This window comes from Superficieibacter sp. HKU1 (genome assembly GCF_029319185.1).
Lineage (GTDB): Bacteria > Pseudomonadota > Gammaproteobacteria > Enterobacterales > Enterobacteriaceae > Superficieibacter.
The window spans coordinates 4,144,499-4,200,839 of record NZ_CP119754.1; the positions used below are offsets into that span (position 1 = coordinate 4,144,499).

57 protein-coding genes and 1 pseudogene (2 of these 58 cut by a window edge) are annotated in these 56,341 nt (G+C 52.8%); 29 read left to right on the forward strand and 29 right to left on the reverse strand.

What is annotated here, in order from left to right; all coding sequences use genetic code 11:
* The 3 genes in view from pfkB to P0H77_RS19725 are tightly spaced (at most 22 nt apart) and all read left to right on the forward strand, a layout consistent with a single transcriptional unit that may run on beyond the window.
* Positions 1–702, forward strand: partial view of a 1-phosphofructokinase gene (gene pfkB, locus P0H77_RS19715; protein WP_276158898.1) — the 3' portion only. 213 nt of this gene lie to the left of the window's left edge; only the last 702 of its 915 coding nucleotides appear in the window; its start codon lies off the left edge, out of view; its stop codon occupies positions 700–702.
* Between the two features lie 22 nt (positions 703–724).
* The gene (locus P0H77_RS19720) at positions 725–2,128 is read left to right on the forward strand and encodes a PTS fructose transporter subunit IIBC (RefSeq protein ID WP_276158899.1); all 1,404 of its coding nucleotides are present in this window, start codon (positions 725–727) and stop codon (positions 2,126–2,128) included.
* Between the two features lie 13 nt (positions 2,129–2,141).
* Entirely contained in the window at positions 2,142–2,951 is an 810-nt protein-coding gene (locus P0H77_RS19725) for an HPr family phosphocarrier protein (protein WP_276158900.1), read from the forward strand.
* A 31-nt stretch (positions 2,952–2,982) separates the two neighbouring features.
* Here P0H77_RS19725 and P0H77_RS19730 read toward each other — a convergent pair whose 3' ends face one another.
* The 5 genes from P0H77_RS19730 to P0H77_RS19750 all read right to left on the reverse strand — a co-directional run bounded on the left by P0H77_RS19730 (position 2,983) and on the right by P0H77_RS19750 (position 9,066).
* Entirely contained in the window at positions 2,983–3,762 is a 780-nt protein-coding gene (locus P0H77_RS19730; protein ID WP_276158901.1) for a heme ABC transporter ATP-binding protein, read from the reverse strand.
* Positions 3,755–4,750: an iron ABC transporter permease gene (locus P0H77_RS19735; protein ID WP_276158902.1), complete on the reverse strand. Its 996-nt coding sequence runs from the start codon at positions 4,748–4,750 to the stop codon at positions 3,755–3,757. Before P0H77_RS19735 ends, P0H77_RS19730 begins: the two co-directional genes overlap by 8 nt.
* Positions 4,750–5,568, reverse strand: coding sequence for a hemin ABC transporter substrate-binding protein (locus P0H77_RS19740; RefSeq protein WP_276158903.1), 819 nt, complete (start codon positions 5,566–5,568; stop codon positions 4,750–4,752). The genes P0H77_RS19735 and P0H77_RS19740 overlap by 1 nt, the downstream gene beginning before the upstream one ends.
* Positions 5,565–6,617, reverse strand: coding sequence for a ChuX/HutX family heme-like substrate-binding protein (locus P0H77_RS19745; RefSeq protein ID WP_276158904.1), 1,053 nt, complete (start codon positions 6,615–6,617; stop codon positions 5,565–5,567). Before P0H77_RS19745 ends, P0H77_RS19740 begins: the two co-directional genes overlap by 4 nt.
* Before the next feature lie 76 nt (positions 6,618–6,693).
* Entirely contained in the window at positions 6,694–9,066 is a 2,373-nt protein-coding gene (locus P0H77_RS19750) for a TonB-dependent receptor (protein WP_276158905.1), read from the reverse strand.
* A 220-nt stretch (positions 9,067–9,286) separates the two neighbouring features.
* On the opposite strand from P0H77_RS19750, the gene P0H77_RS19755 reads away from it, so the two are divergent.
* The 3 genes from P0H77_RS19755 to P0H77_RS19765 all read left to right on the forward strand — a co-directional run bounded on the left by P0H77_RS19755 (position 9,287) and on the right by P0H77_RS19765 (position 10,646).
* Complete coding sequence (locus tag P0H77_RS19755) at positions 9,287–9,571, forward strand: SelT/SelW/SelH family protein (protein WP_276158906.1); 285 nt, start codon at positions 9,287–9,289, stop codon at positions 9,569–9,571.
* Between the two features lie 146 nt (positions 9,572–9,717).
* On the forward strand, positions 9,718–9,963 hold the full coding sequence (locus P0H77_RS19760) for a YmjA family protein (protein WP_176919852.1): 246 nt from the start codon (positions 9,718–9,720) through the stop codon (positions 9,961–9,963).
* Between the two features lie 41 nt (positions 9,964–10,004).
* A complete protein-coding gene (locus tag P0H77_RS19765; protein ID WP_276158907.1) occupies positions 10,005–10,646 on the forward strand; it encodes a TetR/AcrR family transcriptional regulator in 642 nt (213 codons plus the stop codon).
* 60 nt (positions 10,647–10,706) lie between these two features.
* On the opposite strand, the gene P0H77_RS19770 is transcribed toward P0H77_RS19765, so the two are convergent.
* Positions 10,707–11,498: an MBL fold metallo-hydrolase gene (locus tag P0H77_RS19770; protein ID WP_276158908.1), complete on the reverse strand. Its 792-nt coding sequence runs from the start codon at positions 11,496–11,498 to the stop codon at positions 10,707–10,709.
* A gap of 379 nt (positions 11,499–11,877) precedes the next feature.
* On the opposite strand from P0H77_RS19770, the gene P0H77_RS19775 reads away from it, so the two are divergent.
* Positions 11,878–14,178, forward strand: coding sequence for a TonB-dependent siderophore receptor (locus P0H77_RS19775; protein ID WP_276165183.1), 2,301 nt, complete (start codon positions 11,878–11,880; stop codon positions 14,176–14,178).
* Positions 14,179–14,235: 57 nt separating this feature from the next.
* Here the strand turns inward: P0H77_RS19775 and P0H77_RS19780 are convergent, their stop codons facing one another.
* Positions 14,236–15,183, reverse strand: coding sequence for an alpha/beta hydrolase (locus tag P0H77_RS19780; RefSeq protein WP_276158909.1), 948 nt, complete (start codon positions 15,181–15,183; stop codon positions 14,236–14,238).
* 252 nt (positions 15,184–15,435) lie between these two features.
* Between P0H77_RS19780 and P0H77_RS19785 the strand changes: the two genes are divergently transcribed.
* Positions 15,436–16,746: a PAS domain-containing methyl-accepting chemotaxis protein gene (locus P0H77_RS19785; RefSeq protein WP_276158910.1), complete on the forward strand. Its 1,311-nt coding sequence runs from the start codon at positions 15,436–15,438 to the stop codon at positions 16,744–16,746.
* A 176-nt stretch (positions 16,747–16,922) separates the two neighbouring features.
* Here the strand turns inward: P0H77_RS19785 and P0H77_RS19790 are convergent, their stop codons facing one another.
* The 5 genes from P0H77_RS19790 to P0H77_RS19810 form a co-directional block, all read right to left on the reverse strand.
* Complete coding sequence (locus P0H77_RS19790) at positions 16,923–17,954, reverse strand: methionine synthase (protein WP_276158911.1); 1,032 nt, start codon at positions 17,952–17,954, stop codon at positions 16,923–16,925.
* 26 nt (positions 17,955–17,980) lie between these two features.
* On the reverse strand, positions 17,981–18,958 hold the full coding sequence (locus P0H77_RS19795) for a DUF1852 domain-containing protein (protein ID WP_276158912.1): 978 nt from the start codon (positions 18,956–18,958) through the stop codon (positions 17,981–17,983).
* 286 nt (positions 18,959–19,244) lie between these two features.
* The gene (locus P0H77_RS19800) at positions 19,245–20,240 is read right to left on the reverse strand and encodes a DUF2891 domain-containing protein (protein WP_276158913.1); all 996 of its coding nucleotides are present in this window, start codon (positions 20,238–20,240) and stop codon (positions 19,245–19,247) included.
* Positions 20,241–20,271: 31 nt separating this feature from the next.
* Positions 20,272–21,258, reverse strand: a complete 987-nt coding sequence (locus tag P0H77_RS19805; RefSeq protein WP_176919845.1) for a DUF979 domain-containing protein — start codon at positions 21,256–21,258, stop codon at positions 20,272–20,274.
* Positions 21,255–21,977: a DUF969 domain-containing protein gene (locus P0H77_RS19810; protein WP_276158914.1), complete on the reverse strand. Its 723-nt coding sequence runs from the start codon at positions 21,975–21,977 to the stop codon at positions 21,255–21,257. Before P0H77_RS19810 ends, P0H77_RS19805 begins: the two co-directional genes overlap by 4 nt.
* Positions 21,978–22,129: 152 nt before the next feature.
* Between P0H77_RS19810 and P0H77_RS19815 the strand changes: the two genes are divergently transcribed.
* Entirely contained in the window at positions 22,130–22,678 is a 549-nt protein-coding gene (locus tag P0H77_RS19815; RefSeq protein WP_276158915.1) for a winged helix DNA-binding protein, read from the forward strand.
* Positions 22,679–22,759: 81 nt separating this feature from the next.
* Here P0H77_RS19815 and P0H77_RS19820 read toward each other — a convergent pair whose 3' ends face one another.
* Both P0H77_RS19820 and P0H77_RS19825 read right to left on the reverse strand, forming a co-directional pair.
* The gene (locus tag P0H77_RS19820) at positions 22,760–23,653 is read right to left on the reverse strand and encodes an NAD(P)/FAD-dependent oxidoreductase (protein WP_276158916.1); all 894 of its coding nucleotides are present in this window, start codon (positions 23,651–23,653) and stop codon (positions 22,760–22,762) included.
* Positions 23,654–24,228: 575 nt separating this feature from the next.
* The gene (locus tag P0H77_RS19825) at positions 24,229–26,037 is read right to left on the reverse strand and encodes a hypothetical protein (protein ID WP_276158917.1); all 1,809 of its coding nucleotides are present in this window, start codon (positions 26,035–26,037) and stop codon (positions 24,229–24,231) included.
* Positions 26,038–26,296: 259 nt separating this feature from the next.
* Here P0H77_RS19825 and P0H77_RS19830 point away from each other — a divergent pair, with 259 nt between their 5' ends.
* Positions 26,297–26,809, forward strand: a complete 513-nt coding sequence (locus P0H77_RS19830) for a GrpB family protein (RefSeq protein WP_276158918.1) — start codon at positions 26,297–26,299, stop codon at positions 26,807–26,809.
* Positions 26,810–27,032: 223 nt separating this feature from the next.
* Here the strand turns inward: P0H77_RS19830 and P0H77_RS19835 are convergent, their stop codons facing one another.
* Positions 27,033–27,953 (reverse strand): AraC family transcriptional regulator, encoded by a 921-nt coding sequence (locus tag P0H77_RS19835; RefSeq protein ID WP_276158919.1) that lies wholly within the window; start codon positions 27,951–27,953, stop codon positions 27,033–27,035.
* Positions 27,954–28,059: 106 nt separating this feature from the next.
* Here P0H77_RS19835 and P0H77_RS19840 point away from each other — a divergent pair, with 106 nt between their 5' ends.
* Entirely contained in the window at positions 28,060–28,905 is an 846-nt protein-coding gene (locus P0H77_RS19840) for an oxidoreductase (protein WP_276158920.1), read from the forward strand.
* A gap of 217 nt (positions 28,906–29,122) precedes the next feature.
* Here P0H77_RS19840 and P0H77_RS19845 read toward each other — a convergent pair whose 3' ends face one another.
* On the reverse strand, positions 29,123–29,560 hold the full coding sequence (locus P0H77_RS19845; protein ID WP_276165184.1) for a VOC family protein: 438 nt from the start codon (positions 29,558–29,560) through the stop codon (positions 29,123–29,125).
* A 239-nt stretch (positions 29,561–29,799) separates the two neighbouring features.
* On the opposite strand from P0H77_RS19845, the gene P0H77_RS19850 reads away from it, so the two are divergent.
* Both P0H77_RS19850 and P0H77_RS19855 read left to right on the forward strand, forming a co-directional pair.
* Positions 29,800–30,378, forward strand: coding sequence for a TetR/AcrR family transcriptional regulator (locus P0H77_RS19850; protein WP_276158921.1), 579 nt, complete (start codon positions 29,800–29,802; stop codon positions 30,376–30,378).
* 69 nt (positions 30,379–30,447) lie between these two features.
* Complete coding sequence (locus tag P0H77_RS19855) at positions 30,448–31,329, forward strand: alpha/beta hydrolase (RefSeq protein ID WP_276158922.1); 882 nt, start codon at positions 30,448–30,450, stop codon at positions 31,327–31,329.
* Between the two features lie 160 nt (positions 31,330–31,489).
* On the opposite strand, the gene P0H77_RS19860 is transcribed toward P0H77_RS19855, so the two are convergent.
* Both P0H77_RS19860 and P0H77_RS19865 read right to left on the reverse strand, forming a co-directional pair.
* On the reverse strand, positions 31,490–31,945 hold the full coding sequence (locus P0H77_RS19860; RefSeq protein WP_276158923.1) for a GNAT family N-acetyltransferase: 456 nt from the start codon (positions 31,943–31,945) through the stop codon (positions 31,490–31,492).
* 54 nt (positions 31,946–31,999) lie between these two features.
* A complete protein-coding gene (locus P0H77_RS19865) occupies positions 32,000–32,311 on the reverse strand; it encodes a hypothetical protein (RefSeq protein ID WP_276158924.1) in 312 nt (103 codons plus the stop codon).
* A 376-nt stretch (positions 32,312–32,687) separates the two neighbouring features.
* Here P0H77_RS19865 and P0H77_RS19870 point away from each other — a divergent pair, with 376 nt between their 5' ends.
* The 7 genes from P0H77_RS19870 (at position 32,688) to P0H77_RS19900 (ending at position 39,084) form a co-directional block, all read left to right on the forward strand.
* A complete protein-coding gene (locus tag P0H77_RS19870; RefSeq protein ID WP_276158925.1) occupies positions 32,688–33,542 on the forward strand; it encodes a tagatose bisphosphate family class II aldolase in 855 nt (284 codons plus the stop codon).
* Between the two features lie 119 nt (positions 33,543–33,661).
* On the forward strand, positions 33,662–34,933 hold the full coding sequence (gatZ, locus tag P0H77_RS19875; RefSeq protein ID WP_276158926.1) for a tagatose-bisphosphate aldolase subunit GatZ: 1,272 nt from the start codon (positions 33,662–33,664) through the stop codon (positions 34,931–34,933).
* 17 nt (positions 34,934–34,950) lie between these two features.
* Positions 34,951–35,415: a PTS galactitol transporter subunit IIA gene (gene gatA / locus P0H77_RS19880; protein ID WP_276158927.1), complete on the forward strand. Its 465-nt coding sequence runs from the start codon at positions 34,951–34,953 to the stop codon at positions 35,413–35,415.
* 29 nt (positions 35,416–35,444) lie between these two features.
* The gene (gene gatB, locus P0H77_RS19885) at positions 35,445–35,729 is read left to right on the forward strand and encodes a PTS galactitol transporter subunit IIB (RefSeq protein WP_176919829.1); all 285 of its coding nucleotides are present in this window, start codon (positions 35,445–35,447) and stop codon (positions 35,727–35,729) included.
* A 4-nt stretch (positions 35,730–35,733) separates the two neighbouring features.
* Positions 35,734–37,110, forward strand: coding sequence for a PTS galactitol transporter subunit IIC (locus tag P0H77_RS19890; protein ID WP_276158928.1), 1,377 nt, complete (start codon positions 35,734–35,736; stop codon positions 37,108–37,110).
* Between the two features lie 45 nt (positions 37,111–37,155).
* Positions 37,156–38,199, forward strand: a complete 1,044-nt coding sequence (gene gatD, locus P0H77_RS19895) for a galactitol-1-phosphate 5-dehydrogenase (protein WP_276158929.1) — start codon at positions 37,156–37,158, stop codon at positions 38,197–38,199.
* Between the two features lie 111 nt (positions 38,200–38,310).
* Positions 38,311–39,084, forward strand: a complete 774-nt coding sequence (locus P0H77_RS19900) for a DeoR/GlpR family DNA-binding transcription regulator (protein ID WP_276158930.1) — start codon at positions 38,311–38,313, stop codon at positions 39,082–39,084.
* A gap of 88 nt (positions 39,085–39,172) precedes the next feature.
* Here the strand turns inward: P0H77_RS19900 and rsmI are convergent, their stop codons facing one another.
* Entirely contained in the window at positions 39,173–40,036 is an 864-nt protein-coding gene (gene rsmI, locus P0H77_RS19905; RefSeq protein WP_276158931.1) for a 16S rRNA (cytidine(1402)-2'-O)-methyltransferase, read from the reverse strand.
* A gap of 61 nt (positions 40,037–40,097) precedes the next feature.
* Between rsmI and P0H77_RS19910 the strand changes: the two genes are divergently transcribed.
* The 4 genes from P0H77_RS19910 to dolP are packed head-to-tail and all read left to right on the forward strand — an operon-like array spanning position 40,098 to position 43,762.
* Positions 40,098–42,218 carry a penicillin-binding protein activator gene (locus tag P0H77_RS19910; RefSeq protein WP_276158932.1) on the forward strand — a complete coding sequence of 707 codons (2,121 nt, stop codon included), beginning with the start codon at positions 40,098–40,100 and terminating at the stop codon, positions 42,216–42,218.
* Positions 42,176–42,565 (forward strand): YraN family protein, encoded by a 390-nt coding sequence (locus P0H77_RS19915; protein ID WP_276158933.1) that lies wholly within the window; start codon positions 42,176–42,178, stop codon positions 42,563–42,565. The genes P0H77_RS19910 and P0H77_RS19915 overlap by 43 nt, the downstream gene beginning before the upstream one ends.
* 21 nt (positions 42,566–42,586) lie before the next feature.
* Positions 42,587–43,177 (forward strand): DnaA initiator-associating protein DiaA, encoded by a 591-nt coding sequence (gene diaA, locus P0H77_RS19920; RefSeq protein WP_103676689.1) that lies wholly within the window; start codon positions 42,587–42,589, stop codon positions 43,175–43,177.
* Between the two features lie 9 nt (positions 43,178–43,186).
* Positions 43,187–43,762: a division/outer membrane stress-associated lipid-binding lipoprotein gene (dolP, locus tag P0H77_RS19925; protein ID WP_276158934.1), complete on the forward strand. Its 576-nt coding sequence runs from the start codon at positions 43,187–43,189 to the stop codon at positions 43,760–43,762.
* A gap of 70 nt (positions 43,763–43,832) precedes the next feature.
* On the opposite strand, the gene P0H77_RS19930 is transcribed toward dolP, so the two are convergent.
* Positions 43,833–44,867, reverse strand: a complete 1,035-nt coding sequence (locus P0H77_RS19930; protein WP_276158935.1) for a permease — start codon at positions 44,865–44,867, stop codon at positions 43,833–43,835.
* A gap of 75 nt (positions 44,868–44,942) precedes the next feature.
* Positions 44,943–45,590 (reverse strand): NAD(P)H-binding protein, encoded by a 648-nt coding sequence (locus P0H77_RS19935; RefSeq protein WP_276158936.1) that lies wholly within the window; start codon positions 45,588–45,590, stop codon positions 44,943–44,945.
* Between the two features lie 128 nt (positions 45,591–45,718).
* On the opposite strand from P0H77_RS19935, the gene P0H77_RS19940 reads away from it, so the two are divergent.
* A complete protein-coding gene (locus P0H77_RS19940) occupies positions 45,719–46,237 on the forward strand; it encodes a type 1 glutamine amidotransferase domain-containing protein (protein ID WP_276158937.1) in 519 nt (172 codons plus the stop codon).
* Here P0H77_RS19940 and P0H77_RS19945 read toward each other — a convergent pair.
* Positions 46,223–46,660 (reverse strand): YhbP family protein, encoded by a 438-nt coding sequence (locus P0H77_RS19945; protein WP_276158938.1) that lies wholly within the window; start codon positions 46,658–46,660, stop codon positions 46,223–46,225. The two genes, P0H77_RS19940 and P0H77_RS19945, sit on opposite strands and share 15 nt — an antisense overlap.
* Positions 46,661–46,714: 54 nt before the next feature.
* Here P0H77_RS19945 and P0H77_RS19950 point away from each other — a divergent pair, with 54 nt between their 5' ends.
* Positions 46,715–46,990, forward strand: coding sequence for a GIY-YIG nuclease family protein (locus tag P0H77_RS19950; RefSeq protein WP_276158939.1), 276 nt, complete (start codon positions 46,715–46,717; stop codon positions 46,988–46,990).
* Here P0H77_RS19950 and P0H77_RS19955 read toward each other — a convergent pair.
* Both P0H77_RS19955 and P0H77_RS19960 read right to left on the reverse strand, forming a co-directional pair.
* On the reverse strand, positions 46,977–47,480 hold the full coding sequence (locus P0H77_RS19955; RefSeq protein ID WP_276158940.1) for an N-acetyltransferase: 504 nt from the start codon (positions 47,478–47,480) through the stop codon (positions 46,977–46,979). The two genes, P0H77_RS19950 and P0H77_RS19955, sit on opposite strands and share 14 nt — an antisense overlap.
* Positions 47,474–47,998, reverse strand: coding sequence for an SCP2 domain-containing protein (locus P0H77_RS19960; RefSeq protein WP_276158941.1), 525 nt, complete (start codon positions 47,996–47,998; stop codon positions 47,474–47,476). The genes P0H77_RS19955 and P0H77_RS19960 overlap by 7 nt, the downstream gene beginning before the upstream one ends.
* Positions 47,999–48,216: 218 nt before the next feature.
* Between P0H77_RS19960 and P0H77_RS19965 the strand changes: the two genes are divergently transcribed.
* The 3 genes from P0H77_RS19965 to P0H77_RS19975 all read left to right on the forward strand — a co-directional run bounded on the left by P0H77_RS19965 (position 48,217) and on the right by P0H77_RS19975 (position 51,185).
* On the forward strand, positions 48,217–49,212 hold the full coding sequence (locus tag P0H77_RS19965; protein WP_276158942.1) for a peptidase U32 family protein: 996 nt from the start codon (positions 48,217–48,219) through the stop codon (positions 49,210–49,212).
* Positions 49,203–50,099, forward strand: a complete 897-nt coding sequence (locus tag P0H77_RS19970) for a U32 family peptidase (RefSeq protein ID WP_276158943.1) — start codon at positions 49,203–49,205, stop codon at positions 50,097–50,099. The genes P0H77_RS19965 and P0H77_RS19970 overlap by 10 nt, the downstream gene beginning before the upstream one ends.
* A gap of 78 nt (positions 50,100–50,177) precedes the next feature.
* The gene (locus P0H77_RS19975) at positions 50,178–51,185 is read left to right on the forward strand and encodes a luciferase-like monooxygenase (protein WP_276158944.1); all 1,008 of its coding nucleotides are present in this window, start codon (positions 50,178–50,180) and stop codon (positions 51,183–51,185) included.
* Here P0H77_RS19975 and P0H77_RS19980 read toward each other — a convergent pair.
* The 5 genes and pseudogenes from P0H77_RS19980 to nlpI all read right to left on the reverse strand — a co-directional run.
* Positions 51,178–51,891 (reverse strand): annotated as a pseudogene (locus P0H77_RS19980) (murein L,D-transpeptidase family protein). The gene P0H77_RS19975 and the pseudogene P0H77_RS19980 sit on opposite strands and share 8 nt — an antisense overlap.
* 186 nt (positions 51,892–52,077) lie before the next feature.
* The gene (gene mtr, locus P0H77_RS19985) at positions 52,078–53,322 is read right to left on the reverse strand and encodes a tryptophan permease (protein ID WP_276158945.1); all 1,245 of its coding nucleotides are present in this window, start codon (positions 53,320–53,322) and stop codon (positions 52,078–52,080) included.
* Positions 53,323–53,461: 139 nt separating this feature from the next.
* Positions 53,462–55,399, reverse strand: a complete 1,938-nt coding sequence (locus P0H77_RS19990; protein WP_276158946.1) for a DEAD/DEAH family ATP-dependent RNA helicase — start codon at positions 55,397–55,399, stop codon at positions 53,462–53,464.
* Positions 55,392–55,472 (reverse strand): protein YrbN, encoded by an 81-nt coding sequence (gene yrbN, locus P0H77_RS19995; protein ID WP_100249910.1) that lies wholly within the window; start codon positions 55,470–55,472, stop codon positions 55,392–55,394. Before yrbN ends, P0H77_RS19990 begins: the two co-directional genes overlap by 8 nt.
* 105 nt (positions 55,473–55,577) lie before the next feature.
* Positions 55,578–56,341: the 3' portion of a lipoprotein NlpI gene (gene nlpI / locus P0H77_RS20000; RefSeq protein ID WP_276158947.1), read on the reverse strand. The gene runs 121 nt beyond the window's last position; the window shows 764 of its 885 coding nt (coding positions 122–885); the start codon falls outside the window, past its right edge — the gene reads right to left on this strand; it ends in the stop codon at positions 55,578–55,580.

Consider the following 56,341-nt stretch of genomic DNA (forward strand, 5'->3'; position numbering starts at 1 on the left):
CGTAAGAGAAAAATACCGGTCTCTCCCGCCTGGGTCAATGAACCAACGCGAATAAATATTTTTATTCATGATGGTGCGCAGGAGTATAAGCTGGTCAATCCTGGCTCTTTTATTAACGATGACTGTAAACATCAGATCGTCAATATACTCACACAATTATCAGACTCCAGGTATCTGGTCATCAGCGGCAGTTTACCAAAAGGGATCGAAAGCCGGTTTTACAGCGAGATCCTGGAGATTTGTCAGATGAAGGATATCGCCGTTATCCTGGATATCAGCCATCCTTCATTACGTCAACTACTGGAATATAAGCCGCTATTAATCAAGCCAAACGATGAGGAGCTACAGGCGATATTTGGTCTCTCTGTGCACAACGATGAACAGGCGATAGCGGCGCTGGCGGCATTACACAACTCTGGCGCACAAAACGTTTTAATCACGTTGGGAGCGAGGGGGATGTATTTTTCAAACGGGAGTGAACGTTGGTTTTGCAGTGCACCAGAGATTGAACTGGTCAGCTCTGCCTGCGCAGGTGATGCTTCTCTGGCGGCTTTTTTAAGCCTCTGGCTAGCAGGGGGAAGTGTGGAGGATGCCCTTAAACGTGCCAGCGCCACCGGGGCTGACGTAGCAGGATCTGCCGGGCTCGGTCAACTCAATAACATTGAGAAATTATTACCTGAGATCTCAGTAAGACGTTTTTAAATAATACATTTAAGGTCTGCTTATGAAAAAGATCATTGCCGTTACCGGTTGCCCTACCGGAATTGCGCATACCTTTATGGCTGAAGAAGCCTTAAAGCACGCAGCAAAAAAACTGTCTGTCGAAATAAAAGTAGAAACCAATGGTGCCAGTGGCGTAGAAAACGCCATTTTGCCGGAGGATTTAATGGGTATCGCAGGCGTCATTATCGCGGCGGATAAAGATGTCGGGGCCGATCGCTTTAATGGCCTGCCCGTTATTGAAGTTCCCGTGAAAGAGGCGATCCATCGTCCGGTAGAACTTATCAATAAAGTACTTAATAACGAAGCGCCCGTTCGTAAAGGAGAAAAAACAATTTCCCGAGCTGCGGCAGAAAATGAATCCTTTGGCCGCCAGATCTATAAGCATTTGATGAGTGGCGTATCGAACATGCTGCCGTTTGTCGTCGCCGGGGGTATTTTAATCGCTGTTTCTTTCTTATGGGGAATTTATTCAGCCGATCCAAAATCCGCTGAATATAATGCTATTGCTGCGATATTAATGAAGATTGGCCAGCAGGCATTTTCTATCATGGTCCCGGTCTTCACTGCCTATATTGCGTGGTCTGTTTCCGGTAAACCAGGGCTGGTTGCCGGGTTTGTTGGCGGCTTACTGGCGAATGCGACCGGCGCAGGCTTTCTTGGCGGGATCATCGCTGGTTTCGCCGCTGGCTATTTAATGCTATGGGTCAAAAATCTGCTCAACGGCCTGCCACGACAATATGAAGGTCTGAAATCGATTTTCATCATGCCGCTGATTGGGGTGTTGGTTATTGGCCTGTTGATGGTACTACTGGGCCAGCCCGTCGCGGCCATTAATAACGGTATGATGAACTGGCTCGCATCACTGCAAGAAGCTAATCCCATCCTGCTGGGTATTGTCGTGGGGGCGATGTGTTCATTTGATTTTGGTGGCCCTGTCAATAAAGCTGCTTATGTAACGGGCACTTTGCTGCTCGGTCAGGGAAACTATTTCTTCATGGCTGGCGTCTCGGCGGCCTGTATTACGCCGCCCCTGGTTATCGCGCTGGCAACAACATTCTTTCCGAAAGGGTTTAGTGAAGAAGAACGCGCAGCAGGGATAGTGAATTATATCCTCGGGTTTACACATATCACCGAAGGTGCGATCCCATTTGCAGCTAAAGATCCGCTACGCGTCATTCCTATGATGATGATCGCCTCCAGTGTTTCGGCGGTACTGAGTTATAGCCTGCATATTCAGGTACCCGCACCCCATGGCGGTTTCCTAATCCTGCCTCTGGTCAGTAAACCTCTTGCATGGGTGTTATGTATTCTGACCGGTTCTGCCTGTGGCGCGGTGATGCTTGGGGTCTGGCGTTTATGGCTCAACCGTAAACAGTCCGTGCTGACTGCTTCTGCCAATATTTAATAAGGATGACATCATGCGGCTTTGTGAACATGATATTTTTATCAGTGACGAGCAGGTGACTAAGGACACTGCGCTTAGGTACGTTGCCGGGCATCTGGTCAACGCCGGGAATACTACCGAAGGGTATTTACAGGGTATGCTGGCGCGGGAAGCGCAAATCTCGACATATCTGGGCAATGGTATTGCAATCCCACACGGTACGCCGGAAACCCGTGACAGCGTGCTAAACACCGGCGTTAAGGTCATAGTATTTCGTCATGGCGTATCCTGGGGAGAAGACAATATCGCGTATGCCGTCATCGCTATTGCCGCGAGGTCGAACGAACACCTGGACATCCTGCGCCAGTTGACCCACGTGTTGAGCAATGACGAGATCCCGCACGCGATCAAAAATGCCAACACACCGGCAGAAGTACTGGCGATCTTATACGGAGAACACCAACCGGCCGAGGTGGTGCCCGATGCCACTCCACAAGGCGAACAGGCTACGTTTGCGATCAATAATCCTCATGGGCTGCACGCCCGGCCAGGCGCAATACTGGTAAAAGTGATTAAACAGTTTCAAAGCCAGATTACCATTGAAAATCTGGACGATCCGAAAGGACCCGTCGATGGTAAAAACCTGATGCGAGTCGTTTCCCTTGGTGCAAAGCAAGGGCACCGTCTGCATTTTACGGCCTGTGGAAAGGATGCTTCTCAGGCACTGAGCACAATTGGTGCTGCGGTTAATGGCGGGCTGGGAGAGGTGACAATATCCTCGCCCCAGCCTCCTTCATCCCCGCCAAAATCTGGACGCGGCTGGCTGTCACGGTTGTTTGGATAAACCTTAAAGAGGCTTCTTCAGGAAGCCTCTTTTACGCACACAGAAAAACATGCGGCGTATCGTTACCGGGGTGCGGATTTACCTGCACTTCTGCCCCATACCATTGCGCGATGACGTCGGTTTGAATCACCTGCTGCGGCGTCCCCTGCGCCACCAGTTTTCCCCGGTTTAACAGCAGCACGCGGTCTGCCCATAGCGCCGCCAGATTAAGATCGTGTAATACGATACAGACGTGCAGGTTCCCGCTGGCGGTGAGTTTTTTCAGTAAGCGTAACAGCTGCTGTTGATGGTAAAGATCCAGTGCCGAGGTGGGTTCGTCAAGAAACAGCCAGCCTTCGGGGGCGCCGTCTTTCCACAGCTGCGCCAGACTGCGCGCCAGCTGGACCCGCTGCTGCTCGCCGCCGGAGAGAGTGGCATAGTGGCGACCCGCCAGATCGGTACAGCTGGTCAACGCCATGACCTCGCGGACGATCTCCGCTTCATGCCGCGTTCCCCAGGGCGCACGGCCCATGGCGACGATAGCCTCTACCGGCCAGTCAAAACGCAGCTGCGTTTGCTGCAACATCACCGCACGGCGGCGGGAAAGCGCGCGGGCGGGCCACTGTTTCAGCGAGTGCCCCGCCAGCCAGCATTCCCCCTGATCCGCGGGCAAATACCCGGTCAGCAGGCGCAACAGCGTTGATTTCCCCGCACCATTGGGGCCGATTAGCGCAACCAGTTCACCGCTGGCAAGCATTAACGAGACATCATCGATCAGCCATCGCTGCCCGCATTGCAGACGCAAATGGGCAGCGACTAAGGTGTTATCCATGCTCCATTCTCCTTTGGCGGAAGATCAACCACAGAAACCAGGGCGCGCCGAGCAAGCTGGTGATCAGACCCACCGGCATCTCCGCAGGTACGACAACGGTGCGGGCCGCGGTATCGGCGATCAGCAGCAGGATGGCTCCCGCCAGCAGCGAACCCGGCACCAGCGCGCGGTGATCGGCCCCCAGCCACATGCGCATCAGGTGCGGCACCACCAGCCCAATAAAACCGATAATCCCGCTGATCGCCACCGCTGCCGCCACCAGCAAGGCGCTGCAAAGCAGCATCACTCGTTGCAGCTGCGGAACATTGACGCCCAGGTAATGCGCTTCTTCATCGCCCAGTTGCAGCAGATTAAGCTGGCGGGCAACCCACCATACCGCCATTGCCGAGGGTAAAATAAGCGTGGTTGCCACCAGCAGCGTGGACCACTGCGCCTGACCGAGGCTGCCCATTCCCCACTGCGAGAGCTGACGAAGCTGGGCATCGTTGCTTAGCCATGACAGCAGTCCAACGGCAGCGCCGCACAGCGCGTTAATGGCAATCCCCACCAGCAGCAGGCGCGACAGTGAATTATCGCGGGCCTTACTGAGCAGAAAAATCACCACCATCACCGCGAGGCTGCCGATAAACGCCGCCAGCATCGGCGCATACAGCGCCACCAGCGCGGGAACCGGCAACGGTAATACCAGCCAGCAGGCCACCGCCAGCGCGCTGCCGCTGCTGATCCCCAGCAGTCCCGGATCGGCCAGCGGGTTGCGAAACAGCCCCTGCATTACGCAGCCGGAGAGCGCCAGCGCCGCGCCGACCACCAGCGCCAGCAGCACGCGCGGCAGACGAATGGTCAGCCAGATCTGGCGCAGCGCATCATCGCCGGGATGCCACAGGCTCTTTAACGGCAGCGCCATCGCCCCCTGGGTGGTTGCCACCAGCGTCAGACCGACCAGCAATAACAGCATTCCCCACAGTGAGCACACCACGCCGCGGTTCATCAGGGCAGTTGCTCCGCTTTTTGACGCAGATCGCGCAGCGCCTGCGGCGTACGCACGCCAAAGCCGAGCAGGGCCATATCATCAATAATCATCACCTGCTTATTACGCCCGGCAGGGGTTTGCGCCAGTCCCGGCAATTTCCACAGGTTCTCTTCCCCGCCCATGCTGTTAATCCCGTCGGCAGAGATCACGATCAGGTCCGGCTGGCTGGCGATGACACCTTCCTGCGAAAGACCGCGATAGTGCGCAAAGCCCTGCATGGCGTTCTGTAACCCGGCGGCACGGATCGCGCCGTCGGCGGCGGTTTCCTGGCCGGCGACCATCGTTCCCATCCCGCCGTGGCTCAGCAGAAACAGGACCCGCTTATTCACCGGCGATGTCGGTAGCGCGGCAATTTGCGCTTTCAGTTTTTGCCGCAGCTGCTCGCCTTCGGCGTTTTTGCCGAGCGCATCGGCGATGACGGCGACTTTCTTATCAATCGCCGCCAGCGAGTAGCCGCCGGGTACGTCGATCACCCTGACATGATTTTCCGCCACCTTTTGTAATACCAATGACGGCTGCGCCTGGTTGCTTGCCAGTACGATATCCGGGCGCAGCGACAGGATGCCCTCGGTATTGAGCTGCCGGACATAGCCGACATCCGGCACGTTATTCACCTCGGCAGGCCAGGTGCTGGTGGTGTCGCGCCCGACAAGCTGCGACTGCGCGCCCAGCCCGTAAACAATTTCGGTAATATCACCGCCCAGCGTCACCACCTTCTGTGCGGCGGCGCTCGCCACCAGCGGCAGGGCCGCCAGCAGCATCAGTAATTTTTTCATGCGGCTTTCCCTTCATTGCTCAACGCATCAATCTGCGCCCGCCACCGGGTTTGTTCCGGCTGGCCTTCGCTGCGCTGGCCGTAAATCTGGGCGATTTGCGCACCATCCGCGGCGAACAGTTCCAGACTGGTGACATGGCCGTCGGCAGTCGGTTTACGCGTTACCCAGCTCTCCGCAATTCCCGCCTCGCGCAGGTGCAGAGTGAAATGCTCGTTGAAAATATTGAGCCAGCCTTTCATCGGCGTCAGTTTTTCCAGCGCGCCGGTGAAGATCTGCACGCAGCCGCGATTACCGACAAAAATCATAATCTCGTTACCCTGCTGCAAAACCGTATCCAGCAGGCGCGGCAGCGCGTCATTATCGACCTGGCTGGCAAGATCGTCGCCCACCAGCCGGAAGGCCTGCTGGCGCGAGAGATTGTGTTTTTTCAGCAGGCCAAAGAACTGGTGCACATCGGTCATCGCCCGCCACTCCCGATCCAGCGCCGCCGCGTCGGGGGTTTGTGCATGCTGCACCGCCTCGGCGGCGGTAATAACCAGAGGCAGATCGTTTGCTACCGTGAAACGTGCGACCACTTCATTCCACGCCGCCAGATCGGTCTGCGCCGTAACGTAGACTTTCAGCACCGCGTCGCCCTGATGGTCGAAAAACTGAATGCTCTGACGCTCGCCGCGCGGGCTCTGCTCGCGCAGGCTGAAGGCGCTGGCCCACTGACGGATAAACAGACGCAGATCGAGCGCCCGCGGGTTCAGGACTATTCCGGCGTGTTCGCCGATATGCTGATGGGTGAAACTGCCGGTGTGTTCATGGACGGCGTACTCATTACGGCAGATGCATTTTGTGTCTCCCACCAGCTCCAGCGCGGCGAGGATCTCGCGCATCTCGTCCGTCAGGCGCACGGCATCGTGCCCTACGCGTGCGTGGGTTAATTCCGCTTCGCTGATGCCCATCTCAGTTGCGATATCACGGGCGTATTTTGCAGGCTCCTGCGCTTTAATGGACTGATATTGCTGCCAGATGGCGGAGTTTTCTGTGGATGAAAAAGGCATAGTGTTCGCTTCCTGATAAGGTTAAAAACCCCCGGCAGCGATGCCGGGGGAGTAAGGATTAAGGATGACGTCTTAATCAAAAATCTACGTTAACACCCAGTTGCCACGTACGGCCCGGCATCACCGCCAGCGCCTTGTCATACGCATCCTGGCGCGTGGACTCCTCAATGGTACGGCTGCTCAGATAATCCCAATATTTGCGGTCGGTAATGTTATAAACGCCGCCGTTGAGTCTGACGTTCTTCGCCACCTGCCAGTACGCCGTCCAGTCCAGCAGACCATAACCCGGCACCCGCATGTATTCATTGGTGGAATCGGCGATCGTCGAACCGGTATTAGTGTAGGACTCGCGGCTGGTCGCGGTGGCGCGTTTGCCTTTCACGAAGGTCGCGGTTAACGCCGTGCCATACCGTTTCGCCGGATCGTCCCACGCGACGCCAGCAATCGCTTTCATCGGCGCGACGCTGTCGAGATCAATGTATTTATCCCCCATATAGCTGGATTTCGATTTCCCTTCGGTATAACCATAGGCGAGCGTCGCGCTCAGGCCATTCACCTCTTCAAACCAGGTGCCAAAGTTAAATTTAGCGCTAATTTCACCGCCGTAGATAAAGGCTTTATCCCGGTTTTCCGCCTGATAAGTGGTGTAAATATTGGACGGAACGTTGGTGAACCGGTCCGGATTCCCGGCGCGCGAATAACGGGTATAGGCGATAAAGTTTTTATAGGTGTTATAGAACAGCGCGGTGCGCAGGGTGATGCCGTCGGTCACGTCCCCTTTCATGCCCCACTCAACGTTATCGCTGGTTTCGGTTTTCAGGTCGGTATTACCGATCAGCGCATATTGCTGTCTGCCCGCGTAGCTGGAGCCAAGGTTCCAGGAACCGTACAGCTGGCTGGCATTAGGGAACTCCGCCCCGCGTTTGTATTGCAGATACGTCATCAGGCGCGGGGTAATGTCGTACTGGAAGGTGAGTGACGGTAACAGCTGGGTGTCGGTATTTTTGCCGTATAACGTCGAGACTTCAGACTCATCCAGAACGCTGCTGTTGGTCGTCAGGCTGGAGAGATTATCCGGCTTCATCGACTGATGGACGACGCGTGCGCCAGGGATGACGGCGAAATGGTGGCCACCCGCGTCGAAATTAATCTGATCCTGCACGAAGGCACCGAGGGTATAGCTTTTGCTGTCCGCTTCCGGCTGCATAATTTCGCTGTACGCCGTTGGCGCTGGAGACTGTCTGAACGGACGCTTCGTTTCCGTGGTACTGGCGTTAAACCCGGCGCGGAGATCGTGGCGGCCCAGCGTTTTCGCCAGCGCGTTCTGAATGCCCCAGGTATCGGTGTCATAGTCTGAATAGACCGTCTGCATGGCGGTAGTAATGCTGTCCGGCATATAAGTGCGGTCATGCGCTTCAGTATGCTGGTAGTAGACTTTGGTCGACATGCTGTCCAGCCAGTCATTCACTGGCGTCCAGTCATCTTTCAGGCTGACGCCCCAGCGACGGGTCTGGCTGGTCTGTTGGGCATCGCCAAGGATCTGGCTGCCGCTGCTGTTCCACGAGTCGTAATGGGTATGGTTGGTTTTGTGGTAGTAATCCAGCGTACCGGTCAGTTTATGTTCATCGTTGGGCTGCCAGATACCGGAGGCCATCATCGCATCAGAGTGCCAGTTAGCCGGATACGCATCGACGGTGTCACTGTTGTTGCGGGTTTGCTGACCGTCACGACGGCTGTAGACAAACACGCCGCGCAGGGTTTCATCCCCCGCCGCCCCGGTCACGCCATTGTGCCAGCTGCGATCGGCAGAGTCGTAATCACTCTGGTAGCCAAATGCGGTGTTTTTTCCCGGACGCAGATAATCGTCAGCGGATTTCGGGCGGAAAGAGACATTGCCGCCGATAGATGTGTTGGCCTGTTCGGTAGAGGTCGCGCCGGATTCAATATCAACATTGCCATACATATACGGATCGATGTAGTCGCGGCCAATGCCAAACGTGTTCACTCCTGACCGGCTAACGTAGCTGCGGCCAGTGGCGTCCGGCTGAGCGATCCCATCGACATCAATGCCAACCCGGTTGCTTTCCAGCCCACGAATGTTGTAGCCGGTATAGCCGCCGCGGTCAAAACCGCTTTTGCCGTTGCCGGAACCTCCGCTGGCACCGGTCGCGCTGATTAACGGTTCATAACGCATGATGGAACCAAAGTCGTTTGCGCCTTTGTTTTGCAGGTCCTGGGCGCTGACAGAATGCGTACTTCCCGCTTTGAGGTCCGGCGCTGGCGCGGTGACAATCATCTCGTCAGCCGTATCCTGTGCGGCATTTTTTGCGGTAGTCGTTAAAGTCCCGGTATCAGCCGCGAAAGCCGCAGTCTGATAGAGCGCTGTGAGTAATGACGTCACCAGAACGCTCTTCCTGAAACGTTGAGGAGAAATGTGCGATGTATGCATAATGTCTTGTAAACCTTAATTTTATTAGTATGAGGCTCACATTTCACTTCCACTGGCTGATTGAAAAAGCACTAACCAAAAAAACGCGTACTGTTATAAATTATGAAACGAATACTAATGATAAGTATTATCATTTGCAACAACTTCACAAAGTCTTCACATTTGTGACCCGTTAATCGTAAATTGTGTGCTATGCCCTCCTGGTAAAATGAGAGAAAAAATGAGCAAAAACGCCGTCACATTGCAGTACTGTTCCCAGTGCAACTGGATGCTACGCGCCACCTGGATGGCGCAGGAGCTGCTGCAAACGTTTAGTACCGATCTCGATTCTGTACGCCTGGTGCCGGGCACCGGCGGGATTTTTGTTATCGATATTGATGGTCACGTTATCTGGGATCGTAAGCAGGACGGCGGTTTTCCCGATGCGGCAGAGCTAAAACGCCGGGTGCGGGACTCTTGTTTTCCAGAGAAAGCGCTGGGACATGTGGAGAAGAAAGACGACTAACAACCCTATGCTAGCGGAGAAAGTGGAGTTTATAGGTAATCTCTACGGCTAAGCGTATCGGCAACGTTAACCCCCGTGGTTAACGTATGCCAGCAATTTGATAAGAATGGTATTATTGATGTCAGCCTACAACCCGGAGACCCTGTATGAACAACGAAATCCCACTGAAGTATTATGACATCGCCGATGAGTACGCGACCGAATGCGCAGAGCCGGTGAAAGACGCTGAACGCGATCCCCTGGCACACTATTTTCAACTGCTGATCACCCGCTTAATGAATAACGAGGAGATCAGCGAAGAAGCGCAGAGAGAAATGGCCAGCGAAGCGGGTATTAACGAGCAACGTATTGACGAGATAGCCACGTTCCTCAATCAATGGGGTAATGAGTAATTCGCGGGCGCGTTCGTTAGCTTGAGGGTTCGCATTCTGAAATGACTAAACCACGCTCACTTATTCCCCGGAAAAGGCCGCGTCAGGCGCGGGCAACGGCGACGCTGGACGCCATTTTCGAGGCGGCTATTCAGCTTTTAGTCATTGAGGGACCCCAGCGCCTGACCACAACGCGCGTGGCAGAACGGGCTGGCGTTTCGGTGGGCACCATGTATCAGTACTTTCCGCATAAGGAATCGCTGCTATACGTACTTAATGAGCGCTATCTGGAAGCCCTTGCCGAAAAAGTCGAGGCGGCGTGCCTGACCTTCTACGGCCTGCCCGTATCACCGATGGTGGAGGGGCTGATTGAAGCCTACTGGCGCGCCAAAACGGAACGACCTGAAGTCACGCGGGCGTTATATCTTTCTATTGCTGAACTGGATAACGGCCCATTAGTGGAAGCCTTTCGACGCCGCGTTAATGTTGCTGTATCCGCGATGCTGCGAAGCGCATCAGACATGAATCTGCTGAATATCGAAAGCGTGAGTCTGATACTGATCACCGTGATTTTTGGGACCGTGCGCAATACGTTCGAAATGAACCTGCCTGAGACCACCGTGGCGGTACTGCAAAGGCAACTGATCCAGATGTGCCAGTCGTATTTGATGTCGCTAAAGGGCGTATCCTGCATGAGCACATAACGGTGATAAACGTCCTGTGTCCGGGTATCCGTGAAAAGCCCACATTCCCTCCCCCCTCAATTAACCAAGACAGGCAATATACTTTTCACCTGACCGACGCACGATGTCATCCGCATTTTCCGTTATATTCTGCCCTTCAAACGCGCCGTAGAGTTTTGAAAATTTCACGGCGCTCAGACGGCGCGTAATATCCTTAATGGTTGCGGCTGGCAGCGGCAGCATATTGGGATAACTCCACATGAAAGAGACGGCATCCGCGCCGGGAGTCACCTGGAGGATATCGCCTGCCAGCAGTATCCCGCCGTCCTGCGCCCGGTGCAGCACGCTGCCGCCGGCAAAATGTCCGCCGAGACGTATTATGCTGACGCCAGTCGCCAGCGTCAGGGTGTCGCCTTCCCAGAGTGTGATCCAGGGACTGTCACGCATGATCCACTCGCTATCGCTGGCATGAAGATAAATCGGCGCATGAAACTCGGCAGCCCAATCCTGCATGGTGGTATAGTAATGCGGATGGGAGATAGCAATAGCCTTTAGTCCGCCCAGTGCAGAAATTAACGTTTTTGTGGCATCGTCGAGATTAGCAATACAGTCCCAGAGAATATTTCCCTCCGGGGTTCTCAGAATAAAAGCGCGCTGATTAATGGCAAAATTGGGTACGGTTTTGAGGCTGAGGAGATAAGGCTCGTGCTTTTGCCATTTATTAGAGTGTGAAGCGCTTAAACGGTCTACACCGATCCATGCCTGTCCTGTCACCGGTACAAACTGACGCTCATCTTCACAAATTTTGCACTGTGCTGGTGAGGCATCGGTGGCTTCGAAAGAGGTGCCGCAGGCTTTACATAGCATAATCATTTACTTGCTCTCTCTGGTCAGGTAGTGCGTCTCAAAAATTGTGCTAAGTCAGCGGGTTCTTCAGACGAATAAGACAGATCGGCCTCGTTAAAACCGCCTCAACCTCCGTCAACAGGACCACAAATATCCTTAGCCTTTTGGATTTATCGTTACCGAACCATAGACCATAAACACGTGAGTTGATCCTGACGATCCTTTATATGCACCCTGACCGCCGCTAAAGCGACAGGTCCCTGCAGTGAATTCCCAGGTCTTAAAACAGGAATAACAATAACAGCCACTACCAAATATGATAATGATAATCATTATTTTATTGCAAATAAAAATCATTACCAATAAATTATTTTGCGCAAATTTTAAAGGGTAAGTGGCTACTATGATGATAAAAAATGCGTATCGATTATCGCTTCTGGGTACCGTGATGGCAGGTAATCTTGTCGTACCGTTGGCAAATGCTAACGACGTAGATACGACGGTAAATCAGGAAACAGTAAAAACGCACGTGGATCAAAAGAGTGAAAAACTGGCGACCAACGTGCAGGAAGAAAACAGTAGTGAAACAATGGTAGTAACGGCCAAAGAGCAGACGTTACAGGCGCCTGGCGTCTCGATCATTGACAGCGAAGCTATCAAAAAAAATCCAGTTCAGCGTGACGTTTCTGAAATTATCCGCACCATGCCAGGTGTGAATCTCACCGGGAATTCCAACAGCGGCCAGCGCGGTAATAATCGCCAGATTGATATCCGGGGTATGGGTCCGGAGAACACCTTGATCCTGATCGATGGTATGCCTGTATCCAGTCGTAACTCGGTGCGCTATGGCTGGAGCGATGAACGAGATACACGAGGTGATACCAACTGGGTACCGCCAGAAATGATTGACCGCATCGAGGTCATTCGCGGCCCGGCGGCGGCGATGTACGGCAGCGGCGCTATGGGTGGTGTCGTCAATATTATTACCAAACCTGCGACGGATGAGTGGCACGGCAACCTCAACACCTATTACAACGTTCCCCAGCATAAATCCGAAGGCAGCACCAAACGCTACAACGGCAGTTTAAGCGGTGCGCTGGCTGATAATTTGACCCTGCGGCTCTACGGCAACTGGAATAAAACGCAGGCAGATGCTCAGGACATCAATGAAAGCCATACCACACCGCGTATTGGCACCTATGCGGGGACTTATCCTTCGGGCCGTGAAGGCTTTATTAATAAAGACATTAATTCAGCCCTGCGCTGGGAATTTATGCCGATGCAGGCGCTGGAACTGGGCGCAGGCTACAGCCGTCAGGGAAACCTGTATGCTGGCGATACGCAAAATACCAACAGTAATGCGCTGGTGAAAAAATATTATGGTAAAGAAACCAACGTGCTTTACCGCCAGACGCTCAATCTGAAATATACCGGCGCATGGGACAGCGGCGTCACCACCAATAACTACATTCAGTTTGAAAAAACACGAAATTCTCGTCTTAATGAAGGTCTCTCCGGCGGAATAGCGGGAATTTTTAGCCCTGGCAATGAAGGGTTTTCGACCATTTCACTCTACGACACCAACCTGCATTCAGAAGTCAATATTCCGGTTGATCTGTGGGTTAATCAGACCCTGACGTTTGGCGGGGAATTTAATCACCAGGCAATGAAAGATCCGGCTTCCAATACTGAATCCACCAGCGGAGGCGGCTCGGTTAATGGAATTGGTGATACCGGACGAAGCCAATACAGCTCAGCGGATATTTACGGCATTTTTGCGGAAGATAATATTGAATTAACGGACAGCACCCGTCTGACGCCCGCGATCCGTTTTAATCACCAGGATGTGAGCGGCAGTAACTGGAGCCCGTCACTGAACCTGTCTCAGGAGCTGAACAGTGACTTTACGCTGAAACTGGGCATCGCCCGCGCATGGAAAGCGCCGAATCTCTACCAGACCAACCCTAACTATCTGTTATTCAGTAAAGGCCAGGGCTGCTACGGCGGCGGTGCCTGTTATTTACAGGGTAATAGCGATCTGAAAGCAGAAACCAGCGTTAATAAAGAAATCGGCATTGAATATAATCACGATGACGTGCAGGCCGGTTTGACCTGGTATCGCAATGACTACCATGACAAAATTGAAGCAGGATATACGCCGGAATATAACAACGGCTCGGCAAATATTTTTAAATGGGAAAATGTCCCCAATGCTGTTGTGCAGGGGCTGGAAGGCACGCTCAACTTCCCGATTACTGATACCCTGAAAATGAATAACAACCTGACGTATATTATTGAGAACAAAAACAAAAGGAACAATGATTACCTGTCGGTCATTCCTCAATATACGATCAACTCGACGCTAAACTGGCAGGCAAACAATGAATTGTCGGTTCAGGGAACGCTGACATGGTATGGCCGACAGAAGCCAAAAAAATATAATTATCAGGGCATTCGCACGTCCGGTAGTGAAACCCGCCAGGTATCGCCGTATGCGCTGGTAGGGGCAAGCGCTACCTGGGCGGTAACGAAATATATGGACGTTACGGCGGGAATCGACAACCTGTTCGATAAGCGCCATTTCCGCGAAGGCAATGCCCAGAGTACCGGTAATGCAACAACGGGCGCCTATCTGTGGGGGGCCGGAGCGAATACTTACAACGAGCCGGGCCGCACCTATTATATGCAGTTAGGCCTCCACTTCTGACGATTAAGGCGGCGCAGGGGCTTCCCCTTCACGCCGCCTCCTTTGATACCCGCCGGATTAATCACAGGATGCCGATCCGCCTACCTTCCCGGTACTCATATCCAGTAACGCGCTCTTAAAAGAGGCGTCAAACATTGGTCCGTGCGACAGGCCAGGATAATCCCAGTAGTCCGCCGGGATCCCGTCACGCTGGAGGCTGGCAACGACGTCGTGGATACGAGGAAGGATGTCAGGCGCCTGAGTCTGTACGTTTTTCCCTGGGGACGCGGCACCTTCCATGAAAAACAGATGTTTATGGCAATAACGCGTTTTATCGACTGCCGTTAACCAGTTTAACAAAGCGAGATAACCTTGTCCCAGCGACGGGCTGGCACTGTAGTAATGCCTGAAGAACGATGAGGACAGCCATGAGTCGAGAACGAACAGGCCGCCGTAAGAATGGCCCCACAGGCCGCGCTGCTGAGGATTAATATTAATCCCCTGCTCGACTGTCGGGGCAATGTGCTGCTCCAGCAACTGACGGAAATCGTTGCTTCCCCCCATCTCACGTCGGTTGCGGCCATTCTCCCCCTGCGTACCCTTCTTCCCTTCCCGGGCAGGGGTATAATCCCAGGCTCTGCTGTTTGACTCAAAAGGCAAGTTGGTCTGGTAGCCAATAGCAATGATGACAGGAGGCGTTTTTTCTGCCAGTTGCTTCAGCAACGTTTCCGACAGGCGTCCCATCACCGCATTACCATCAAGCATATAAAGAACGGGATAGCCTGATGCCGCTGGCTTTTTATTCGGAATAGCCGTCCAGACCTTGTAATGTCTTTTGCCGTCGGCGGAATCGAACTGTTCAACCCTGAAATGATAAAGCGCCGAACCCCGATCGGCGATATTCGGCCCCAGAGGCTTCATATCCGGTTTAGCATACCCTTTCGCGCCGTACAGAAGAACGATACAAGAGATCGCCGAAAACAGCACCCTGCGCAGGTTACCGTTTTGACACTTGCGGCTATACATCAATGTGCCTTCCTTTTTAACAGGTGAATTTATACAGCGGCCTGAACAGGACGATGCGGTACAAACTGTACAACGCGCAGACCTGCTCTATGCTGTAATCACGCTCCTGATAGAGCGTTGTTTTTGGAAACTGATTTCTTATCAAATTAACCTTTGCCAATGTTAATCAGCGCCACCGATTACAGCAATGCATAATGCAGGCCGCAAGGCTGCCGATAAATACCATAGTGATTACTTTAACCGGTGTACCTGATGCCATTGAATTTACTGAAACATTTTTTCTCTTTTACTCGCCCGCGCCCGGCGGCTTCGTTTAACGCGCTTGGGCAGGCAATGGCTGTCATCGAGTTTAGTCCTGCCGGGATTATTCAGAAGGCAAGTCCGCTTTTTCTGACAACAATGGGATACCGGGCTGATGACATCATTGGCCAGCATCACAGCATGTTCTGCCCACCCTCGCTGGTCAACTCACCAGAATATCGCCACTTCTGGCAGCGTCTTGCCGCCGGTGAAAGCTTCAGTGATAAATTTCTGCGGCTGGCCAGCGGAAACCGCCCCGTATGGCTTGAGGCCAGTTATATTCCCGTCACCGATCGGCGCGGCAACGTATTTAAAATTATCAAAATTGCGGCCGATATCTCCGATCGCATGATGTCAGCTCTTGAGCAGGAATCGCTCATCAATGCCATTAGCCGCTCTATGGCCGTCATTTCATTTGATCCTGCCGGTCACGTGCTGGAGGTGAATGAAAATTTCCTGAATGCCACCGGTTATAAAAGAGAGGACGTACTCGGACGACATCACCGAATGTTCTGCTCCGCAACGCTTTACAAAAGTGAGGAGTATCGACAGTTCTGGCAGAGGCTTAATCAGGGGGAATTTTTCTCCGGTCAGTTTGCCCGCCTCAATCGTCGTGGCGAACCGCTCTGGCTCCGGGCGACCTACAATCCGGTCTTTGATAGCGATGGAAAACTGTACAAAATTACCAAGTTCGCTTCCGATGTCACGGAGCAGGTTCTGCGTAATAAACGGGAGCAGGACGCGGCCGTCCACGCCTGGGATATGGCAGTGCAAACCCGTGGAAGCGCGCAGGCCGGGGCCGATGTTATCGAGAACAGCATACGGATGATTAACAGAATTGCGCAGGGGATGAACGACGTCTCCGCCGATGTGTCCCGCCTTAACAGTCAGTCTGACAGCATTGACGGTATGGTCGAAACCATCCGCAGTTTCGCCATGCAGACAAGACTTATCGCGCTTAACGCCGCCATTGAGGCTGCAAAAGCAGGCGCATCCGGGAGAAGTTTTGCGGTTGTCGCCGGCGAGGTAAGAAATCTGGCGGCGAGCGTCAGTAGCGCCACCGAAGAGATCGAACGGGTTGTCGCAGCCAACAACCAGCTTGCCAAAGAAGTGCTTAAGGGCATTGAAAACAGCCTTGAAAACACCGGTCAGGGAGTGGCACTTATGCGCGAAGCGGGTGATGTGATCGCCAGCATTCAGAAGAACTCAGAGGGCGTGGAGAGTGCCGTTATGGATGTTGCCCGCTCGGTAAAAGCGGCATAACCGATGGCGTGATGATGTCTTACGGGCGGGTATAGTTCGCAGGCGTTGAGGTTGTGCAGCCCCTCAATCATGCTAAACAAACCCATTTGTTCATCTGCCGAAAGCTGAATACAGGCGATTATTCAGATCGCCTGTCACTATAAGCGTTTTCTTTATAGCCCGACCGTCTGGCGGCATTATTGCCCGGTGAGCTCTCTGCGAATAATGTCCGCCCCTGCGCTCAGGGCATTCAGTTTGCCATTAGCGACCCGACGAGATAACGGAGCCATACCGCAGTTAGTCGCCGGATAAAGCTTATCGGCATCCACAAACTGAAGCGCTTTGCGTAACGTATCGGCGACGTCCTCTGGCGTTTCTATAGTATTGGTTGCCACATCAATGGCCCCCACCATCACTTTTTTACCGCGAATCAGTTCCAGCAGATCCATCGGTACATGTGAGTTATGACATTCCAGAGAGATAATATCGATAGTAGACGTTTGCAGTTTAGGAAACGCTTCCTCATATTGTCGCCACTCGGATCCCAGCGTCTTTTTCCAGTCGGTATTGGCTTTAATGCCATAGCCATAACAGATATGTACAGCCGTTTCACATTTAAGACCTTCGACCGCTTTCTCTAAAGCCGCGATCCCCCAGTCATTAACTTCATCAAAAAAGACGTTAAAGGCAGGCTCATCAAACTGGATAATATCAACGCCAGCCGCTTCTAATTCCCTGGCTTCCTGATTGAGAATTTTCGCGAATTCCCAGGCTAATTTCTCGCGGCTTTTATAATGCGCATCATACAGCGTGTCGATCATCGTCATCGGCCCTGGCAGCGCCCATTTAATAGGCTGCGTGGTCAGCTGACGTAAAAAACGGGCATCCTCAACAAACACAGGCTTCTGGCGTGCCACCGCGCCCACGACGGTTGGTACACTTGCATCGTAGCGATTGCGGATTTTGACGACTTCACGTTTTTCAAAATCAACGCCGCTAAGATGCTCGATAAACGTGGTGACAAAGTGCTGACGCGTTTGTTCGCCATCGCTGACGATATCAATACCTGCCCGGAGCTGATCGTCGAGGGCCAGACGCAGAGCATCCTGTTTTCCTTCTGACAATTCTTCATTCTGTAACTTCCAGGGAGACCAGAGCGTCTCAGGTTGCGCCAGCCAGGAAGGTTTAGGTAAGCTGCCAGCAGTCGACGTGGGTAGTAATTTTTTCATATCAGATAACCTTTTATTCCGGTAATTCAACGCGTGTAATGAGCAGACCACTGTTCAAGGATATGCTTGTAACGTTTGATGAAGTGCTCTTCCGTAAATTTCCCCTGCTCAACCGCTAACTGGCTGCGCTCTTCCCGGTCATACACAATTTTTGTTAATGAATGATCCTGATTATTCAGATCCGGTTGATAGTATTGCCCCGCGGCAGAGTTAGCATTGTAAATTTCAGGTCGATAAATTTTCTGGAACGTCTCCATCGTGCTGATGGTGCTTATAAGCTCCAGCTCGGTGTAATCCCTGAGTAAATCACCAGAGAAATAAAATGCTAACGGTGCAACGCTATGTTCAGGCATAAAATAACGAACCTGCAAGCCCATTTTACTGAAATATTCTTCAGTCAGCGAAGAGTTATCTGTCTGGTATTCAATACCGAGTACCGGATGCGTATTCCCGGTCCGATAATAAATATCTTTACTGGAAACACTTAAACATATCACAGGTGATTTTTTAAATTTATCTTTGTATTCCTGTGAGTTAACGAAAGACTTAAATATATTACCATGCAGATTGCCAAAGTTATCTGGCGTGCTAAATCCCGCTCGATTCTTATTATGTTCTAATAAGACCACGCTAAAGTCATAGTCCCGCACATAGGATGAAAAGTTGTTGCCTGCAATCCCTTCAATACGTTCCTGCGTGAGTTTATCAACGACAGTGGTTTTCAGGATCTCAATGGCAGGAAAGCTTTCTCCACTCTCTACAAAATTCATCTCAACGGAAATGATTTCAAGCTCGACCGAATAGCGATCGCTTTTGGGGTTATCCCAATGCGCTAATGTATTGAAGCGATTGTCAATCATCACCAGAGTGTTACGCAAATTCTGCTGACGATCTTTCCCTCTGGCTAAATTCGCGAAGTTGGTGGTAATACGCGTATTTTCTGAAGGGTTATAATTTTCATTGAAAAAACTGCTCTTGATAGTAAATGTAAAATCGTTGCTCATCGTTATGGCGCATCCTGAATTCTGACATGAAAACCATCTTTGCTTCTTACTCCACGGGGATTATTTTTTCAGTCTTCATGTTACTAATAAGTTAATACTGGTATGTTATGCCAGAGCGACAGGTTGAGCGAAAGCGACTAAATTTCATTACAACATGAGTCATATTCATGATCGGAGCCAGTGGGCTGGCACAGGCCCGTTGAACAAGCGCAAACCGGGGGCGGTTTCCGGAGCGCGAGACGGTATCCGGCCTGTAGCCCTATTCCGTCTGCGCTCACGACTGACGTTATTCCAGCGCCAGTAGCGCGAAGCTGGCCAGCCAGTGTCCACCGCTATAGTGGCTGCCCACCACATGTTCCAGGCTCGCCAACAAATGCCGTGAGACAGCGTCGTTCAGCGCCTTTTGCGCAACATGACTCTCAGGCAGCGCTTTCGCAATGTGCTTCATACTCCAGGCGCGGCTAAGATTCAGGCCATCAAGATGCGCGATTTTAGGATCGGTTCTGTCACTCACTTGCGCAGGGTTCATCAGGGCATCAACTGAGGCAATGTCCGGGAGGAAGGAGTTGAACCATTGCGGGAAATTTTTTGCCACTTTGCTCATCAACAGCGCTTCCGTTAAGGCGCCCGAAATATATTCATCACCGCCCGGCTCATAGTGCGCCGGATAATGCGTATCGGCGGCATAGAAGCGGTTTGCCGCATCGATAATCGCGTTCTCCAGCGCCTCATCATTCAGCGCGCGGGAATAATCAAGACCCAGCGCCAGTGCAAATGCCGTGTTGTAATGCGTGCCAACGCGGATCGGGTACGTAAGCTTACTGAGATAATCGATAAGCCTGGCTCGAATATCCTGGGTTAGCGGTTCCAGCGTCCGATGCCACTCTTTGGCCTGCGGCAAAGCGGATTGCCGCAACTCCTGCGACAGCGCCAGCAACCAGCCATAGCCATAAGGACGCTCAAATGAAGCACGGAACGGCGCGGTAAAATAGGCCAGCTCCTGCGCCACCTTCTGTTCAGTAATATGTTCTTCGAACAGCGCAATAATCTCTTCCCGGCACGATAGCGTCGGATAGCGTCGCAGGCAGCGCAGCAGCAGCCAGTAGCCGTGCACCGCCGAATGCCAGTCGAAACAGCCATAGAAAACTGGATGCAGCTCACGAGGCGGCAGCACATCGCCGTCATCATTTAGCAGATGCATAATGTGATTCGGGTATTCCTGACGCAAATAGGCTAAAGGCATCCGGGCAAAGGCGTCAGCCTGGTGTTGTGTTAATGGCATAACCACTCCTCAGAACATTACCGCGCCTCGCTTAGCGAAACACGAGGAAATACATTAAAAACACATTGACTACCAGCAGCGTCAGCGCGGTAGGGATCTGGATCTTAATGACCTGATATTTATCTTTCAGTTCAAGCAATGCCGCGGGAACAATATTAAAATTCGCCGCCATGGGGGTCATCAATGTGCCGCAGTAGCCAGCGTACATTCCTATCGCCAGCAGCGGCGCCGGATCGCCGTGATGGTAATTAACTAAAAACGGCAGCGCGATACCGGCACTCAATACCGGGAAAGCGGCAAAGGCGTTACCCATAATCATGGTGAAAAGCGCCATGCCGATGCAGTAAATCACCACCAGCATAAAGCGGCTATCTGGATTAACAAACAGGCTCACGACCTTTTGCACCGAGTCGCCCGTATTCGCCACCACAAACACCCCGCCAAGCATGGCCAGCATTTGCGGGAGGATCACGGCCCAGCCAATCGTATCCACTAATCGACGAGACTGACGGATGGCATGCAATGGCGTGCCGCCCGTCAGCCACCATCCCGTCAGAATGGCGGCGACACAAGCCACACACAGGGACGCCAGCGTAAGCTGTTTTTGGTCGAGTAAGAAAACGCCGCCGATCGAGACTCCGTTCAAAAACAACGTCCCCAGCACGGTCACCACCGGTATCATCAGGGCGGGTAAAAAGAGCCAGTTTTTCAGGCGATTTGATGACGCCACGCGCTCTGGTTCGGTCGACATTTTGTAATGTCCTTTTCCGACCAGCCCAAAGCCTGCCAGTAACGCAATGGCGATAACGGCACCGCCAATAATCCGGTATGCCAGCGACTTGCCCAGCTCCTGAACCATCAGGTCACCAAACAGAAAAATGCCACCGAACAAAAACCAGAATAACGCCGTAGTGAATCGCTTAGGATTGCCGCGATCGCGCAACGTCATGATCACCAGCAGCATGACAACAAAACCAATCAGGTAGTAAACGCGGTTAATAGAAATCAGCGTACTCATTTGGTGGCCTCCTGCGTACCCTGTTCGGAACGCCATGCCATGACGTCACGACGAATACTGGCATCAAGACGCACCAGGCGCGTCATATGAATGATCAGCGCTGAAATTGCGGTAGGAATAGCCCACAAGCCGATATGCAGCGGCTCAATACCCTGGATACCATTTTCTTTCAGGAAGGCGTCAATCAACAGCACCGCGCCGAATGCAATAAAGATATCTTCGCCGAAGAAGACGGCAATATTGTCGCACGCGGCGGCATGGGCTTTGATCTTGTCGCGGATGTGCTGCGGCAGTTCACCGTATTCATTTAATGCCGCGCCTTCCGCCATTGGAGCCAGCAGCGGACGCACTGTTTGCGCATGCCCGCCAAGCGACATTAATCCCAGCGCTGCCGTTCCTTCACGCGCGACAAAGTAGAGCATCAAAATACGCGCCGACGTCGCGCTGGCGATTTTCGCGATCCAGGCCTGGGCGCGCTCTTTCAGCCCGTAATACTCCAGCAGCCCAATCACCGGGAGAATCAAAATGAACGTTGCCAGCGAACGACTATTGACGAACTTTTCACCAAAGGTCTCAAGCAGCATTCCCAAATCCATGCCGACTAATAACCCTGTGGCAAGCCCTGCCACAACGACCACCAGCAGAGGATTAAAGCGCAGTGCAAAACCAATAACCACAACCGGTATCCCGATAAGCGGCAATAGCGTAGAACTGTCCATAAGTATTTACCCTGTCCGAAATGAACGTGCTTGCGTTAGCAAGCTATATCGTAATGACTAAGACATGTAAATAATTTATAAATAAAATGTGTTTATTTTGTCGATTAATCGTTATTTTTAATACAGGTAATGACAGAAGGATAAGGACAGTTATGACCTCAAAACGTGTTTCTACATCAGACAATAGCGAAGACATGAACGACGGTCGTATCGTTTCCTCGCGCCACCTCGTTTCCGAACGTTGCGCGGAATTATCGGAACTGGAGTACGCGCTGATCATGACCAGTAATGCCTTCAACAAATGGATGGTGCGCTGCATGACCGCAGCGGGCGAGTCAGATATGGGAGCATTTGACGTCTCTCTTCTTCATCATGTGAACCACCGAAATCGCAAGAAAAAGCTGGCGGATATCTGTTTCGTACTGAATGTCGAGGATACCCATGTCGTCAACTATGCGCTGAAAAAGCTGTCAAAAGCGGGTTATGTTATCAGCGAGAAAGTGGGAAAAGAGCTCTATTACTCGACCAGCGAAGAGGGAAAGGCGCTGTGTATGAGATACCGGGAAGTGCGTGAAGCCTGCCTGATTGCCATCCAGCTGGAAAGCGGTATTTCCGGCCCGTCAATCGGCGATACCGCGCAATTGCTGCGCAGCATCTCGTCAATCTATGAAACGGCTGCACGTGCCGCAGCCTCGTTATAGCTTCCTGTGAGTCAACACCTGGGGCCGGAAAGTAGCCCGGCCATATCAGGATGAGGGTAATCGGCCCAACGCTGGCTCGATTTACGCCGGAAGATCAAATATCAGCGATCGGTGCACGGTTGCGCCTGCCCATGCGCCGTCGCCAACGGCCAGCGAAACCGAATGCGGCACGCGTGCCACGTCGCCGCAGGCAAACGCACCGGGGACGGACGTTTCCTTTGTGGCATCGCTGCGGATCTGCGTACCAAACGGCGTCTCTTCCAGTTCGCAGCCTAACGTCTGTGCAATACTCGTGGCTGGCTGGTTCCGGGGAGCGGTGAAGATCCCGGCAAAACGTAACAGGCGGCCGTCAACAAGCTCAATATCCGCATCATTGACCAGACGCGCAATCCGCGTGGATTCAACAGCGATGCCACGCTGATGTAAATCCGCATGGACTTCTGCACTTAGCTCAACAGCGTCGTTGGTAAACAGCGTCACGCTCCCCCATTCCGCCACCATCTGCGCCTGGTGCGCAGCCATATCGCCTGCGGCAATAACGGCGATATGCCCCTGGTTGAGTTCGTAGCCATGACAGTAAGGGCAGTGAAATACCTGTTGCCCCCAGCGCTGCAGTAAGCCGTCAATCTCAGGAAGGCTATCTTTCACCCCGGTAGCAAACAGTATCCGACGGGATGCAAAGCGCTCGCCTGCGAGTGTTTGTACCTGAAACGACTCCTTTTCACCCGTGACCTTTTCTGCGCGTCCCGGCTGCCAGTGCAAAGTGGGGTAACGCATGAGTTGTGCGCGTGCGTTTTCAAAAATCGCCGACGGGTCAACGCCATCCTGCCCGATGAACCCGTGCGAATGGCTGGCAAACCGGTTCCGACGCTCCCCGGCATCAATGATAAGAACCTGACGACGGGCTCGTACCAGTTGAAGCGCAGCCGCCATGCCAGCGTAGCTGCCGCCAATAATGATGACGTCATATTTCATTCTTACCTCCGTAACCACAGGTTTATATGAGCAACAGGCAATGCCACACGGTCAGAGCGATGCCTTTCATGTAACTTACGATATTACGAAAAAGGTTACACCGCAACCCCGGCAGAAATCCAGGCCGGATAGAAGATCGGAAGACAGCATTGATGGTTCGAGAAAACGTGGTCTGCACGTCAAATCGAGGAAGGGCCGTTTAAAAAAGCATATCCTAAACGCGTTTCTGGCTTATTTGAGCGCCAATAATTATCAGCAGCATTCCCGCAAGCATGCCTGTGGTTAATTTTTCACCCCAGCCAACGTAACCAAACAGTGCCGCAAAGACTACGGACATATACGTCCAGGATACAATTTTATCCGTTGAGGCATATGAACATGCAACCGACAGAAAAAATTGTGCCAGAAGACTAACGACAACATATCCATTTCAGAAGATGCATATTTAACAATAACCCCTGCCAGAGCGAACATCAGAGCAGAGAGCATAATATTAGCACTTCCTGAGCGGTGAATGTCCCCCGGGAGCGGATGGCCTCCCTGCCATCAGCCGTCCCGGAATTCAGCATCCCGGTCTACTCAATCATCGGACTGTGGATCATTAAGAACTCCCAGGTATTATTCGGCATCAGCGGGAACCCCTGGCTGAATGCATTCTCTGAAATCTGATGCGCATAATGCATTTCTGGGGCGGGCTTGTCTTTAACGGACGCGGGACCGAACGAGGTCAGTTCAGAAATGAGCACGTTACCGCTTTTCAGCATGCTGCCCGCATCGTTCATAAGCACCTGAGGCGAGCCGCTAATTTTAACCGCTTTCATCACCGCCCGGCCAATTTCAGGTGCGTACCATATCGTCTCAGCGGTATAGCCCGAGACCTCACACGCTTTTGTATCACAGGTCATTTCCGACCCGAGTGCGCCAGTATGCTGTGGACTGGATTTGGTCCAGTGGATATTACGGGTAACCAGCAGCGTATCAAAGGTCCCACCTGCAACCGTGATTTTCTCAATGCCTGCAATTTTTGATAAAGAGGTCGCTTTATAGGTATATCCCCACTCCTGCCCCTTATCCCACGGCACGGTTACCCGGGTCTGGTAGCTGTTCTTCCACTCTTTACCCGGCGTCAACGGAAATGAGAGAATTTGTCTGTCCTGCTGTGGCTGATTCGGCACGATCCACGTATAGCTATCGAGATTTTCTTTTATTTCACCGCGAGCTGTCTGCCAGGTCGCCGTTTTATCGTCCGATGCCATTAATTTCAGTGCGCTGCTGTGTTTGCCATCTGAGCTATATTCCCACACGGTGCCAGGTTTCGGCAGAATCCGTGAATCGATATTAAAGGGGATCTTAACGTGCGGCATTCCCTTGTCATTATATGTAATATAATCAAGCCCTACATTATAACTAACGTTTTTTTGCTTGTCTGAAGCTTGCTTCTCGAAAAAAATAACATCAGAAACATCGTCAAGTGCGAAACTGTCGCCCGTTTCCTTACCTGCTTTGAATTGAGAGTAACGAACAGCCTTGCCATCTTTTACCGTTTTTTCTTCTCCTTCTTTTACACCGTTTTTATAGGTAGAATAGGTTGTTTGTCCCTCATAACTATTGATTTGCTCCCCTTCTCGCTGTAAGTTGCCCTTTGTCGTATATTGTGTCAAATCAGTCAGTTGCCCGTCACTGTTAAAGGTTTCAGTTTTGCTACGGGCCATGCCAGTCATGAGGGTTTTTCGTTCTACAATTTTGCCATCTGCGCCATAGGTGATCGTTATCGAGGGATCATTGCCATATTTCTCAATACGTTTTATTAATTTCCCATTTTCATCGAAGTAATCGTCCATTTCTTTTTCGATGTTCTTTATGGTTTTGGTATAATTTTTTTGTTTTAGCTTGCCATCATCATAGTAATACTTTGATTCTTTATATTTCTCACCATCATAATTAAGGCCCTCGTAACTAAGCTGGCCGTTTTTATAATATGTTCGCTCATTGATGGACCATCCGCCGTCGAGATACCGTTTTACTTCTTTGGGAGAACCATTCTCATTATAAGTTGTTTCTAAACCAACAGAGGTTCCCTCTTTATCCCACTCACCCTCTTTTTTTATTTTTCCATCAGGATAATAGAAGCGATACTTTCCCGTCATATTTTCGCTTGCGAGCAAATCTTCATGGTTATTATCTTGTAAGGTGGCCTGAAGATAGGGCTTACCGTCAGGGTAGCGGAGGGTGAATTTTTCTCCGGGATTTGCTGGCCAGTCGAGTAGCCAGGCAGTCTTCTGCCCTTCTTTAGCGAGTTGCCATTCACTGGTTACGTTGCGCGTTTCAGCCCAGGCTGAATTCGCCAGAGTAATAACAGACAGCAAATATATCGTTTTTTTCATTCCCGCTCCTGAAGTACATATTTAACAGCTGAAGCGTGTATCAGACTTCATTGCATTTTTTGTATTATCACCGCTCGATTCAGGAGCGGACAACTACCTGAATTTTCATTGACGGCGTTGATTTTTTTTAGAATTCGGGGGAGCCTGGAGAATGTGGGCCTGCCTGTGCCAGCAGCAGACGTTATCGCCTCATGCAATGTCGGGGGATGTGCTTCAGGAACTTTTATGTTAAGAACCTACGGGAAAGAAGGAGGCATTTATGCGGGAAATAGTGGTGGTGCCATACGATGAAAAATGGCCTGAGATATTTAAAGCTGAAAGTTTTCTGATAAAGACATTACTGGGCGATGTGGCTAAGGATGTTCATCATATTGGCAGTACGTCAGTGCCTGGCCTCTCAGCAAAGCCAGTGATTGATATACTTCTGGAGGTTTTTGATATCAACCAACTGGATAAATGCAGCGCTGTAATGTTTGACGCAGGGTACGTTGCTCGCGGTGAAAACGGTATTGCAGGACGCCGGTACTTCATTAAGGGGGGTGATCAACGTAGCCATCAAGTGCATGCGTTTTCAGTAGGGGATACACAGATACTCAGACATCTTGCTTTCCGTGATTACCTACGGAAAAACAGCGATATTGCGAGGGATTACTCTGAGATAAAGTGTGCGGCAGCACTGTTATGTGAGAACGATGCACACCGTTATAGTGCGTTCAAAACGAACTTTATAGAGCATCATCTGCAACTAGCGCTAATTGACCTGGAACGATAGATTTTGCCCTTGCCACTGTGATGTTTTTTTAACATCTAATGCAAATGCTCAGTCCTGAGAAGTAACCTGCCAGGTTAATCTGCCTGTATGCGTCATGAAACGTCCGCTCCTCGCTGTCAACGCTATCCTTAATCAACGGGGACGTTACCCGGCCCCCTGTCTTCTCTGTACCCGATTCAGATATGCGAAACCCTGCGGGATGTTCGCCAATACTCATTAAGCTCTAATGTGATGAAACAAATATTGACGCTGGATGCACTGGCGGAACGGCAAAATCACGCTGCATACGCTTTACTTCTTCTGCTGGTGGCAGACCAAACAGGCGTTTGAATTCTCGATTAAACTGGGACGGGCTTTCATAGCCGACGGCGTAACTTGCAGCAGCTGCAGTGACCTGCTGACGAACCATCAACATCCGTGCCTGATGCAGACGGACTGATTTCACATACTGCATCGGCGGCATCCGGGTTATCGATTTGAAATGATGATGAAACGTCGGCACGCTCATTCCGGCTTCCATCGCTAACTCTGTCAGTGTGAATGGCTCCGCGTAGGTGGCGTGGATGCGCTGAAGTACTTTGCAGATTTTGCCAAACTGCCCCTGCAAGGCCAGCGCGGCGCGCATTGCATTGCCCTGTGCGCCGGTCAAGACGCGGAAATAGAGTTCACGCACCCGCGCAGGGCCCAGGATTGCCGCCTCAAGCGGATTGTTCAGGGCTTCAAGTAAGCGCAGCACAGCCGTTTTTACCCCATCGTCCATTGGGCTCGACATCATGCTTTGCGGCGCAGCGGGAGGACGCGGAGCGCCATTCTGTTCAATCTGCAACATCAGTTCAGCAGCCAGCTGAAAATCCAGGTGCATATAAATCGCCAGCAACGGATGTTCTGCCGAGGCGTCGGTTTCCATCACAAACGGTACCGGCACCGAAACCGCCAGGTAGTGCTGCTCATCATATAAATAGGTCTGATGACCAAAATACCCGCGTTTACTGCCCTGGCAGACAATTACCATCCCCGGATCGTAAAGCACGGGCGTTCTGGCAAGCGGGCGATCGGCACGCAAAATTCGCACATCAGGCAGCGCAGTAAGGTTGTACCCCTCCTGTGTCGCCAGTGTTTTCACCAGTGCAATCATATCAGGCATGTCAGGATCTCATAAAATCAGGCAATAAAAAGAGAAAATAAGGCCTAAAATTGCGGCAGGCCAGAGAATACCATGCAATCCTCACTCTACATGGGAGTTCTTAGTTATGGCATCTGTAAAAACGATTTTAATCACCGGCGTCAGCAGCGGCTTTGGCCGTGCGCTGGCGCAGGAAGCCCTCGCGGCAGGTCATCGGGTCATTGGTACCGTGCGTACCAACGAAGCACTACGGGATTTTGAAGCGCTCGATGCACAGCGGGTTTTTGGCCGCCTGCTTGATGTCACGGACGTCGAGTGTATTGATGAGATGGTTGCGGAGATTGAGGCCACCGTCGGTCCGGTTGATGTACTGGTAAATAATGCCGGTTACGGTCATGAAGGCATAATGGAAGAGTCCTCGCTCGCAGAGATGCGCCGTCAGTTTGACGTGAATGTGTTTGGCGCAGTGGCGATGATCAAAGCCGTATTACCAGGCATGCGCCAGCGCCGTCGCGGCCATATAATCAATATCACCTCAATGGGCAGTTTCATTACAATGCCCGGCATCAGTTATTACTGTGGCAGCAAATTTGCCCTGGAAGGAATATCAGAAACGTTAAGCAAAGAGCTTGCCCCGTTCAACATACACGTAAGCGCCGTGGCGCCAGGATCGTTTCGCACCGATTGGGCCGGACGCTCAATGGTACGCAGCGCCCGCCACATACAGGACTACGATACGTTGTTCGATCCCATCCGTCAGGCACGTGAGGAAAAAAGCGGTAAGCAACTCGGCGATCCCGTTAAAGCCGCACACGCTATGCTGGCTATAATTGAGAGCCAGAACCCACCAACGCATTTATTGTTAGGCAGCGATGCATTAAGTTTAGTCCGGCAAAAGCTTTCGGCATTAGGTAAGGAAATAGACGAATGGGAGAAATTAACTTGTTCAACGGATGGCCGATCGGTCGATTAGACAGAATGCATGTTGGATAATTGATTGTGGGCGGTGACACTAATGGTCATTCCATTCGGGCCTGCCGCTCAGCTTTTTCCCTTTCAGAGTTTTCGGGCCTGCTGTGAAGTCAATTTCTGTCTTTCGCTCAAGGCGGGCATTACTCACTCTTTTATATAAGGTTACTTACTACTGAGAAAGGGCCTCCAGAGTATAAGCAACCTTTTAACAGATTGGTTTAGTCAGAAGTACGACTTCGGATTGCTTCGAGCCCAACCTGTTGTCCATAAGAGAGCTCCAGAGTATTACCATCAGGGTCAGCGAAGAAAACGTAATAGCCCACAGGTTTTCCGGCATTTTCAGGCTCTTTCCGCAACACACCTTCAGCTCGAGCCATACCGATTTTTTTATCAATCTCTTCGCGGCTGGCACAGGCAACGCCCAAATGGCCGAAATGACCCAACGGAGTATCAGTCACATTGTCCGATTGAACTAAAACCAGCGCAAATGGGCGGGTATGATCGCTTAGCCATGCCACTTTACGGGCATCCGGAACATCAGGTTCGCGTCGATGGACAACAGACATACCGGCATAGCGTTCATAAAACGCAATACTTTTATCTAACTCTCTTACGACAAAAGCGACGTGCGTAAAACCAACATCTATCTCTTTCATATCCATGATTTTCCTGTTCAGCGCTAAAGCTTTACTCTAAAACCTCAAGTGCACTTCAGGTCAAGAGAGTAAACTTTCACCTACCTGGCAGATGTGAATGTCTGCTTTTCGCTCAAGGCTGACGTCCGCTCTGTGCCAGAAGGGGACGTAAAAATTCAAGGTAATTTTATTCAAACTTGAAACATACCAATCGTATGGTATGCTTTTTTTATCAAGCTTACATAAGGTCTGTTTACAAAATGTCTACTGCTCATAAACGAGAAAAAAATCCAGCAGGTGTGAGAAAAGCGATCATTGAACACGCTGCCCAAATGGCAATTAACCATGGGGTACATACTGTGACTATTCAGGCAGTTGCTGATGCCGTTCCAGTAACAAAAGGAGGGGTAATGCATCACTTTCCAACCAAAAAAGCACTTCTGGATGCTCTGTTTGAAGACCTTGCGGATCACTGGGAAGCTGAATTGAACCGCCATATTTCTGCTCATTTGAGCGAAATTGGCATACTAACACGGGCTTATATCGAAGTATCAATTCCCGATGAAACCAGTGCCACTGACAAAAATTATTCTTTTTTGGCACTTGTAGCTATCGGAAGCGATGAAACCCGATATTACCTTTCTGAGCGTTTTCAACGCTTGCTGGAAAGACATCGCCACACCGACAATTTTATTGAGCTCGCAACAGTACGCTACGCGGCCGAAGGCTACTGGATTTCACAGCTTACGGATTTAGAACCCAGAAGTCATATAGAAGTAAAGCAGCATCTTTTAAAGCTTGTGGATGCATATAAGGATTCGAAAACCCAGCATGACTAATTCAATATCCCCATACTGGAGTAGCCGTAATGCATAACCAGAACATTAACTAAAACAAGACAAATACAGATGAAAAAAATGAAATATGAGCTGCCTGAATTTTACTCTCCTCAGCTTATTAAGCTTGATGGCGTAACTGTTAACTATATCCGTAAAGGTTCAGGACCAGCACTTCTCTTGCTGCACGGTTTCCCGGGCTTCTGGTGGGACTGGCGTTATCTTATTGAACCTTTGTCAAAACATTTTGATGTTATCGTTCCTGATTTAAGAGGATCTGGTGAATCTGAAAAAACAGACCCTACAAAAATTAAAGATTATGAAGTCGGCCAGTTAGCAGAAGATCAGGCCCGCCTGCTGGAAGCTCTTAACATTGATAAATGTCATATCATGTCGCACGACTATGGTTCTATGGCTGTTCATAAGTTTTTACGTAAGTATCCGGACAAGGTACATAAATGCGTGATGATTGATCCGGTTATGCCTGTATTTACTGAAAGTCAAATAACTCCTTCAGATTGGTACGCTCTGTTTAATGAGCTGGATATGGCAGAAATACTCATTAGCAGTACAAGGAAAACTACAGAAGCATATTATCGATACTTTTATGACAGCTGGGGATATAAGCAACCTGTGCTGAACGAAGAAGAGTTCACTATATTAATCGATAACTATATGAAACCAGGGAATGTCTTAGGTGGGCTGAGCTATGACAGAGCTAATTTATCTACCGAGGCGAACCCTTGGTCACCACATGATTATCAGCCTACACCATTAGAAACAAAGATTCTTTGGGCCGCTCAGGATTCATCAATTACTATTGATGCCAGTAGACATCTGCACGAATTTTACTCTAATTACACTCTGGAAATTATTGAGGACTGTGGTCATTTTGCCATGCTTGAACAACCAGACGTTGTATTGGATAAAGCATTGGCATTCCTTCGCAGCTAGCTCCACGGAGCACAGCACAGGCTGTGCTCCTGTTTGCTGCTTTAACTCTCTTGAAAATAGCCTTCCCTCTAATGTCCGCTTTTCGCTCAAAGCAGCCTTTGATAAACGGTTTTAATGCTGGCAATCAGCATGGCTGAGCTTATCTTGAGTAAATTTTATGTCAGCCTTGCAATGACTTCGCGAAACACACAGCCTCTTCGCGACCTGCGTATGGTCCGTAATTCTCTATGCGTATATATCCGTTTTCCTTATAGAAATTTACAGCCTTAAGGTTAATATGTCGGGTTTCCAGCCAGAGTTCGTGGTATCCCATACTCTTCGCGGAGGTTTCCAGGAAAGTGAGCAAAGCATTGCCAATGCCGGGAGCGCTGCGGTCCGAAAACATCCTTTTGAGTTCAGCTATATTTTCAGTTAACGGTCGAATCGCCCCGCATCCTATCGCATTTCCCCTGCTGTCCCTTGCCAGTACCCACAACGCCCTGTCCTCATCCATTGAGTCTATTGTGAAATTGCTTTTACCACTATCACCAGTAATAAAGGCGAGTTCTGCTGACAGTTTTTCTATTAAGTGACGAGAGTCTGAAGAAAGTGGATCTGATTTCTCTACTGTTATCACGCCGATATCCTTTTTAATAGTATTCGTCAGGCCAGAGGTGCCGCGGAAATAAAGCTAAAGTGGTGAAACAGCGTCCACGACATGCTGAAAAACGTAGGGATCAGAAAGTAATTTGAATTCGTCGTCGTCGGGGTAAGTCACCGCTACGTGATAGTTTTCTCCTGCAAATGCTTTCACTGACTGCAAATCCTGCCAGTAAGTTGCCAGAAAGAAATGCTCCCAGCCGCCCTGGGTCTCACTACGCACGAACGCACCCAGGTTCCCCGGTATACTTCTTGAATGCTCCACCCCTGTCTTCGCAAGGTGTTTCGCAAAGCCTTCCGCATGCTCAAGTGGAACACATCCGTGCCAGGTTCTTACAATCATTAGCTTTTTCTCTTTAGCGACAAGAATATACCCTACCACCGACAAGCATATGTAGTGGTACAGGACTTATGCGTAAGTATAGGCGCTTAAATATTGCTACTTAAAAGCGCTATGTCATTGAATATAAAAACGCCGTTTTCGCTCAATGGCCCCCAATGCTGAACACACTTCTTTACGGACAATACTCAACGTTGTAGTTCATGCCTGTCCCCCAGCTTTCCCCTCCAGCTGCCACATAACTATCATTCCCCCCCAAACCTTCGAATTATTGCTTTTACTTTCGAAAATATTCTTTATTTGACATTCATCACAAAAAAGATCGCTGAAACCCTATATTTTCTTTCGAAGAAAACAAACGAAAGGTTTCGGAGGCAGGATGTACATCATATCAACCAAAGCAATGCTGCAGAAAGCACAGCGTGAAGGCTATGCGGTGCCCGCATTCAATATCCACAATCTTGAAACGTTGCAGGTAGTGGTGGAAACCGCGGCTGAGCTGCGTTCGCCGCTGATTGTCGCGGGTACGCCAGGCACATTCAGCTATGCTGGAAGCCAAAATATTGTGGCTATCGCGGGGGCGTTAGCCTGCCAGTTCAATCAGCCGCTGGCGATCCATCTGGATCATCACGAAAAAACGGCAGATATCGAAACGAAGGTTCTTTCAGGCGTGCGTTCGGTGATGATTGATGGTTCCCACCTGCCGTTCGAAGAGAATGTGGCGCTGGTAAAAAGCATCGTGGATTACTGCCACCGCTATGACGTCAGCGTAGAGGCTGAACTGGGCCGCCTGGGCGGACAGGAAGACGATCTGGTGGTGGAAGGTAAGGACGCGCTCTACACCAACCCGCAGCAGGCGCGCGAATTTGTCGAAAGAACCGGCATTGATTCACTGGCGGTCGCGATTGGTACGGCCCATGGCCTGTATAGCGCAGAACCGAAACTCGACTTTGAACGGCTAACCGAAATTCGCAGCATCGTTGACGTACCGCTGGTGCTGCATGGCGCTTCCGGCCTTCCCACGCATGATATTCGCGAGGCCATCTCGCGCGGCGTCTGCAAAGTAAACGTCGCCACCGAACTCAAAATCGCTTTTTCAGACGCGCTCAAAGCGTATTTCCTTGCCCACCCGGACGCCAGCGATCCACGGCATTACATGGTTCCGGCTAAAACTGCCATGAAAGAGGTAGTGAAGAAAGTGATTGCCGACTGCGGCTGCGAAGGAAAGCTGTGATCGCCATGACAAGGCGTCGTTGCAGACATTTTTTTCGACCGCGATCACGAATGCTGCACATTGTCTTTGCCTCAAATTCAAAAGATTATGAAGATAAACATAAGTAAACGGAGATTAAAATGAAAGCAATTATTTCTGACCATAAAGCGGGTGGGCATACCGGTATTTGTTCCGTTTGCTCCGCGCATCCGCTGGTCATTGAAGCCGCGTTGCGCTTTGACTTACAGACGCAAAATAAAGTGTTAATTGAAGCGACGTCTAATCAGGTTAACCAGTTCGGCGGCTATACCGGAATGCAGCCCGCTGACTTCAGAGACTTTGTATATAAAATCGCTGATGAAGTTGGTTTTCCACATGAGCGGATCATTCTCGGCGGCGACCACCTCGGCCCGAACTGCTGGCAAAACGAAAATGCCGCCTCCGCCATGGAAAAATCGCGTGAACTGATCCGCGCATACGTGGCGGCGGGGTTCAGTAAAATCCATCTGGATGCGTCGATGTCCTGCGCTGACGACCCGGTGCCGCTGGATCCAATGGTGGTCGCAGAACGTGCCGCGCAGCTTTGTCAGGTCGCTGAACAAACCGCAACGTCAGAGCAGAAACGTCATCTGACTTATGTGATTGGTACTGAAGTTCCTGTGCCTGGCGGCGAAGCAAGTACCATCGGTACGGTACACGTTACTCGTGCGGAAGATGCCGCCCGCACACTGGAAACCCATCAGGTGACATTCCGCGCGCTGGGGCTGGATGAGGCCCTCAATCGCGTGATTGCAATCGTGGTGCAGCCCGGCGTCGAGTTCGACCATACCCAGATTATCCATTATCAGCCGCAGGGCGCACAGGCGCTGTCTCACTGGATTAAAGACACGCCGATGGTCTACGAAGCGCACTCAACGGATTATCAGACCCGCTACGCCTACCGTGCGCTGGTACGTGACCATTTCGCCATTCTTAAAGTGGGTCCGGCGCTGACCTTCGCCCTGCGCGAAGCGATCTTTGCGCTGGCGCAGATGGAAAACGAACTTATCGCGCCAGAAAACCGCAGTCAGGTACTGGACGTGATTAATGAAGTGATGCTGAACGAGCCGGGCTACTGGAAAAAGTATTATCGCCCGACCTGGAGTCAGGCCATGGTCGATATTCACTTCAGCCTTTCCGATCGCATTCGTTACTACTGGCCGCACCCGCGTATTCGCCAGAGCGTCGAAAAATTAGTGGCAAATCTCAGCGCCACCACCCTGCCGCTGGGGCTTATCAGCCAGTATATGCCGGTGCAGTTTGAGCGCCTGGCAATGAGCGAACTTACCGCAACGCCGCATAACCTTATCCTCGATAAGATCCAGGATGTCCTGCGTGCTTACCGTTACGGTTGTTCTTCTGAAGTAGCCTGATGTCATAAAGAGGATTTATGAGCCAATTGTTTGTTCGCACCGGTATCCATTTCAGCGCCTGCCAACAGGCACTGGAACATATTGGGGAAGAGATGCTTGCGAAAGGAGTCGTGCATGAGACGTACCCGCAGGCGCTGATCGAGCGGGAAGCTAATTTCCCGACCGGCATCGCCCTTGAAAATCATGCCGTAGCGATCCCGCATTGCGAGGCGGTACATGCTAAATCGCCCGCCATTTATTTGATTCGGCCGGATAACCCGGTGCTTTTTCAACGCGCGGATGACGACGGAGAAATAGCCGTCTCCATGATCATCGCGCTGATTGTTGAAAACCCAACCGCGCAGTTGAAGCTGCTGCGTCGGTTATTTAGTGAGCTACAAAATCCGAATACGCTGGACGCGTTACTGGCAGCCACCGATGACGAGCTGGCCACGCTGTTTCGGAAAACGATCCTGGAGTCTGAGCCGTGCGCTCAGGTTTAACAACATACTGATAATAAAAGGAATACCCTATGAAACGTAAAGTAATTGTGGCCTGTGGCGGTGCGGTTGCAACCTCAACAATGGCGGCAGAAGAAATAAAAGAATTGTGCGAAGCGAACAATATTACGCTCGATCTGGTGCAATGCCGCGTGAATGAAATTGAAACCTACATGGACGGTGCCGATCTCATCTGTACCACGGCCAAAGTAGACCGGACCTTCGGTGACATTCCGGTGGTCCACGGAATGCCTTTCATCTCTGGCGTCGGGATTGAAGCGCTGCAGCAGAAAATCCTGAGCATCCTCGTGGGGTAACGTTATGTTTAGCGAAATAATGCGTTATATCCTCGATTTAGGTCCAACGGTCATGCTGCCGATTGTGATCATTATTTTCTCAAAACTACTGGGGATGAAGCTCGGGGACTGTTTCAAGGGCGGCTTGCATATCGGGATCGGTTTCGTCGGGATCGGGCTGGTGATCGGCCTGATGCTCGATTCCATTGGACCCGCCGCGAAAGCGATGGCGGAGCAGTTTCAGATTAACCTGCACGTCGTTGATATTGGCTGGCCGGGATCGTCACCGATGACCTGGGCGTCACAAATTGCGCTGGTGGCGATCCCTGTTGCCATTGGCGTCAACATCCTGATGCTCGTCACCCGCATGACCCGCGTCGTAAACGTCGATATCTGGAACATCTGGCACATGACCTTTACGGGCGCAATGCTGCATCTGGCAACGGGATCGTACTGGATTGGCATTCTGGGCGTGGTGGTTCATGCAGCCTTTGTTTACAAGCTGGGCGACTGGTTTGCTAAAGACACGCGCGATTACTTTGGCCTGGAGGGGATCGCCATTCCGCACGGCAGCTCGGCTTACCTTGGCCCGATCGCGGTGCTGGTTGATCTTATTATCGACAAAATCCCCGGCCTGAACCGTATTCACTTCAGCGCTGACGACGTGCAAAAACGCTTCGGTCCTTTTGGCGAGCCGGTGACCGTTGGCTTCATTATGGGGATTGTGATTGGTTTGTTAGCGGGTTATGACGTGAAGGGCGTACTGCAACTGGCGGTGAAAACCGCGGCGGTCATGCTGTTAATGCCGCGCGTGATCAAACCGATTATGGATGGGCTGACGCCTATCGCAAAACAGGCGCGTAAACGTCTTCAGGCGAAATTTGGTAGTCAGGAGTTCCTGATTGGTCTGGACCCGGCGCTGCTGCTTGGTCATACCTCCGTGGTTTCCGCCAGCCTGATTTTTATCCCGTTAACCATTCTGGTGGCCGTCGTGGTACCGGGTAACCAGGTACTGCCGTTCGGCGACCTGGCAACTATCGGCTTCTTTGTGGCGATGGCGGTGGCGGTGCATCAGGGCAACCTGTTCCGTACGCTGATCTCCGGGGTGATTATCATGGGCATTACCCTGTGGATCGCGACGCAGACTATCGGCCTGCACACTCAGCTTGCCGCCAACGCGGGCGCGCTGAAAGCCGGCGGCATGGTAGCGTCACTGGATCAGGGCGGTTCGCCGATTACCTGGCTGCTGATCCAGCTGTTCACCTGGCAGAACGTACTGGGCTTCGCCGTGATTGCCATCATTTATGTGCTGGGTGTCCTGCTCACCTGGCGCAGAGCGCGTAACTTTGCCGCGGCAGAAAAAGCAGCCGCTATCGCGCAACAGAGTCAGACCGCTTCTTAATCTTATGGGGAGCCTTCGCTCCCCTTCACATTTCTGGAGGATCTTATGAAATCAGTGGTGATCCACGCTGAGGGAGACGTGCGCGTTGAAGAACGCCCTATGCCAAAATTAGAAACCGATGATGACGTACTGGTGAAGGTCGTCAGTTCAGGTTTGTGCGGCTCCGATATTCCGCGTATTTTCGCCCACGGGGCGCACTATTATCCTATTACCCTGGGCCATGAATTTAGCGGCTATGTTGAATCCTGCGGCGCAAATATTACCGACCTTGCGCCGGGCGACGCGGTGGCCTGCGTTCCGCTGCTGCCCTGCTTTCACTGTCCTCAGTGCCAGCGGGAGTATTTTTCGCTCTGCAAACAGTATCAGTTTGTCGGATCGCGCAGCGAGGGCGGTAACGCCGAATACGTGGTGGTAAAACGCGCCAATCTGTTCCGCCTGCCTGCCGCTATGCCGATTGACGATGGCGCGTTTATCGAGCCGATCACCGTGGGGCTGCACGCCTTTCATCTGGCGCAGGGCTGCGAAGGGAAAAACGTCATTATTGTCGGTGCCGGAACGATTGGTCTGCTGGCGCTCCAGTGCGCACGTGAACTTGGCGCAAAAAGCGTAACGGCGATCGATATCAATCCGCAGAAGCTGGCGCTGGCAAAAGAACTGGGCGCGAGCCACGTATTCAATAGCCGGGAAATGAGCGGACAGGAGATCCAGACGGCGCTGACGGAGATTCAGTTTGACCAGCTGGTGCTGGAAACCGCAGGTACGCCGCAAACCGTTTCGCTGGCTATCGAAATCGCCGGACCGCGCGCGCAGCTGGCGCTGGTCGGCACGCTGCATCACGATCTGACCCTGACCTCCGCGGTCTTCGGGCAGATCCTGCGCAAAGAGCTGTCGGTGCTGGGAAGCTGGATGAACTATTCCGGTCCGTGGCCTGGCGAAGAGTGGGCAACGGCGGCGCGGCTGCTGAGTGAAAAAAGACTCCAGTTGCAGCCGTTGATAGCCCACACTGGAAATGCTGAAAGTTTCGCCAAAGAAGTCCAGGCGCTCAACGGTGCGCCAATGCAGGGTAAGATTATCCTCAAGCTCGCTTAACCAATACGAGCCAGCAACCTGAGCTGGCTCACACTTACTTTCGAAGATTGGCGTTCACCTTTCACTACCCTTCGATTAAACTAAAGTCAGCTAATCATCAGGCAAATTAACATGAACTCATTTGAGCGAAGGAATAAAATCGTCGATCTGGTTAACTCGCAAGGCAGCGTACTGGTTTTAGATCTTTCAAATACCTTTGGTATTTCTGAAGTCACTATTCGTGCCGATCTGCGTTTACTGGAAGATAAAGGCTTAGTCACCCGCTTTCACGGCGGTGCGGCCAGACCTGACAGCAATTTAACCGACAATGACAATCAGGAAGTCGTTCTTGAAGAGCGTTATCAGCTCGCCAGCGATCCGAAAAAACGTATTGCCCAGGCTGCCGCCGCCATGATTGAAGAAGGGATGACCGTTCTGCTTGATAGTGGCAGCACGACCCTGCTGGTGGCTGAAGCGCTGGCGAAAAACACTAACATCACCGTCATTACCAATAATCTGCCTGCGGCATTTACCCTTTCAGACAACAAAGACATTACCCTGGTCGTATGCGGCGGTACCGTGCGCCATAAAACCCATTCCATGCATGGCACCATCGCGGAGCGTTCGCTACAGGGAATTAGCGCCGATCTGATGTTTGTGGGCGCAGACGGGATAGATGCCACTAACGGGATCACTACGTTTAATGAAGGTTACTCCATCAGCGGCGTCATGGCTGCCGCCGCGCATAAGGTCGTCGCGGTTCTCGACGCCACCAAGTTTAACCGTCGCGGCTTTAACCAGGTCTTACCGATGAAAAAAATTGACTGTGTGATCACCGATGAGAGCATCAGCGCGGAAGATCGTCAGGCGCTGGAACAAACCCATGTTGAACTGAAAGTGGTCTGAATCCCCTGGCCGGGCAGTGATGCCCGGCCAGGGGATTGCTGACAAACTTTCATAGCGGATTACGCTGCACTTATCTGATACACAGCCATCATTCTCCCTGCTGCTCCAGCGCATACTTATACAGCGCATTTTTCTTTACGCCGTGAATTTCGGCGGCCAGCGCTGCCGCTTTCTTCAGCGGCAGCTCGGCCTGTAGCAGCGCCAGCGTGCGCAGGGCATCGGCGGGCAGGTCATCTTCCTGCGCTTTATGGCCTTCGACAATCAGCACCATCTCGCCCTTGCGGCGGTTTTCATCCTCTTTCACCCACGCCAGCAGTTCGCCAACCGGCGCGCCGTAAATGGACTCCCAGGTTTTGGTCAGCTCGCGCGCCAGCACCACGTAGCGGGATTCGCCCAGCACGGTCAAGATATCTTCCAGGCTTTCCAGCAGGCGATGGGTGGACTCGTAAAAAATCAGCGTGCGTGGCTCTTCCTCGATGGCTTTCAGCGCATCGCGACGGCCTTTTGATTTAGCGGGCAGAAACCCTTCGTAGCAGAAGCGATCGGACGGCAGCCCCGCCGCGCTCAACGCGGCGATGGCAGCACACGGACCGGGTAGCGGGACAACGCGAATGCCCGCGTCACGACAGGAGCGCACCAGGTGGTAGCCCGGGTCGTTAATCAGCGGCGTACCGGCATCCGATACCAGCGCGATGTTCTGCCCTTCTTTCAGCTTCGCCACCAGCGTTTCGGCTTTTTGCTGTTCGTTATGATCGTGCAGTGCAAACAACCGGGCGTTAATGGCAAAATGCTGAAGCAGCAAGCCGGTATGGCGTGTGTCTTCCGCCGCAATCAGGTCAACATCCTGCAATACGGCGAGCGCACGTTGTGTGATATCAGCTAAATTACCGATGGGAGTCGGTACAATGTAGAGCTGACCGTGAGAATTATCCGCCGATTGGTGTTGTTTCATTGTTTAGTCCGTATTGCCGATTTAATATTGAGCATCGAATAAAAATATCACTGGATACAGTATGGTACTGTCAACGCTTCTTCGTTCGAAAGCCGCACGCGGCCTGCCAATCATTCTGGCAGCCTTGATTTTCGCTGGTTGTGGCATTCAAACGCCCGATCAGAGCACGGCCCACCTTGAGGGGACGGCGCAGGCTGATTCCGGCTATTACCTGCATCAGATGCAGCAAAGCTCAGATGATAGCAAGACCAACTGGCAATTACTCGCCATTCGTGCCCTGCTGAAGGAAGTTAAGAGTCAGCAGGCAATGGAACTGCTCAATCAGTTACCGCCAAAATTAAGCGATGCTCAGCGTCGTGAGCAGGCGTTACTGACAGCAGAACTGAAGGTAGCGCAGCAGGATTACCCCGGCGCGCAGGCGCTGATGGGGAAAATAAATCCGGCGGATTTAGACAAAAATCAACAGATCCGCTTCTGGCAGGCCGCTATCACCAGCCTTCAGGGACGACCTTCGCTGGAACTGCTGCGTTCGCTGATTGCTCAGGAGCCGCTGCTGGCAGCGAAAGAGAAACAGGCCAATATTGACGCTACCTGGCAGGCGCTCTCCGCCATGACGCCGGAACAGGCGCAGGCACTGGTGATCAATGCTAATGAAAACGTGTTGCAGGGCTGGCTGGATTTACAGCGCGTCTGGTTTGATAACCGCAATGACCCGGACATGATGAAAGCCGGCATTGCCGACTGGCAGAAACGCTACCCGCAAAATCCGGGGGCGAAAATGCTGCCTTCGCAGCTGATGAATGTGCAGAATTTTAAACCCGCGTCCACCAACCGGATTGCTCTGCTGCTGCCATTAAACGGTCAGGCGGCGATTTATGGCCGCACTATCCAGCAAGGGTTTGAAGCCGCGAAAAACGGCGCGACTCAGGTTGACGGAAGCGCAGTGCCGCAGCAGATGGCGCAGGCAGCATCAACGGATAACGGCGTTATCAGCCCGTCCCAGGCGGAAGTTAACGATCTGACCACCGCGCAACAGGCACCGGTACAAGCACCGGGGAATGAAGCCGCGATGCCGGTACAGGCACCGGGCAACGAGGCCGCAGCACCGGTTCAGGCTCCGGCGACGCAAAGCGTGACGCCTGCCGAAACGCCGGCAGCCACCCAGCAGGCTCCGGCACCACAAACACCTGCCGCTGCCGCCACATCGGCTAATCCCTCTGCCGAACTGAAAATCTACGACACCACTTCTCAGCCATTAAGTCAGATTCTGGCGCAGGTCCAGCAGGATGGCGCCAGCATCGTGGTGGGTCCGCTCCTGAAGAACAACGTTGATGAACTGGTAAAGAGCAATACTGCTCTGAATGTGCTGGCGCTTAACCAGCCGGAAGCGGTAGAAAATCGTCCTAATATCTGCTACTTCGCCCTCTCCCCGGAAGACGAGGCTCGCGATGCCGCACGCTTTATCCACCAGCAGGGCAAACAGATGCCTCTGGTGCTGATCCCGCGCAGCGGGCTGGGCGATCGGGTGGCGAATGCGTTTGCTGATGAATGGCAAAAACAAAGCGGCGGCACGGTACTGGAGCAAAAATTTGGCTCTGCATCCGAGCTGCGTGCAGGTATTAACGGCGGTTCCGGCATTGCCTTAACCGGTAGCCCGGTAAGCGCCAGTCAACCGCAGCAGAGCGTGACGGTTGCCGGATTGACTATCCCGGCACCGCCAACGGACGCCGAAATCTCCGGCGGCCGTGTTGATGCAGCGTACATTCTGGCAACGCCGGAAGAAATTGGCTTCATTAAACCGATGATCGCCATGCGCAACGGCAGCCAGAGCGGCGTCACGCTGTACGCCAGTTCACGCAGCGCACAGGGTACAGCTGGCGCGGATTTCCGTCTGGAAATGGAAGGTCTGCAATACAGTGAAATCCCGATGCTGGCGGGCAGTAATCCGGAATTGATGCGACAGGCGCTGGCGGCGGTGCATAATGATTACTCGCTGGCGCGCCTGTATGCCATGGGCGCAGACGCCTGGTCGCTGGCGAATCATTTCTCACAGATGCGTCAGGTTCAGGGTTTTGAACTGAGCGGCAACACCGGCGATCTGACTGCCAGCAGCGATTGTGTGATTAACAGGAAGTTATCATGGCTCAAATACCAACAGGGACAGATTGTTCCGGCGAACTAACCCGTAAACAAATCGGCGACGCGTGGGAGCAGAAAGCGCGCCGCTGGCTTGAAGGCAAAGGACTGCGTTTTATCGCCGCCAACGTAAGGATGCGCGGCGGTGAGATTGATTTGATCATGCGTGACGGGACGGTAACGGTCTTTATCGAAGTCCGTTATCGCCGCAGCGCCTTTTACGGTGGTGCGGCTGCCACCGTCAGCAGAAGCAAGCAACACAAATTATTACAGACTGCCCGCTGGTGGCTCGCCCATCAGAATGGGAGTTTTGATACTGTGGATTGCCGGTTCGATGTGGTAGCCTGCGACGGCAGCCACATTGAATGGCTCCAGAACGCCTTTGGCGAATAAACCTGATAGTTAAGGGATACTGTGCTCGAACGAATTAAAGTGTGCTTCACTGAAAGCATTCAAACTCAGATTGCCGCGGCGGAAGCGCTGCCTGATGCCATTTCCCGCGCGGCCATGACGCTGGTGCAGTCGCTGCTTAACGGCAACAAAATTCTCTGCTGTGGTAATGGCACCTCCGCCGCCAACGCACAGCATTTTGCTGCCAGCATGATCAACCGTTTTGAGACAGAACGTCCGGGTTTACCCGCAATGGCACTAAATACCGATAACGTGGTCTTAACCGCGATTGCTAACGATCGCTTGCATGATGAGATCTACGCCAAGCAGGTTCGGGCGTTGGGCCATGCCGGAGATGTGTTGCTGGCTATTTCAACGCGCGGCAATAGCCGCGATATTGTGAAAGCGGTGGAAGCGGCGGTCACGCGCGATATGACTATCGTTGCCCTGACCGGCTACGACGGCGGCGAGCTGGCCGGACTGCTGGGACCGCAGGATGTCGAAATTCGCATCCCTTCCCATCGCAGCGCGCGCATTCATGAGATGCACATGTTAACGGTCAACTGTTTATGCGATCTGATTGATAATACGCTATTTCCTCACCAGGACGATTAAGGAGTACACATGAAGGCATTTTCGCCCCTCGCAGTCCTTATTTCCGCGCTGCTTTTGCAGGGTTGCGTAGCGGCGGCGGTTGTCGGCACGGCCGCAGTGGGAACCAAAGCGGCGACCGATCCTCGCACCGTGGGCACTCAGGTAGACGATGGAACGCTGGAACTCCGCGTCAACAGCGCGCTGGCTAAAGACGCGCAAATCAAAAAAGAGGCGCGCATTAACGTTACGGCGTATCAGGGCAAGGTTCTGCTGGTTGGTCAGGCACCAAATAGCGACCTCTCCTCACGTGCGAAACAGATCGCCATGGGCGTGGATGGCGCAACGGAAGTGTTTAACGAGATCCGTCAGGGCAGCCCGATTGGTTTAGGGGTCGCGTCTAACGATACGTGGATCACCACTAAGGTCCGCTCACAGCTGCTGGCAAGCGATCAGGTGAAATCCTCTAACGTGAAGGTAACGACCGAAAATGGCGAAGTCTTCCTGATGGGGCTGGTGACGGATACCGAAGCGAAAGCCGCAGCGGATATGGCCAGCCGGGTTAGCGGCGTGAAACACGTCACAACCGCGTTTACGTTTATTAAGTAATAGTGCATTGCATGACGGCCTCGTCGTGAGGCCGTACCTCTCATGCCCGGTGGCGCCTCGCTTGCCGGGCCTACAACAGCGCCAGCCCACCAACCATCATACCGCCCACGGCCACCAGCCCTCCGGTGAGCCACAGCGCCTTCGCCGGAAACGCTTTACGCAGCATCACCAGCGATGGCAGGCTGACGGCAGGCAGCGTCATCAGCAGCGCCAGCGCGGGTGCGGTGCCCATACCGGCCAGCATCATGGTTTGTACAATCGGGATTTCAGCGGCTGTCGGGATCACAAACAGGCAGCCCGCTATTGCCATCGCCGCAACCCAGAAGAAAGTGTTCCCCACCACGCCATCGGCATGTGGAAAAAGCCAGACGCGGGCCGCACCCAGTACCAGCACCGCCAGAATATAAACCGGGATGGTATTCCAGAACAGCGTCCATAGCGCCCGTCCCCAGCGGGAAAAGAAGCTTCCTTCTACCGTGGCATCCGGGAGGGTGACCGTGGTGGTTTGCGCCGTATCTTTCACCAGACGCTGCACCAGCGTGGCGACAATCAGCACTATTGCCAGTCCGGCAACCAGACGCACCAGCGCGAACGGCCAGCCGAGCACAAACCCCATAAACACCAGCGTGGCCGGGTTCAACAGCGGATTACCCATCCAGAATGCCAGTGCGCCGCCCATCGACACCTGCTGGCGGCGCAGCCCGACCGTTACCGGTGCCGCGCAGCAGGAGCACATCATGCCAGGCAGCGAAAAGATCGTCCCCAGCAGCGTCCCCTGAAAACGAGGCTGACCCAGCGTGCGCAGCAGCCAGTTACGTGGGATCAACACCTGTACCAGCGATCCGAGGATCACACCGAGTACGGCGGCTTTCCATACTGCGAGAAAATAGACCAGCGCATAATCCCACGCCGCCTGAAGCGGGCTGGCATCGGCCTGAGCAAGGATAGATTTACCAATACTGTGAGTTTCGGCGGCAGTGAATGCTTTACCGTAATAAGGCTGCCATTTCACATACCAGAGGCCGACAATAACAACGAGAAAAAAAAGTGCAGGCTTCCACCACTGACGTGACAGAGCCGATTGAGATGAAGACTGACCAGTCATAACATTCCCCGGAAAAATTTATGGTTTTAGATAAGCCGTGGCATAGTACGCTGGTCGAAATATTTATGGAAATTATTAATCGTTATTACGCGCCGCAATTTCTCGTAATGCAGATGAAGAAAGAATCGTCACCGGCTCCCCCTTTTCTGCCAGCGCAGTGGCAAGTAAAGCCCGTGCCACATCCCGGGCGCCGATCGATTTCAGGTTACCCGGCAGCAGTTTAAAGAGCGGTGCCAGCAGCGATTCATTCACCCGGTGCTTTTCACGATCGCCCAGCAGCATAGAGGGACGGGCGATGGTCAGGCGCGGCCAGTGCTGGGCCATCAGCGCTTCTTCCATCTTGCCCTTAACCCGATTATAAAAAAACGGTGAGCTGGCACTGGCTCCCATTGCGCTGACTACCAGCATATGTGTTGCGCCCAGGCGTTGCCCCGTCAGTGCGGTATCCACCACCAGCGTATAATCGGCATGAATAAAAGCCTCTTTCGAGCCCGCTTCCCGCCGGGTGGTTCCGAGGCAGCAGAAGACGATATCCACCGGCGTCGTCACCTGCGCCAGCGCATCGGTCAACTGCGGATCGACAGGGTTAAAGACGCCGGAAATATCCTTCAGCGGGCGTCGCGTCGGCGCGGCGATGCCGTCAATGCGTGGTTCCTGGAGTAACATTCGCAGCAGATGATCGCCGACCAGCCCGGTCGCGCCGGTGAGTAAAACCTGACTCATTACGCCCTCCTTCCGATATGCGGATTTGTCCGTGTTGCAATCTCGCGGGTCTGCACCACACTTAACTGTCTACGGTAAGTATTTACCATTTTTAGAGAAATGATCTGAAGCCAGACAACGGAGGAAGTATGGGCAAGAAAATAGCGGTCTTGATCACCGACGAGTTTGAAGATTCAGAATTTACCTCTCCGGCAGAGGCCTACAAAAAGGCCGGGCATGAGGTCATTACTATTGAGAAAGAGGCCGGTAAAACCGTAAAAGGTAAGCAGGGCGAAGCCAATGTGAAAATCGACAAGAGCATTGATGACGTCAGCCCGGAAGAGTTTGATGCGTTGCTGCTACCCGGTGGGCACTCACCGGATTCTCTGCGCGGCGATGACCGCTTTGTCACCTTTACCCGCGAGTTCGTCAACAGCGGCAAACCGGTGTTCGCCATTTGTCACGGTCCACAACTGCTGATTAGTGCGGAAGTTGTGCGTGGTCGTAAACTGACTGCGGTTAAACCGATAGTGATTGACGTGAAAAACGCTGGCGCTGAGTTTTTTGATCAGGAAGTGGTTGTGGATAAAGACCAGCTGGTCACCAGCCGCACGCCGGATGACTTGCCTGCTTTCAACCGCGAATCGCTGCGCCTACTCGGTGCCTGAATCGCGTAGCCAGTAGAGTTTTTTACCAAAGCCCAGCGTGTTATCCGTAAATTTAAGCTCGTCAGGCCGGATCTCCCAGACCGGCGCGGATACCACTCTGGCCACCGGAAAGCGATGGTTATAGCGCGCGCGCATTGCCTCGCTTTCCTTTCCTTCCAGACGCCGAATCGCACCTTTAAACTGCACTCCGCGGATCAGCGCTACGGTTTTCGGCTGTCCATTTATCGTACCGGCAACGGGAGCGCCTGACCCGGTCATCTGTGCATGACGAGTATTATCTTCGCTGAGCAGATAAAACGCGACGTTCTGCGGATCGTATATATAGAAGGCGTTTGCGCACCACAGCTCGCCATCGCGCGCGACACACCAGGTGATAACATGCTGTTTAGCAATCCAGCGACTCATCGTAGCAAGCGTTTCCATGCGGGCTCTCCATTATGTTATGGTGCGCTCACCTTATCATACTGACTATAAACCGTGTGCTGGTATCTCTATCTTATCCGAACGGAAAATAATGCGCTTTACACCGGCATCACTACCGATGTCGCGCGTCGTTTTACGCAGCATCAAACAGGAAAAGGGGCTAAAGCCTTACGGGGGAAAGGTGAGCTTATGCTGGCTTTCTCTGAAGAGGTTGGTGAACGCTCACTTGCATTGCGCCTGGAATACCGGATAAAGCAGCTTACGAAGCGCCAGAAAGAACGCCTCGTCGCCGGAGAAATTTTGTTAAACAGCCTGATTACAGACGATTAAAGTGGTCGTGGTATTCTACCTTTCCGTGCACATTCACCAGCGCATTGTCGGCCAGGCGATGCACCTGAAATGCACTCTCACTGTCAGGCCAGCGGCAGCGTAAATCGTACTGCGACGCGGATTCAAACCCCAGACGACCGTAAAAGGCCGGATCGCCCAGCGTCACCACGGCGGCGTAGCCAAATTCATTCAGGGAATCGAGCCCCTCATACACCAGCTGACGCGCCAGCCCCTGGCCACGGTAGCTTTCATCAACGGCCAACGGTGCCAGCCCTACCCACTGCAAATCTTCACCTTCAACATCAACCGGACTGAACGCCACATAGCCAACCACCTGCCCTTCGTCATCGGTGGCGACCAGGCCCAGGGTGAGAAGACCGTCTTCACGTAAATCGTGGATCAGCCGGGCTTCAGCATCGCGTGCAAAAGCACGACGTAACAGGGCATCGATACCTGGCGCATCAATGGGAATTTCAACGCGAATCAGCATGGTTCACCTACCGATCTGTTTGGGATTTCTGACGGTGTTTTCAGCCCCGCCTCGACAAAGTCCGCCAGTTGCAGCAGCATCGTGCGCAATGCTTTTGGCATCTGCTCCAGTTCGATGGCGTCCATCAGGTTCTTCACATACAGTCCCAGCTCGGTGTCGCCTTCAATAACCAGACGGCGCTGGAAGAAAAGCGTATCGGGATCCTGACGACGCGCGACGATCATCAGCAAATCGCTGGCATCGGCACTAAAGCTGACATCGGCGTCAGCCGTTTCACTGACAATCAGACGCCCGTGGTCAACGGAGGTGTACCATCTGAGGCCGATATCGCGCACCTGAATACTCAGCCAGCGGCCCTCAAGGAACTCCAGCTCCCCATCCGCCAGCGCCTGGTGAAATTGCCAGCGTAGCACCTGTTCCAGCACCTGACGCTTAAGGGCAAAGGGCGTCAGTTTCACTGGCACACTCATCAAAGACGGGCCAAGGTGAACCAGGCGTGAACGCAGTTTATCCAACACGAGCTTTACTCCCTCAATTTAATAATTCCATCATTCTGCCATATCAGATAAACGACATGGCGGCGTAAATCAACAATTACGTTATGAAGACGTTATTATTGGCATCATCAATACGCGATTAACTGCCTCAAATCAAAAATTGTCGCGGTCAGGTTAACTAAAATTCCAGTTCGTTAACAATTTGCGACCCGCAAGGGGTGCAACGTTCAGGAAATTTTATGGAGCTCCTCTGTCCTGCCGGTAATCTCCCGGCGCTTAAGGCGGCTATCGAAAACGGCGCTGACGCGGTCTATATCGGGCTAAAAGATGATACCAATGCCCGCCACTTTGCCGGACTTAACTTTACTGAAAAAAAATTACAGGAAGCCGTAAGCTTCGTACATCAGCATCGCCGCAAGTTGCACATCGCTATTAACACTTTTGCTCACCCGGACGGCTATGCCCGCTGGCAACGTGCGGTGGATATGGCGGCCCAGCTAGGAGCTGACGCGCTGATCCTCGCCGATCTGGCGATGCTTGAGTATGCCGCTGAACGCTATCCGCATATTGAGCGCCACGTCTCAGTCCAGGCATCGGCCACCAATGAAGAGGCAATCCGTTTCTATCACCGCCATTTTGACGTGGCGCGCGTGGTGCTGCCGCGCGTACTTTCTATTCATCAGGTGAAGCAGCTTGCCCGCGTAACGCCGGTTCCGCTGGAAGTGTTTGCCTTCGGCAGCTTGTGCATCATGGCAGAAGGTCGCTGCTACCTCTCCTCTTATTTAACCGGCGAGTCGCCGAATACGGTCGGGGCATGCTCTCCCGCACGCTTTGTCCGCTGGCAGCAAACGCCGCAGGGGCTGGAGTCACGCCTGAATGAAGTGCTAATCGACCGTTACCAGGACGGCGAAAACGCAGGCTATCCCACGTTGTGTAAAGGCCGTTATCTGGTCGACGGTGAGCGCTATCACGCCCTGGAGGAACCAACCAGCCTTAACACGCTGGAACTGCTGCCGGAATTGCTGGCCGCCAATATTGCCTCGGTAAAAATCGAAGGACGCCAGCGCAGCCCGGCTTACGTCAGCCAGGTGACGAAAGTCTGGCGGCAGGCTATCGATCGCTGCATAGCCTCGCCGCAGGATTATGCCCCGCAGCAGGTATGGATGGAGACGCTGGGCGCGATGTCTGAAGGTACGCAGACTACCCTCGGCGCGTATCACCGCAAATGGCAGTAGGAAATCATATGAAATACTCACTCGGACCGGTCCTCTATTACTGGTCAAAAGAGACGCTGGAAGATTTTTACCAGCAGGCCGCCCGCAGCAGCGCCGATACCATCTACCTCGGTGAAGCGGTATGCAGCAAACGCCGGGCCACTAAAGTCGGCGACTGGCTGGAGATGGCAAAATCACTGGCAGGCAGCGGTAAGCAGGTGGTGCTTTCGACACTGGCGCTGGTGCAGGCGTCGTCAGAACTGGGCGAGCTGAAGCGTTACGTCGACAACGGCGATTTTTTGCTGGAAGCCAGCGACCTGGGCGTGGTGAATTTGTGCGCCGAACGTAAGCTACCGTTTGTCGCCGGGCACGCGCTCAATTGCTATAACGCGGTAACGCTGAACCTGTTACTGAAGCAGGGCATGGTGCGCTGGTGTATGCCGGTGGAACTCTCCCGCGACTGGCTGATAAATCTGCTTACCCAGTGCGACGAGCTGGGCATTCGCCAGCAGTTTGAAGTTGAAGTCCTTAGCTATGGTCATCTGCCGCTGGCGTATTCCGCGCGCTGTTTCACCGCACGTTCGGAAGATCGCCCGAAAGATGAGTGTGAAACCTGCTGCATTAAGTACCCTAACGGGCGCAGCGTGCTGTCGCAGGAAAATCAGCAGGTCTTCGTGCTCAACGGCATTCAGACCATGAGCGGCTATGTGTATAACCTCGGCAATGAACTGACGTCGATGAAGGGTCTGGTGGATATGGTCCGCCTGTCACCGCTGGGCACGGAGACGTTTGCCATGCTGGACGCCTTCCGGGCCAATGAAACGGGTGAGGCACCGCTTGCGCTTGCCGCACACAGCGATTGCAATGGCTACTGGAAACGGCTGGCTGGCCTGGAGCTGCACGCGTAAAAAAGCTCACTTTGTTAACAACTATAATCAGATCTTAATGCAGTATTAAAAGATTAACCGGTAACAAAGTGAGCCGTTATGACTGATAAACAGATCCCTTTTTCGGTGCTGGATCTCGCACCGATCCCGCAAGGCTCCTCAGCCAGAGAAGCCTTCTCGCATTCACTGGCGCTGGCACAGCTGGCGGAAAAGCGTGGCTATCATCGCTACTGGCTGGCGGAACACCACAATATGACCGGGATTGCCAGCGCGGCGACCTCGGTATTGATTGGCTATCTGGCGGCCAATACCACGACATTACACCTTGGCTCCGGCGGCGTGATGCTGCCAAATCACTCGCCGCTGGTGATCGCCGAACAGTTCGGCACGCTGAATACGCTCTATCCGGGACGTATTGATTTAGGACTTGGCCGCGCACCGGGTAGCGATCAACCGACCATGCGCGCCCTGCGCCGCCATATGAGCGGCGATATTGATAACTTCCCGCGCGATGTTAACGAGCTGGTAGAGTGGTTTGATGCCCGCGATCCTCACCCGCAGGTGCGTCCGGTTCCGGGCTACGGCGAGAAAATTCCGGTATGGCTGTTAGGCTCCAGCCTGTACAGCGCCCAGCTTGCTGCCCAGCTCGGCCTGCCCTTCGCCTTTGCCTCGCACTTTGCGCCGGATATGCTGTTCCAGGCTCTGCATCTCTATCGCACCAACTTCAAGCCTTCCGCGCGACTGGAGAAACCGTACGCGATGGTGTGCATTAATATTGTCACCGCCGACAGCAATCGCGACGCCGAATTCCTGTTTACCTCAATGCAGCAGGCGTTCGTTAAACTGCGCCGCGGAGAAACCGGCCAGCTTCCGCCGCCGATTGAGAACATGGACACCTTCTGGTCGCCGTCCGAGCAATACGGCGTGCAGCAGGCGCTGAGTATGTCGCTGGTGGGTGATAAAGCGAAGGTCCGTCACGGTCTGCAATCCATCCTGCGCGAAACCGACGCGGACGAGATTATGGTCAACGGCCAGATTTTCGATCATCAGGCGCGCCTGCATTCGTTCGATCTGGCGATGGAAGTGAAGGAAGAATTATTTAATTAATATGGTATTGCCGGTTTTCGACAGTGATTATCGGAAGCCGGTGATTTTTTTCGAAGTAATCATAGCCAGGCTTCAGGGAGCGCCAGAAGGTGTAGTCCGGCCATTTCGCCGCCCGCCGCATATTTTCATCGCTCATGGCGAACGGAAAAATATGTACCGGCACGCTTTGTTGTCCGCTATTTAGCGCCTGCGCCACCAGGGCGTATATTTCCTCAATACCTGCGTCGGTCATCGCATAGCAGCCAGCGGACACGCAGTTGCCGTGCACCATAATAAAACTCCCGGTGTAGCCGTTGGCCCGATCGAAGGCATTGGGATAGCCGATATTAAAGGCCAGATGCTAGCGGCTACGCGGGTTCAGTAAACCTTTGTTGGTGGCGTAAAATCCTTCCGGGCTTTTGCCGTCACCTTCCTTCCGTTTAGGCCCCAGCCCGCCAGACCAGGCGCAAATCGTCCAGGTTTTATACAACTGGTAGGACTTATTTGCGGTACTCGACCATAGCTCCAGTTTATCTTCTGCTTTCAAAATCCTGATAAAAAGACGGTCGCCAGGATGAATTTCTTTCGGCGGTAGCGGCGTCACCGGAGCGGGCTTTTCCTCCGGCAGGAAAACAGCTTCATCCTGCGAGGCTGGCCAGAAAAAGTGAACGCCTGCCGCAATGATTGCGGCACAGAGTACCAACCAGAGTAAGCCGCTGCGTCCCATCTTTTCGTTACCGCCATCGCTAAATGTTCGGCCAGTACTTTACGTTGTATCCCTGACACTGTCTCTTTGAAACTCTCCAGGCTGGAGTCCATTTCTGGACCTAAATTAAGCAACCACGCCTTTTACTATTGCTGATAAGAACCTTAATGCCACCAGAAGACTGACACGATGAATGCACTATCTAACTTACTGGTAAACCGGCAGTAAATTAAAGCTCGACAGAATATGCACCAGCGCATTGCCGACGCCAAACACCAGAATCAATGCAATCATCGGCTTGCCGCCCCAGACGCGAAATTTGGGGCTACCAAAGCGTTTACGCGAGGCGCGCGCCAGCAGCGCCGGGACGATCGCCGCCCAGATGGTTGCCGCCAGTCCGGCATAGCCGATGGCGTACAGGAAACCGTTCGGCCACAGCAGGCCGCCAATCACCGGCGGGATAAACGTCAGCAGCGCGGTTTTAAAGCGTCCGCTGGCCGAGTCGTCAAAGCCAAACAGATCTGCCAGATAGTCAAACAGTCCCAGGGTTACGCCGAGGAAGGAACTGGCGACGGCAAAGTTGGAAAAAATCACCAGCAGCAGATCCAGGCTGCGGCTGTTCAACACGCCGCTCAGCGACTGCACCAGGACATCAATGTTGCCGCCCTTCTGCGCAATGCCGATAAATTCCGCACGCGGGATATTGCCCATCGTCCCCAGCAGCCAGACGGCGTAAAGCGCCAGCGCCAGCAGCGTACCGTAAATCAGGCATTTGGCGATAGTGCGCGGATCCTTGCCGTAGTATTTCATCAGGCTCGGTACGTTGCCATGATAGCCAAAGGAGGCCAGACAAAACGGCAGCGTCATCAGCAGATACGGCGTATAGGAGGCATGACTTTCAGTAACGTTAAACAGCGTGGTCGGCGTGACATGGCCCAGCAGGCTGCCAAAGGTGAGGAAGAACGTAATCACCTTCGCTCCCAGTACAATCGCCGTCATCCGGCTGACCGCTTTTGTGCTCAGCCATACCACAAACGCCACCAGCAGGGCGAAGGCAAAGCCCGCCGCGCGCGCCGGCACGTTCAGAGACATCTCCGCGAAGGTATGATGCAGAATCGAGCCGCTGGCGGAAATATAGGCGTAGGTCAGAATGTACAGCACGAAGGCGATGGAAACGCCGTTCACCACGTTCCAGCCCCTGCCGAGTAAATCTTTGGTAATGGTATCGAAGCTGGAACCAATACGGTAATTCAGGTTCGCTTCAAGGATCATCAGGCCCGAATGCAGCATACAAAACCAGGTAAAGACCAGCGCCGCTAACGACCAAAAGAACCACGCGCCGGACATCACCACCGGCAAAGAGAACATGCCTGCACCAATAATTGTGCCGCCGATGATCACCACGCCGCTAAGTAGCGAGGGTGAAGTTTGTGTGGTCGTAAGCGTAGCCATCTGGTTTTTTCTCCGGTAAAAATCACTTCTCCTGGTGAAGCGTGTTGCACTGTACCAGTACACGAGTACAAATGGAATAAAAAAAGCCCCGGTAGTTAACACCGGGGCTGTACATATTACTTTACGTTATCAGCGTGAATTACGCATCGCCACCGAAACGACGACGGCTGGAAGAGTCATCACGACGCGGGGCTGAATCATCACGGCGCGGCGCGCGACCCTGACCTTCACGACGCTCGCCGCTAAAACGACGGCCTTCCGGACGGGCACCGCCTTCGCGACGCTCGCCACCGAAGCTACGGCCACCTTCACGACGCTCGCCGCCAAAACCACGGCCACCGCCACGACGTTCGCCACCGGTATGCGGCTGAGCATCGCCCAGCAGCTGCATGTTCATCGGCTTGTTCAGGATGCGGGTACGCGTAAAGTGTTGCAGCACTTCACCCGGCATGCCTTTCGGCAGTTCGATGGTGGAGTGAGATGCAAACAGCTTGATGTTACCGATATAACGGCTGCTGATATCGCCTTCGTTAGCAATTGCGCCAACGATATGACGAACTTCAACGCCATCATCACGGCCCACTTCAATGCGGTAAAGCTGCATATCGCCAACGTCACGACGTTCGCGACGCGGACGGTCTTCACCACCGCGCTCCGGACGGTCGCCACGCGGACCACGGTCGTTACGATCGCCACGTGGGGCACGGTCGTCACGGTCACGGAATTCACGACGCGGACGCATCGGTGCATCCGGCGGTACGATCAGAGAACGTTCGCCCTGCGCCATCTTCAGCAGCGCAGCCGCCAGCGTTTCGATGTCCAGCTCTTCGCCTTCTGCAGTCGGCTGGATTTTCGCCAGCAGGCCACGGTACAGATCCAGATCGCTGCTTTCCAGCTGCTGCTGAACTTTTGCGGCGAATTTTTCCAGACGGCGTTTGCCCAGCAGTTCTGCGTTCGGCAGTTCCACTTCCGGAATGGTCAGCTTCATCGTGCGTTCAATGTTGCGCAGCAGACGACGCTCGCGGTTCTCAACGAACAGCAGCGCGCGGCCAGCACGACCCGCACGACCGGTACGGCCGATACGGTGAACGTAAGACTCGGAGTCCATCGGGATGTCGTAGTTAACGACCAGGCTGATACGCTCAACGTCCAGGCCACGGGCCGCAACGTCGGTAGCAATCAGGATATCCAGACGACCGTCTTTCAGACGCTCCAGCGTCTGCTCACGCAGCGCCTGGTTCATGTCACCGTTCAGCGCGGCGCTGTTATAGCCGCTACGCTCCAGCGCTTCAGCCACTTCCAGGGTCGCGTTTTTGGTACGAACGAAGATAATCGCCGCATCAAAATCTTCCGCTTCCAGGAAACGTACCAGCGCTTCGTTTTTACGCATGCCGTACACCGTCCAGTAGCTCTGGCTGATGTCCGGGCGAGTTGTGACGCTGGACTGAATGCGCACTTCCTGCGGCTCGTTCATAAAGCGGCGGGTAATGCGACGAATCGCTTCCGGCATGGTCGCGGAGAACAGCGCGGTCTGATGGTCAGCCGGGATCTGCGCCATGATGGTTTCAACGTCTTCGATGAAGCCCATACGCAGCATTTCATCAGCTTCGTCCAGTACCAGTCCACTCAGGTTGGACAGGTTCAGCGTACCGCGTTTCAGGTGGTCCAGCAGACGACCCGGCGTACCGACGACGATCTGTGGCCCCTGACGCAGGGCGCGCAGCTGCACGTCATAACGCTGGCCGCCGTAAAGGGCTACCACGTTCACGCCGTGCATGTGTTTAGAGAAATCCGTCATTGCTTCAGCAACCTGAACCGCCAGTTCGCGGGTCGGTGCCAGCACCAGAATCTGAGGTGCTTTCAGATCGGAATCAAGATTGTTGAGCAGCGGTAAAGAGAACGCTGCGGTTTTACCGCTACCGGTCTGGGCCATACCCAGAACGTCACGGCCGCCCAGCAGGTGAGGAATACACTCTGCCTGGATCGGAGATGGTTTTTCGTAACCCAGATCGTTAAGGGCTTCAAGGATAGGAGCCTTCAGGCCCAGATCTGCAAAAGTGGTTTCGAATTCAGCCATGTAGTACAAGTGCCTCGATATTAATGGCGGCCAGTCTACATAACTCATCATGAAATTGATCTGCAATTTTCATTGAAAAGTGTGAACCGGCTCAAAGTAGGTGTATTAACGAACAACAACGCCCTCACCCGCAAAGGTGATGGCAATCAAAAAACTCGGGCTAATGTATGTTCGTCAGCTATTGCTGGTCCGATTCTGCCAGGTCATCTTGCTCCTGGCCCAGGAGCGATAATTCCAACAATGCGTATCGGTGCTCAACAAAGTTATGAACGTTGTTAGCCACCGCCAGTTTGAACAGTGCCGTAGCGCTGTCCTTGTCCCCAAGACTTAGGTAATACTTACCTAAATAGAAGTTGGTTTCACTGAGATGCTCAGCGAGCGAGGTGTTATCCGTTGCGTCCGCCTTGAGCCGTCCCATTAACGTGGATTCGCTAATGTCGCCCAGGTAGAACTCGACAATGTTCCATCCCCACTGTTCCTTATCCGATTTCTCGAAGCGCTGTTTCAACGCTTCTTTCGCCCGCTTCTCATCAAGCTTCTGCTCAACGAGATAAAGCCACAGGCTGCGGAAAGGATCATTGGGATCGTCTTGATAAAACGCCAGCAGATCATCTTGCGCTAACTTGTCGCGACCGCCGTAATAGAGGGCGATACCGCGATTCAAGTACGCGTAATTGTAAGTTGGATCAAGCTCAAGTACAGAATCAAACGCTTCATAGGCGGCATCATAACTGCCCGCCTGCGTTAAATATATGCCTAAGTAATTGAATACTTCAGGCATATCCGGTCTTATCGCCAGCGCTTGTGAAAAATCATTTCGCGCTAAGGCCCTCAGACCGAGACTATCATACAACACTCCGCGCTCATATAAAAGCTGTGCGCGTTCGTCATCGGTTAAAGCCCGACTGGCAAGAATTTGTTCCATGCGTGCCAGAATCACTT

Coding starts and splice junctions, on each gene's coding strand:
- P0H77_RS19720 (WP_276158899.1), top strand. CDS start 725: ATGAAAAAGATCATTGCCGTTACCGGTTGCCCTACCGGAATTGCGCAT.
- P0H77_RS19725 (WP_276158900.1), top strand. CDS start 2,142: ATGCGGCTTTGTGAACATGATATTTTTATCAGTGACGAGCAGGTGACT.
- P0H77_RS19730 (WP_276158901.1), bottom strand. CDS start 3,762: ATGGATAACACCTTAGTCGCTGCCCATTTGCGTCTGCAATGCGGGCAG.
- P0H77_RS19735 (WP_276158902.1), bottom strand. CDS start 4,750: ATGAACCGCGGCGTGGTGTGCTCACTGTGGGGAATGCTGTTATTGCTG.
- P0H77_RS19740 (WP_276158903.1), bottom strand. CDS start 5,568: ATGAAAAAATTACTGATGCTGCTGGCGGCCCTGCCGCTGGTGGCGAGC.
- P0H77_RS19745 (WP_276158904.1), bottom strand. CDS start 6,617: ATGCCTTTTTCATCCACAGAAAACTCCGCCATCTGGCAGCAATATCAG.
- P0H77_RS19750 (WP_276158905.1), bottom strand. CDS start 9,066: ATGCATACATCGCACATTTCTCCTCAACGTTTCAGGAAGAGCGTTCTG.
- P0H77_RS19755 (WP_276158906.1), top strand. CDS start 9,287: ATGAGCAAAAACGCCGTCACATTGCAGTACTGTTCCCAGTGCAACTGG.
- P0H77_RS19760 (WP_176919852.1), top strand. CDS start 9,718: ATGAACAACGAAATCCCACTGAAGTATTATGACATCGCCGATGAGTAC.
- P0H77_RS19765 (WP_276158907.1), top strand. CDS start 10,005: ATGACTAAACCACGCTCACTTATTCCCCGGAAAAGGCCGCGTCAGGCG.
- P0H77_RS19770 (WP_276158908.1), bottom strand. CDS start 11,498: ATGATTATGCTATGTAAAGCCTGCGGCACCTCTTTCGAAGCCACCGAT.
- P0H77_RS19775 (WP_276165183.1), top strand. CDS start 11,878: ATGATAAAAAATGCGTATCGATTATCGCTTCTGGGTACCGTGATGGCA.
- P0H77_RS19780 (WP_276158909.1), bottom strand. CDS start 15,183: ATGTATAGCCGCAAGTGTCAAAACGGTAACCTGCGCAGGGTGCTGTTT.
- P0H77_RS19785 (WP_276158910.1), top strand. CDS start 15,436: ATGCCATTGAATTTACTGAAACATTTTTTCTCTTTTACTCGCCCGCGC.
- P0H77_RS19790 (WP_276158911.1), bottom strand. CDS start 17,954: ATGAAAAAATTACTACCCACGTCGACTGCTGGCAGCTTACCTAAACCT.
- P0H77_RS19795 (WP_276158912.1), bottom strand. CDS start 18,958: ATGAGCAACGATTTTACATTTACTATCAAGAGCAGTTTTTTCAATGAA.
- P0H77_RS19800 (WP_276158913.1), bottom strand. CDS start 20,240: ATGCCATTAACACAACACCAGGCTGACGCCTTTGCCCGGATGCCTTTA.
- P0H77_RS19805 (WP_176919845.1), bottom strand. CDS start 21,258: ATGAGTACGCTGATTTCTATTAACCGCGTTTACTACCTGATTGGTTTT.
- P0H77_RS19810 (WP_276158914.1), bottom strand. CDS start 21,977: ATGGACAGTTCTACGCTATTGCCGCTTATCGGGATACCGGTTGTGGTT.
- P0H77_RS19815 (WP_276158915.1), top strand. CDS start 22,130: ATGACCTCAAAACGTGTTTCTACATCAGACAATAGCGAAGACATGAAC.
- P0H77_RS19820 (WP_276158916.1), bottom strand. CDS start 23,653: ATGAAATATGACGTCATCATTATTGGCGGCAGCTACGCTGGCATGGCG.
- P0H77_RS19825 (WP_276158917.1), bottom strand. CDS start 26,037: ATGAAAAAAACGATATATTTGCTGTCTGTTATTACTCTGGCGAATTCA.
- P0H77_RS19830 (WP_276158918.1), top strand. CDS start 26,297: ATGCGGGAAATAGTGGTGGTGCCATACGATGAAAAATGGCCTGAGATA.
- P0H77_RS19835 (WP_276158919.1), bottom strand. CDS start 27,953: ATGCCTGATATGATTGCACTGGTGAAAACACTGGCGACACAGGAGGGG.
- P0H77_RS19840 (WP_276158920.1), top strand. CDS start 28,060: ATGGCATCTGTAAAAACGATTTTAATCACCGGCGTCAGCAGCGGCTTT.
- P0H77_RS19845 (WP_276165184.1), bottom strand. CDS start 29,560: ATGAAAGAGATAGATGTTGGTTTTACGCACGTCGCTTTTGTCGTAAGA.
- P0H77_RS19850 (WP_276158921.1), top strand. CDS start 29,800: ATGTCTACTGCTCATAAACGAGAAAAAAATCCAGCAGGTGTGAGAAAA.
- P0H77_RS19855 (WP_276158922.1), top strand. CDS start 30,448: ATGAAAAAAATGAAATATGAGCTGCCTGAATTTTACTCTCCTCAGCTT.
- P0H77_RS19865 (WP_276158924.1), bottom strand. CDS start 32,311: ATGATTGTAAGAACCTGGCACGGATGTGTTCCACTTGAGCATGCGGAA.
- P0H77_RS19870 (WP_276158925.1), top strand. CDS start 32,688: ATGTACATCATATCAACCAAAGCAATGCTGCAGAAAGCACAGCGTGAA.
- gatZ (WP_276158926.1), top strand. CDS start 33,662: ATGAAAGCAATTATTTCTGACCATAAAGCGGGTGGGCATACCGGTATT.
- gatA (WP_276158927.1), top strand. CDS start 34,951: ATGAGCCAATTGTTTGTTCGCACCGGTATCCATTTCAGCGCCTGCCAA.
- gatB (WP_176919829.1), top strand. CDS start 35,445: ATGAAACGTAAAGTAATTGTGGCCTGTGGCGGTGCGGTTGCAACCTCA.
- P0H77_RS19890 (WP_276158928.1), top strand. CDS start 35,734: ATGTTTAGCGAAATAATGCGTTATATCCTCGATTTAGGTCCAACGGTC.
- gatD (WP_276158929.1), top strand. CDS start 37,156: ATGAAATCAGTGGTGATCCACGCTGAGGGAGACGTGCGCGTTGAAGAA.
- P0H77_RS19900 (WP_276158930.1), top strand. CDS start 38,311: ATGAACTCATTTGAGCGAAGGAATAAAATCGTCGATCTGGTTAACTCG.
- rsmI (WP_276158931.1), bottom strand. CDS start 40,036: ATGAAACAACACCAATCGGCGGATAATTCTCACGGTCAGCTCTACATT.
- P0H77_RS19910 (WP_276158932.1), top strand. CDS start 40,098: ATGGTACTGTCAACGCTTCTTCGTTCGAAAGCCGCACGCGGCCTGCCA.
- P0H77_RS19915 (WP_276158933.1), top strand. CDS start 42,176: ATGGCTCAAATACCAACAGGGACAGATTGTTCCGGCGAACTAACCCGT.
- dolP (WP_276158934.1), top strand. CDS start 43,187: ATGAAGGCATTTTCGCCCCTCGCAGTCCTTATTTCCGCGCTGCTTTTG.
- P0H77_RS19930 (WP_276158935.1), bottom strand. CDS start 44,867: ATGACTGGTCAGTCTTCATCTCAATCGGCTCTGTCACGTCAGTGGTGG.
- P0H77_RS19935 (WP_276158936.1), bottom strand. CDS start 45,590: ATGAGTCAGGTTTTACTCACCGGCGCGACCGGGCTGGTCGGCGATCAT.
- P0H77_RS19940 (WP_276158937.1), top strand. CDS start 45,719: ATGGGCAAGAAAATAGCGGTCTTGATCACCGACGAGTTTGAAGATTCA.
- P0H77_RS19945 (WP_276158938.1), bottom strand. CDS start 46,660: ATGGAAACGCTTGCTACGATGAGTCGCTGGATTGCTAAACAGCATGTT.
- P0H77_RS19955 (WP_276158940.1), bottom strand. CDS start 47,480: ATGCTGATTCGCGTTGAAATTCCCATTGATGCGCCAGGTATCGATGCC.
- P0H77_RS19965 (WP_276158942.1), top strand. CDS start 48,217: ATGGAGCTCCTCTGTCCTGCCGGTAATCTCCCGGCGCTTAAGGCGGCT.
- P0H77_RS19970 (WP_276158943.1), top strand. CDS start 49,203: ATGGCAGTAGGAAATCATATGAAATACTCACTCGGACCGGTCCTCTAT.
- P0H77_RS19975 (WP_276158944.1), top strand. CDS start 50,178: ATGACTGATAAACAGATCCCTTTTTCGGTGCTGGATCTCGCACCGATC.
- mtr (WP_276158945.1), bottom strand. CDS start 53,322: ATGGCTACGCTTACGACCACACAAACTTCACCCTCGCTACTTAGCGGC.
- P0H77_RS19990 (WP_276158946.1), bottom strand. CDS start 55,399: ATGGCTGAATTCGAAACCACTTTTGCAGATCTGGGCCTGAAGGCTCCT.
- yrbN (WP_100249910.1), bottom strand. CDS start 55,472: ATGAAAATTGCAGATCAATTTCATGATGAGTTATGTAGACTGGCCGCC.